Source organism: Paenibacillus sp. EB106-05-06-XG162, from assembly GCF_058791655.1.
The window spans coordinates 1-56,451 of record NZ_JBYTDT010000025.1; the positions used below are offsets into that span (position 1 = coordinate 1).

At 47.9% G+C, this 56,451-nt stretch carries 71 protein-coding genes (1 of these 71 only partly in view); 5 read left to right on the forward strand and 66 right to left on the reverse strand.

The window, feature by feature from the left end; translation table 11 throughout:
* On the reverse strand, positions 1-789 hold a 789-nt coding region (gene dcm, locus AC3WU2_RS28755; protein WP_492458308.1), incomplete at its 3' end, for a DNA (cytosine-5-)-methyltransferase.
* Between the two features lie 89 nt (positions 790-878).
* Here dcm and AC3WU2_RS28760 point away from each other — a divergent pair.
* On the forward strand, positions 879-1,262 hold the full coding sequence (locus AC3WU2_RS28760; RefSeq protein ID WP_492458309.1) for a hypothetical protein: 384 nt from the start codon (positions 879-881) through the stop codon (positions 1,260-1,262).
* A 33-nt stretch (positions 1,263-1,295) separates the two neighbouring features.
* On the opposite strand, the gene AC3WU2_RS28765 is transcribed toward AC3WU2_RS28760, so the two are convergent.
* From AC3WU2_RS28765 to AC3WU2_RS28885, 25 genes are all read right to left on the reverse strand, one after another.
* Positions 1,296-1,448: a hypothetical protein gene (locus tag AC3WU2_RS28765; RefSeq protein ID WP_492458310.1), complete on the reverse strand. Its 153-nt coding sequence runs from the start codon at positions 1,446-1,448 to the stop codon at positions 1,296-1,298.
* 2 nt (positions 1,449-1,450) lie between these two features.
* Entirely contained in the window at positions 1,451-2,008 is a 558-nt protein-coding gene (locus tag AC3WU2_RS28770) for an AAA family ATPase (RefSeq protein ID WP_492458311.1), read from the reverse strand.
* Positions 2,008-3,480: a hypothetical protein gene (locus AC3WU2_RS28775; protein WP_492458312.1), complete on the reverse strand. Its 1,473-nt coding sequence runs from the start codon at positions 3,478-3,480 to the stop codon at positions 2,008-2,010. The genes AC3WU2_RS28770 and AC3WU2_RS28775 overlap by 1 nt, the downstream gene beginning before the upstream one ends.
* Positions 3,481-3,562: 82 nt before the next feature.
* A complete protein-coding gene (locus AC3WU2_RS28780) occupies positions 3,563-3,952 on the reverse strand; it encodes a 3D domain-containing protein (protein WP_492458385.1) in 390 nt (129 codons plus the stop codon).
* A gap of 370 nt (positions 3,953-4,322) precedes the next feature.
* Positions 4,323-4,919, reverse strand: coding sequence for a dUTP diphosphatase (dut, locus tag AC3WU2_RS28785; protein WP_492458313.1), 597 nt, complete (start codon positions 4,917-4,919; stop codon positions 4,323-4,325).
* A gap of 274 nt (positions 4,920-5,193) precedes the next feature.
* A complete protein-coding gene (locus AC3WU2_RS28790) occupies positions 5,194-5,355 on the reverse strand; it encodes a hypothetical protein (RefSeq protein ID WP_492458314.1) in 162 nt (53 codons plus the stop codon).
* A gap of 13 nt (positions 5,356-5,368) precedes the next feature.
* Positions 5,369-7,606 (reverse strand): ribonucleoside-triphosphate reductase, adenosylcobalamin-dependent, encoded by a 2,238-nt coding sequence (gene nrdJ / locus AC3WU2_RS28795; protein WP_492458315.1) that lies wholly within the window; start codon positions 7,604-7,606, stop codon positions 5,369-5,371.
* Positions 7,607-7,658: 52 nt separating this feature from the next.
* Entirely contained in the window at positions 7,659-7,856 is a 198-nt protein-coding gene (locus AC3WU2_RS28800) for a hypothetical protein (RefSeq protein WP_492458316.1), read from the reverse strand.
* On the reverse strand, positions 7,853-8,368 hold the full coding sequence (locus AC3WU2_RS28805; RefSeq protein ID WP_492458317.1) for a crossover junction endodeoxyribonuclease RuvC: 516 nt from the start codon (positions 8,366-8,368) through the stop codon (positions 7,853-7,855). Before AC3WU2_RS28805 ends, AC3WU2_RS28800 begins: the two co-directional genes overlap by 4 nt.
* A complete protein-coding gene (locus tag AC3WU2_RS28810; RefSeq protein WP_492458318.1) occupies positions 8,369-9,292 on the reverse strand; it encodes a hypothetical protein in 924 nt (307 codons plus the stop codon).
* Positions 9,289-9,972 (reverse strand): hypothetical protein, encoded by a 684-nt coding sequence (locus AC3WU2_RS28815; RefSeq protein ID WP_492458319.1) that lies wholly within the window; start codon positions 9,970-9,972, stop codon positions 9,289-9,291. Before AC3WU2_RS28815 ends, AC3WU2_RS28810 begins: the two co-directional genes overlap by 4 nt.
* A 371-nt stretch (positions 9,973-10,343) precedes the next feature.
* Positions 10,344-10,694: a hypothetical protein gene (locus tag AC3WU2_RS28820; RefSeq protein WP_492458320.1), complete on the reverse strand. Its 351-nt coding sequence runs from the start codon at positions 10,692-10,694 to the stop codon at positions 10,344-10,346.
* Complete coding sequence (locus AC3WU2_RS28825) at positions 10,695-11,303, reverse strand: 3'-5' exonuclease (RefSeq protein WP_492458321.1); 609 nt, start codon at positions 11,301-11,303, stop codon at positions 10,695-10,697.
* Entirely contained in the window at positions 11,303-11,596 is a 294-nt protein-coding gene (locus tag AC3WU2_RS28830) for a hypothetical protein (protein WP_492458322.1), read from the reverse strand. The genes AC3WU2_RS28825 and AC3WU2_RS28830 overlap by 1 nt, the downstream gene beginning before the upstream one ends.
* Before the next feature lie 81 nt (positions 11,597-11,677).
* A complete protein-coding gene (locus tag AC3WU2_RS28835) occupies positions 11,678-12,763 on the reverse strand; it encodes a DNA polymerase (RefSeq protein ID WP_492458323.1) in 1,086 nt (361 codons plus the stop codon).
* The gene (locus tag AC3WU2_RS28840; RefSeq protein ID WP_492458324.1) at positions 12,754-13,302 is read right to left on the reverse strand and encodes an HNH endonuclease; all 549 of its coding nucleotides are present in this window, start codon (positions 13,300-13,302) and stop codon (positions 12,754-12,756) included. The genes AC3WU2_RS28835 and AC3WU2_RS28840 overlap by 10 nt, the downstream gene beginning before the upstream one ends.
* Positions 13,299-15,119, reverse strand: a complete 1,821-nt coding sequence (locus AC3WU2_RS28845; protein WP_492458325.1) for a DNA polymerase — start codon at positions 15,117-15,119, stop codon at positions 13,299-13,301. Before AC3WU2_RS28845 ends, AC3WU2_RS28840 begins: the two co-directional genes overlap by 4 nt.
* Complete coding sequence (locus tag AC3WU2_RS28850) at positions 15,119-16,330, reverse strand: hypothetical protein (RefSeq protein WP_492458327.1); 1,212 nt, start codon at positions 16,328-16,330, stop codon at positions 15,119-15,121. The genes AC3WU2_RS28845 and AC3WU2_RS28850 overlap by 1 nt, the downstream gene beginning before the upstream one ends.
* Positions 16,331-16,389: 59 nt before the next feature.
* The gene (locus AC3WU2_RS28855) at positions 16,390-17,349 is read right to left on the reverse strand and encodes a hypothetical protein (protein WP_492458328.1); all 960 of its coding nucleotides are present in this window, start codon (positions 17,347-17,349) and stop codon (positions 16,390-16,392) included.
* A gap of 22 nt (positions 17,350-17,371) precedes the next feature.
* On the reverse strand, positions 17,372-17,575 hold the full coding sequence (locus AC3WU2_RS28860) for a hypothetical protein (protein ID WP_492458329.1): 204 nt from the start codon (positions 17,573-17,575) through the stop codon (positions 17,372-17,374).
* Between the two features lie 17 nt (positions 17,576-17,592).
* Positions 17,593-18,006, reverse strand: coding sequence for a hypothetical protein (locus tag AC3WU2_RS28865; protein ID WP_492458330.1), 414 nt, complete (start codon positions 18,004-18,006; stop codon positions 17,593-17,595).
* 123 nt (positions 18,007-18,129) lie between these two features.
* On the reverse strand, positions 18,130-18,894 hold the full coding sequence (locus AC3WU2_RS28870; RefSeq protein ID WP_492458331.1) for a single-stranded DNA-binding protein: 765 nt from the start codon (positions 18,892-18,894) through the stop codon (positions 18,130-18,132).
* Between the two features lie 181 nt (positions 18,895-19,075).
* Entirely contained in the window at positions 19,076-19,642 is a 567-nt protein-coding gene (locus AC3WU2_RS28875; RefSeq protein ID WP_492458332.1) for a hypothetical protein, read from the reverse strand.
* The gene (locus AC3WU2_RS28880) at positions 19,639-19,788 is read right to left on the reverse strand and encodes a hypothetical protein (protein ID WP_492458333.1); all 150 of its coding nucleotides are present in this window, start codon (positions 19,786-19,788) and stop codon (positions 19,639-19,641) included. Before AC3WU2_RS28880 ends, AC3WU2_RS28875 begins: the two co-directional genes overlap by 4 nt.
* 202 nt (positions 19,789-19,990) lie before the next feature.
* Positions 19,991-20,629, reverse strand: coding sequence for a hypothetical protein (locus AC3WU2_RS28885; protein WP_492458334.1), 639 nt, complete (start codon positions 20,627-20,629; stop codon positions 19,991-19,993).
* Positions 20,630-20,754: 125 nt separating this feature from the next.
* On the opposite strand from AC3WU2_RS28885, the gene AC3WU2_RS28890 reads away from it, so the two are divergent.
* A complete protein-coding gene (locus AC3WU2_RS28890; RefSeq protein ID WP_492458335.1) occupies positions 20,755-20,985 on the forward strand; it encodes a helix-turn-helix domain-containing protein in 231 nt (76 codons plus the stop codon).
* A gap of 81 nt (positions 20,986-21,066) precedes the next feature.
* On the opposite strand, the gene AC3WU2_RS28895 is transcribed toward AC3WU2_RS28890, so the two are convergent.
* The 9 genes from AC3WU2_RS28895 to AC3WU2_RS28935 form a co-directional block, all read right to left on the reverse strand.
* Entirely contained in the window at positions 21,067-21,708 is a 642-nt protein-coding gene (locus AC3WU2_RS28895; protein WP_492458336.1) for a toprim domain-containing protein, read from the reverse strand.
* Positions 21,709-22,047: 339 nt separating this feature from the next.
* On the reverse strand, positions 22,048-22,365 hold the full coding sequence (locus AC3WU2_RS28900) for a hypothetical protein (protein WP_492458337.1): 318 nt from the start codon (positions 22,363-22,365) through the stop codon (positions 22,048-22,050).
* A gap of 72 nt (positions 22,366-22,437) precedes the next feature.
* Entirely contained in the window at positions 22,438-23,793 is a 1,356-nt protein-coding gene (locus tag AC3WU2_RS28905; protein WP_492458338.1) for a DnaB-like helicase C-terminal domain-containing protein, read from the reverse strand.
* 164 nt (positions 23,794-23,957) lie between these two features.
* Positions 23,958-24,722: a P-loop NTPase family protein gene (locus AC3WU2_RS28910; RefSeq protein ID WP_492458339.1), complete on the reverse strand. Its 765-nt coding sequence runs from the start codon at positions 24,720-24,722 to the stop codon at positions 23,958-23,960.
* 5 nt (positions 24,723-24,727) lie between these two features.
* Positions 24,728-25,279, reverse strand: a complete 552-nt coding sequence (locus AC3WU2_RS28915; RefSeq protein ID WP_492458340.1) for a hypothetical protein — start codon at positions 25,277-25,279, stop codon at positions 24,728-24,730.
* Positions 25,280-25,296: 17 nt separating this feature from the next.
* A complete protein-coding gene (locus tag AC3WU2_RS28920; protein WP_492458341.1) occupies positions 25,297-25,707 on the reverse strand; it encodes a hypothetical protein in 411 nt (136 codons plus the stop codon).
* Complete coding sequence (locus AC3WU2_RS28925) at positions 25,679-26,176, reverse strand: hypothetical protein (RefSeq protein WP_492458342.1); 498 nt, start codon at positions 26,174-26,176, stop codon at positions 25,679-25,681. Before AC3WU2_RS28925 ends, AC3WU2_RS28920 begins: the two co-directional genes overlap by 29 nt.
* Positions 26,166-26,516: a hypothetical protein gene (locus tag AC3WU2_RS28930; protein WP_492458343.1), complete on the reverse strand. Its 351-nt coding sequence runs from the start codon at positions 26,514-26,516 to the stop codon at positions 26,166-26,168. Before AC3WU2_RS28930 ends, AC3WU2_RS28925 begins: the two co-directional genes overlap by 11 nt.
* Positions 26,517-26,876: 360 nt before the next feature.
* Entirely contained in the window at positions 26,877-27,266 is a 390-nt protein-coding gene (locus AC3WU2_RS28935) for a hypothetical protein (protein ID WP_492458344.1), read from the reverse strand.
* Positions 27,267-27,546: 280 nt separating this feature from the next.
* On the opposite strand from AC3WU2_RS28935, the gene AC3WU2_RS28940 reads away from it, so the two are divergent.
* Together AC3WU2_RS28940 and AC3WU2_RS28945 are read left to right on the forward strand one after the other, a co-directional pair.
* Positions 27,547-27,984, forward strand: a complete 438-nt coding sequence (locus AC3WU2_RS28940) for a helix-turn-helix domain-containing protein (protein ID WP_492458345.1) — start codon at positions 27,547-27,549, stop codon at positions 27,982-27,984.
* Positions 27,985-28,004: 20 nt separating this feature from the next.
* Positions 28,005-28,427, forward strand: coding sequence for an ImmA/IrrE family metallo-endopeptidase (locus tag AC3WU2_RS28945; RefSeq protein WP_492458346.1), 423 nt, complete (start codon positions 28,005-28,007; stop codon positions 28,425-28,427).
* A gap of 316 nt (positions 28,428-28,743) precedes the next feature.
* Here AC3WU2_RS28945 and AC3WU2_RS28950 read toward each other — a convergent pair whose 3' ends face one another.
* From AC3WU2_RS28950 to AC3WU2_RS29005, 12 genes are all read right to left on the reverse strand, one after another.
* Positions 28,744-29,256: a hypothetical protein gene (locus tag AC3WU2_RS28950; protein ID WP_492458347.1), complete on the reverse strand. Its 513-nt coding sequence runs from the start codon at positions 29,254-29,256 to the stop codon at positions 28,744-28,746.
* Complete coding sequence (locus tag AC3WU2_RS28955; RefSeq protein WP_492458348.1) at positions 29,253-29,846, reverse strand: putative endonuclease domain-containing protein; 594 nt, start codon at positions 29,844-29,846, stop codon at positions 29,253-29,255. The genes AC3WU2_RS28950 and AC3WU2_RS28955 overlap by 4 nt, the downstream gene beginning before the upstream one ends.
* A gap of 673 nt (positions 29,847-30,519) precedes the next feature.
* Complete coding sequence (locus AC3WU2_RS28960; protein ID WP_492458349.1) at positions 30,520-30,864, reverse strand: hypothetical protein; 345 nt, start codon at positions 30,862-30,864, stop codon at positions 30,520-30,522.
* A complete protein-coding gene (locus AC3WU2_RS28965; protein ID WP_492458350.1) occupies positions 30,851-31,618 on the reverse strand; it encodes a ParA family protein in 768 nt (255 codons plus the stop codon). The genes AC3WU2_RS28960 and AC3WU2_RS28965 overlap by 14 nt, the downstream gene beginning before the upstream one ends.
* Before the next feature lie 146 nt (positions 31,619-31,764).
* Positions 31,765-32,604, reverse strand: a complete 840-nt coding sequence (locus AC3WU2_RS28970) for a MarR family transcriptional regulator (protein WP_492458351.1) — start codon at positions 32,602-32,604, stop codon at positions 31,765-31,767.
* A gap of 649 nt (positions 32,605-33,253) precedes the next feature.
* Positions 33,254-33,469 carry a hypothetical protein gene (locus AC3WU2_RS28975; protein ID WP_492458352.1) on the reverse strand — a complete coding sequence of 72 codons (216 nt, stop codon included), beginning with the start codon at positions 33,467-33,469 and terminating at the stop codon, positions 33,254-33,256.
* Positions 33,469-34,149, reverse strand: coding sequence for an N-acetylmuramoyl-L-alanine amidase (locus AC3WU2_RS28980; protein WP_492458353.1), 681 nt, complete (start codon positions 34,147-34,149; stop codon positions 33,469-33,471). The genes AC3WU2_RS28975 and AC3WU2_RS28980 overlap by 1 nt, the downstream gene beginning before the upstream one ends.
* 6 nt (positions 34,150-34,155) lie before the next feature.
* Complete coding sequence (locus AC3WU2_RS28985) at positions 34,156-34,362, reverse strand: BhlA/UviB family holin-like peptide (protein WP_492458354.1); 207 nt, start codon at positions 34,360-34,362, stop codon at positions 34,156-34,158.
* Positions 34,340-34,552, reverse strand: coding sequence for a hypothetical protein (locus AC3WU2_RS28990; RefSeq protein ID WP_492458355.1), 213 nt, complete (start codon positions 34,550-34,552; stop codon positions 34,340-34,342). Before AC3WU2_RS28990 ends, AC3WU2_RS28985 begins: the two co-directional genes overlap by 23 nt.
* Positions 34,553-34,973: 421 nt before the next feature.
* On the reverse strand, positions 34,974-35,570 hold the full coding sequence (locus AC3WU2_RS28995; protein ID WP_492458356.1) for a hypothetical protein: 597 nt from the start codon (positions 35,568-35,570) through the stop codon (positions 34,974-34,976).
* Positions 35,571-35,643: 73 nt separating this feature from the next.
* Positions 35,644-37,800, reverse strand: a complete 2,157-nt coding sequence (locus AC3WU2_RS29000) for a phage tail protein (RefSeq protein ID WP_492458357.1) — start codon at positions 37,798-37,800, stop codon at positions 35,644-35,646.
* 13 nt (positions 37,801-37,813) lie between these two features.
* Complete coding sequence (locus AC3WU2_RS29005; protein ID WP_492458358.1) at positions 37,814-38,335, reverse strand: phage distal tail protein; 522 nt, start codon at positions 38,333-38,335, stop codon at positions 37,814-37,816.
* A 120-nt stretch (positions 38,336-38,455) separates the two neighbouring features.
* On the opposite strand from AC3WU2_RS29005, the gene AC3WU2_RS29010 reads away from it, so the two are divergent.
* Positions 38,456-39,631, forward strand: coding sequence for an acyltransferase family protein (locus tag AC3WU2_RS29010; RefSeq protein ID WP_492458359.1), 1,176 nt, complete (start codon positions 38,456-38,458; stop codon positions 39,629-39,631).
* A 47-nt stretch (positions 39,632-39,678) separates the two neighbouring features.
* Here AC3WU2_RS29010 and AC3WU2_RS29015 read toward each other — a convergent pair whose 3' ends face one another.
* The 19 genes from AC3WU2_RS29015 to AC3WU2_RS29105 form a co-directional block, all read right to left on the reverse strand.
* Positions 39,679-41,208 (reverse strand): right-handed parallel beta-helix repeat-containing protein, encoded by a 1,530-nt coding sequence (locus AC3WU2_RS29015; protein ID WP_492458360.1) that lies wholly within the window; start codon positions 41,206-41,208, stop codon positions 39,679-39,681.
* Between the two features lie 22 nt (positions 41,209-41,230).
* Positions 41,231-41,629, reverse strand: coding sequence for a phage tail fiber protein (locus tag AC3WU2_RS29020; protein ID WP_492458386.1), 399 nt, complete (start codon positions 41,627-41,629; stop codon positions 41,231-41,233).
* A gap of 23 nt (positions 41,630-41,652) precedes the next feature.
* A complete protein-coding gene (locus AC3WU2_RS29025; protein WP_492458361.1) occupies positions 41,653-42,201 on the reverse strand; it encodes a phage tail domain-containing protein in 549 nt (182 codons plus the stop codon).
* A complete protein-coding gene (locus AC3WU2_RS29030) occupies positions 42,198-46,148 on the reverse strand; it encodes a hypothetical protein (RefSeq protein WP_492458362.1) in 3,951 nt (1,316 codons plus the stop codon). Before AC3WU2_RS29030 ends, AC3WU2_RS29025 begins: the two co-directional genes overlap by 4 nt.
* Position 46,149: 1 nt before the next feature.
* Entirely contained in the window at positions 46,150-46,371 is a 222-nt protein-coding gene (locus AC3WU2_RS29035) for a hypothetical protein (protein WP_492458363.1), read from the reverse strand.
* 77 nt (positions 46,372-46,448) lie between these two features.
* Positions 46,449-46,847: a hypothetical protein gene (locus AC3WU2_RS29040; RefSeq protein ID WP_492458364.1), complete on the reverse strand. Its 399-nt coding sequence runs from the start codon at positions 46,845-46,847 to the stop codon at positions 46,449-46,451.
* A gap of 53 nt (positions 46,848-46,900) precedes the next feature.
* Positions 46,901-47,428 (reverse strand): hypothetical protein, encoded by a 528-nt coding sequence (locus AC3WU2_RS29045; RefSeq protein WP_492458365.1) that lies wholly within the window; start codon positions 47,426-47,428, stop codon positions 46,901-46,903.
* Between the two features lie 62 nt (positions 47,429-47,490).
* On the reverse strand, positions 47,491-47,859 hold the full coding sequence (locus AC3WU2_RS29050) for a minor capsid protein (protein ID WP_492458366.1): 369 nt from the start codon (positions 47,857-47,859) through the stop codon (positions 47,491-47,493).
* The gene (locus AC3WU2_RS29055; RefSeq protein WP_492458367.1) at positions 47,859-48,179 is read right to left on the reverse strand and encodes an HK97 gp10 family phage protein; all 321 of its coding nucleotides are present in this window, start codon (positions 48,177-48,179) and stop codon (positions 47,859-47,861) included. The genes AC3WU2_RS29050 and AC3WU2_RS29055 overlap by 1 nt, the downstream gene beginning before the upstream one ends.
* An 80-nt stretch (positions 48,180-48,259) precedes the next feature.
* Entirely contained in the window at positions 48,260-48,580 is a 321-nt protein-coding gene (locus AC3WU2_RS29060; RefSeq protein WP_492458368.1) for a hypothetical protein, read from the reverse strand.
* Positions 48,581-48,970: a hypothetical protein gene (locus AC3WU2_RS29065; RefSeq protein ID WP_492458369.1), complete on the reverse strand. Its 390-nt coding sequence runs from the start codon at positions 48,968-48,970 to the stop codon at positions 48,581-48,583.
* Between the two features lie 13 nt (positions 48,971-48,983).
* The gene (locus AC3WU2_RS29070) at positions 48,984-49,199 is read right to left on the reverse strand and encodes a hypothetical protein (RefSeq protein ID WP_492458370.1); all 216 of its coding nucleotides are present in this window, start codon (positions 49,197-49,199) and stop codon (positions 48,984-48,986) included.
* A gap of 18 nt (positions 49,200-49,217) precedes the next feature.
* Positions 49,218-50,309, reverse strand: coding sequence for an SU10 major capsid protein (locus AC3WU2_RS29075; RefSeq protein WP_492458371.1), 1,092 nt, complete (start codon positions 50,307-50,309; stop codon positions 49,218-49,220).
* A gap of 64 nt (positions 50,310-50,373) precedes the next feature.
* Entirely contained in the window at positions 50,374-51,069 is a 696-nt protein-coding gene (locus AC3WU2_RS29080) for a phage scaffolding protein (RefSeq protein ID WP_492458372.1), read from the reverse strand.
* A gap of 92 nt (positions 51,070-51,161) precedes the next feature.
* Positions 51,162-51,995: a phage minor capsid protein gene (locus AC3WU2_RS29085; RefSeq protein ID WP_492458373.1), complete on the reverse strand. Its 834-nt coding sequence runs from the start codon at positions 51,993-51,995 to the stop codon at positions 51,162-51,164.
* Positions 51,995-53,608 (reverse strand): phage portal protein, encoded by a 1,614-nt coding sequence (locus AC3WU2_RS29090; protein WP_492458374.1) that lies wholly within the window; start codon positions 53,606-53,608, stop codon positions 51,995-51,997. The genes AC3WU2_RS29085 and AC3WU2_RS29090 overlap by 1 nt, the downstream gene beginning before the upstream one ends.
* Positions 53,599-55,353 carry a phage terminase large subunit gene (gene terL / locus AC3WU2_RS29095; protein WP_492458375.1) on the reverse strand — a complete coding sequence of 585 codons (1,755 nt, stop codon included), beginning with the start codon at positions 55,351-55,353 and terminating at the stop codon, positions 53,599-53,601. Before terL ends, AC3WU2_RS29090 begins: the two co-directional genes overlap by 10 nt.
* Positions 55,354-55,371: 18 nt before the next feature.
* Positions 55,372-55,815: a phBC6A51 family helix-turn-helix protein gene (locus AC3WU2_RS29100; protein WP_492458376.1), complete on the reverse strand. Its 444-nt coding sequence runs from the start codon at positions 55,813-55,815 to the stop codon at positions 55,372-55,374.
* Positions 55,816-56,052: 237 nt separating this feature from the next.
* A protein-coding gene (locus tag AC3WU2_RS29105) for a recombinase family protein (RefSeq protein ID WP_492458377.1) crosses the window boundary here: on the reverse strand, positions 56,053-56,451 show its 3' portion. 162 nt of this gene lie beyond the right edge of the window; only the last 399 of its 561 coding nucleotides appear in the window; its start codon lies beyond the right edge, outside the window — the gene reads right to left on this strand; its stop codon occupies positions 56,053-56,055.

The following is a 56,451-nucleotide window of genomic DNA, read 5'->3' on the forward strand; positions in this document are numbered from 1 at the left end:
GGTACATGTCGGAGCTACAACTTCATACACCCTTAATTCATTGCGCTGCCGTGTATCTAGAATATAAGCTTCGTCCCTATCCTCTAATTGCTCAACCAACTTCGCGGTCTTCTCTTCGCTTAAATAATATTTCTCGTCAACGCTATCTTCGAGAATATCACGCAATCTCGACGTTACCGCACCGTTTGTAGGCCAATCGAAATTAAACGTGTGAATTTCCAGCGCTTGAATCCGTTTTTTTGCTTTTGCTACGACATCATTTCCGGTAATATTCCACGTCTCATGCGGTAAATCGCGGTGACATACGATGAATATCCGCTCACGATTCTGCGGAACTCCGAAGTATTTCGAATTTAGTACGCGGAAATCGATAGCATATCCGATATCGTTTAATGCTTGCGCCATGACTTCGATAGTACGGCCTTTATCGTGAGATAATAGCCCCTTAACGTTCTCTAATAGCATCATTTTCGGACGCTTTTCCTTTGCGATCCGTGCAATTTCGAAGAACAGCGTCCCTCTCGTATCGTCGAATCCTTTACGTTGTCCTGCAACACTGAACGCTTGGCACGGAAAGCCGCCCACTAACAAGTCGTGATCCGGAACGTCATTCGCGTCGATCTTCGTAATGTCCCCGTGTAATTCCGGTGCTCCGTCGTATAGCGCCTTATACGCTCGCGTCGCGAACGGGTCTATCTCGCTCGCAAATACGCACTCGCCACCTAACGGATCTAGCGCCGAACGAAAGCCACCGATTCCCGAAAATAGTTCGATATATTTAAACGTCAAGCTACCGCCTCCTACGTACTATTCGTTTGATCTTCCGTACATTTTGCGTATAATAAAGTCATAACTCGTCTAAACGGAGGTACTAACGTATGTCACTCGTTCCTTTTTCGAATAAAACAAACCGCAATGGCGCCCTTACGATTACCGTCGATAAAATGGGCCGCCTATGCTTATCGTCCTCACTACGTCGCGAGCTCGAAACTGACGGGAAACCAATCAGCCTTTACGTCTCATACGATAAGGTCAATAAACGGATCGGCATCGCGAAACCTAACGTTGTACGTCTAACCGACGTCATACCGTACAAGTTCGACGGACCACGTGGCTATACGATGGCGCGCAACTTCTTAAAAGCGAACCAAATCCCGCACGACACCGCTTATCGTTACGAATATGACGGAAAAGAAAACGGTTGGCTGACGTTCCGCCTTGAAGGATACGAAGCACCGGACCAACCGGAACAGGACGAATAACACGTCCGAATGGACGACGCGTAATTGCCTATTTTACGCGTCTTTTTCTTCGTCATCTCCGCCCTCTTCCGCACGCCGCCGCTCTAGCAGTGTCCGCTCATCGTACGGTTCGTTGTGGAGTTCGGCTTGACGTCCCCAAAAGTACCCTGCGCGATAACCACGATCATATGCCGAAGTATCTCCCACACTTAGGCGGCCCCTTTCCGATATATTTCCGTCATTATCTCGTCGACTTGCGTATATAAATCCGCTAAACTGCCGCTATTATCAATTTCGTAGTCGACGTCGAAACTGGCGACGTGTGATTCCGTATCGTGACGTAGGTCGGCGTAATTGAAGTGATCGCCAGACTCGATAGCGCGATTGATGCGGACGCCTTCCGGTGCAGTGACTCGGATGATTACGTAGCCGACGGCTTTGAGCGCAGAAAATTCGTTAGGCTGGCGTAGATCCGAGATGACTACCGGCCTTGGTGGCTCCCATCCGCGTCCTACCGTACGGAACAGCGCAGGCTCCCTAGTCTTCTCAAGACACTTTCGCACCCATATGTCTGGATCGCGTTCGCGCACCGTCTGGCCGAACCACTGGTAGAGTTCACGTTGTTTGCCGTCTGTCTCACCAAATAATTCGTGCGCATAACGCTTCAACTCGTCACCGAACGCGAATCGTGTGTAGCCGTATTTTGACGAAAGGTACTCTGCGACCGTATCCTTACCGGATCGCAACGTTCCGCATAGAGCGATCATTAGGCCGCCACCTCCGATTGGATGGCGTCAGTTTCTCGCGAATCGTCGATAATACGTCCGATTTGACGAATATAAATCCAGTCCGTACGAGACTCTGCGTATCTAAACGAACCGTCGGTACGGCGCCCTATTAAAGTGAATCTTTTATCTTGTGAATAAGGCGCTTGTTCGCTCGAGCTACTCCCGCTTACAACGTCACCAATGTGCGGCTCCGTCGGCTGCGGCGCCGTTACGTACTCTTTCGGAATCTCTAAACCGAGAGCGCGGCGGAGTGCGATCACCTTACCGATATGAACATTGAAACAATCGTCAGGTGCGCATTTTGCGATACCCTTTTCGAGTACTGATCCGTTACCGTGTCCGTAAACAAGCGCTGTTACTACTCGTTTCTTACGATTCACGTAGAATTTAACGGTAGTAAGGCGATGCCTAAACGTATAATTTCCTTCCTGATTTTTCACATGCGAGGACATACGCCCTTGTAGTGAAGCAACGTCCCCTTTCGTACGTTCAACGATCTCATCGCGAGATAATCCGAAAGCCTTCGTTTTTAGTCGCTCGACATCGTGACTAACGCCTTCTTCGATCAATACGATATCTTCCCGTGCTACCTTCAGTAGCGTCTCAGCCTCCGAAAGTCGACGCGCCAAGTTTGCGACTGTTTCCGTTAGCCCGTTAATTTGCGTAGATTGTTCGTTGACTTTACGTGTGAGTTCGGATAGTGCGACAGGTTCCGTTACGACTTCAAGTGACTCGAGCACCCGATAATATTTACGAAGTACATTATCACCATTCAGTATTCCGACTGCCTCTCTGGCGAACTCGGTTTTTTCGACTATAAAAGATTCTCCTGCCCTGAAATACGTACGGTTTTCCATTACGATAACTCGTTCACCTACCGCAGCCTTTCGCTCAACCATCCGGAAACGTTCGTCATTGATTCGTAAGACATCGGTCGGTTCGAGAACGACGTACTCGCTAAAATATGCACAATTACGCTCCCCAACATTGTCTTTGAAGAACACGTGACTTTCGCCGTCAACATCAATCACCGCGAACACATCACCATCTTCGTAGTCCGAGTTAAGCATCGCTTTCACGATCTTAATACGCTCGCCAACCGCCGCCTTCCTCATAACCTCGCGATACTCACGTTGAACACCGCCCAAGTTTTCATCCGTAATCACCGTAATCTTCTCGTCCACCAAAATCTTCAGCCCCTTTTCTCCGATAATATGACGCTCACCGTTCGCTGCCTCGACGATCCATAACGTGCCGTCTGATTTATACGTAAAATGCTCACCGCTCACTAACAACGTTACAACGTCACCGTCACGCAAAGGAATTCGTTTGTCGCTCCGGTCTGACTCGGCCGCAGCGCCAGGATACCCATACTTTTGCGCAAAATCTCGGTACGTGGTGTACCGTAGTCCTGCATCAGCAATCTCCGCTTTTCTTCCGTCAATAACCATATAACCGCTCCCTTATCGGATATTTTCGGAGCTTTGCGCCCCATCTACTTATTACGTTGCCGGCCGGATGGCTTTCGCACACTCAATCGCCAAATATTCGTACTTTTCGTTTTTGGCGTCCGAATCGCTGCATTTCGTCAGCATCACGGATAAATACGTCGATCCGCTTGCCTTTGATGGCGCCACCTCGATCGTGGCAAGTTCTGACGCCGATACCGTCAATTTCAATCTCGGTGCCGAACGGAATAGACTTCGGACAAGCCAGCGTTTGATCGTCGGTAAATGGCGCGCCGCTTGCGGTAATCGTCCAGCCGCCGTTTTCTTCGGGCGCATCTGTATATGCCGTCAGCTCCCACGTTTCCCATGTCGGTGCGACCGATTCTCCTGCGATATATTCCGTCTGATTTACGTCTATTGGCGCGATATCAACGTTAGCAAATAAGTTCAGTAGTAGCGCAACATAAACGATGATATGACCGCCTCCTTACAAAGATGGTTCGAAGAGCCGTTGATGGATATGTTCCGAAAATTCTTTGGATAGTTGCGTATGTGCGAGAAGTTTCACGTTCAAATAATCGACCGCCTTTCCGATAAATGAGTAAAGAACTAAAATTTGGAGGGGTTTAAATGCTTGACATTTTTGAAAGAATACTAAACTTTTGTAAAATGGCTTTATATGCCACAGTTGCTACTTATACTTATGTTCAACTGTTAGCTGCCGATACCCCAAAGGCCGAACGAATCGCAGAACTCCTTACAGGGAAGTTAGGACAATTAGCACTAGCAATAGCCATACTTGAGGCCATACACTGCCTTTTTAATACCGTAAGAATAAAGTCGAACTAATTCGATGTTACTCCTGTGTGTCCGAATCCCCCGCCACCTCTCACCGTTTCGTCCAACTCGTCAACTCCGATAAAGTCTGCGCGATATACCGGGGTAATAACGCCTTGGGCTATGCGGTCTCCTTTGCGGACGATGTACGAGTTTCCCTGCTGCGCAAAGTCGCGGACTGTCTTTCCGCTAACGTCTTGTAGCGCAAATCCTGTTTTGCGTAATCGGTAGTCCGACCGCTCGCCGTCCCAATCAAGGTCGTAATCTATCACGTACTCATATTGCGCAATATTATCGACGATCACCTTCACCTCTCCACGGAAATCAGCGTCAATCGTCCCTGGCGAGTTTCCAACGCGAAGCTTTGTCTTATACGCAACTCCGGATCGCGGACGTATCTGCATTTCGAAGCCCTCCGGAATCTGTACCGCAAATCCTAACGGAACCAGCTTCGTCTCGCCCGGCGCAATAATCACGTCTTCAACCGCCACTAGATCGAAGCCGGCCGCGAGTTCCGTAGCATACATCGGAATAACTGCGTCGGGGTGCATGCATTTGATCTTGACGGGAATATCGCGTAAACCCTGCGTATGTTCAATGTTCATTTAGCGTCACCCTCCTTGGTATGCGCACCAACAGCGCTCGCACATTTCGTTGTCCTCGGCGTGCGTTCCAATCTCTACTTCGACCCATTCGCCACATCCCGTACATTCGAAACTGCGAGAATCCTCGCTCAATTTCGTCATTCTTCGTCACCCCTTCCGTTTGAGTAGTATATTAAGAAATCCGATTGATAATATGAAATTACGTTCTCGTTTGAAGTAACCCCCACCGAATCCGAACGCATTCCAAGTCCAAAAAAATCTAACACTCATATAGTCACCCTCCGTTATTTACTCGACATTTACGTAATCCATCCGCAATCATTGCATCAGCTTCCAACGTATCCCTATCCGACAGCCGATGAATCTCGGCCACCGTTAGGAGAATCGGATGCTTACGGATCGTCGTTAGTATCTCGTACATGATTATTGAAGCCATACGCAGAACCTCGCTATCTTATCGGACAGTATCCGGAGTCGCATCCGTCCGCACCGTCCAAATCGCTCTCGCCAGTCGTCTCATAACGCTGAAGCAACGCCGGATCGAACGGAGTCATTGCCGCTGCCAACTTTTCGTATTTCTCTTTCGTAATCGCTTCGTAAGGCGCCAGTTGATAAGTTCCGCCATCCAACGCCAAGAACGATACTGCGGTAAACTCGTCCCATTTTTCGTAAACAATGCGCTCAACCTCGCTCCACTCATGCGGCCGCACCGTGATCGTATTCGACGAATTATGTTCGGTGTAATGACGTTGGAATGCGAAGTAAGTATCGAGCTGACGTGCCGCACTGACGTCGTCCTTCGTCTCGGTCGCACCGGACGCGATTGGGAAGTCGATAACGAAGGTGCGCGCATTTCTCATACGCTCTTCGTGCGTCTCGCCTGGCGTGCCAACTTCGGGGTTTACAGTCCATCCGAGATCGATAACAGCACGTGCTAACGGATCGGCTGCGTTAATGCGGATACGGCGGATATAGTACGGCGAGTGCGACCAATGGAGGCCGGATGATACTCCGCCGGCCACTTGTGACAACGTACCTTCGGGCTTGACGGTTGTAACGAGGAGCGGCGAGGATACGCGTAATATTTTCGCATAACGGTCGGATTCTTCGCGTGCCACATCACCCAAAACTTCGAGCAAAATAGCTTCTTCTTGACGATCGTAGCCAGCCGCAGCGAGCGCATCTTTAACGCCTGTCAATGACGTTCCTAGTAGTCGATCGCGTTGTTGAACCGCGTTCCAATGCGGTAGTTCCAATTCCGCAAGAGTCATTCGTAAGCCCGCGCGTGCGGATAAACGCTGCGCTTCAACTAACGCCGCAAGATCGAAACATTTACTATTACCACCACCGAGACCAATCAAAAATGACATCATATTAACGGTCGTCAGGTTGCATACGCCGTACGAATCTAGCAGTATTTCCGCGCAAGGGTTCAACCCTTCGGCATTCGGACGTCGCCTGCGCGCTTCTTCGAGATTTACGAAGCCAGGCTCGCCCTCCCCCTGCATCAGCTCGAAAATGAGATTCAACATTTCACGCGATGGTTTCGTCTCAAAAGCGATCGAGTTATTCGACATGCGACGGTGATGTAACGGTCGAGCGTTAGCATCAAAAAGCGGCAGGCTTTCGAGAAACTTCGCTTCCTTTTCGAGACCAAGGGCGCGGGTCTTAGCAACAACATTTGCGTGCTTGTCCGCATCCCACAGACCGTTAATCCCGTACTTAGCGAAGATACATTCGTAATCGTCCGCATCAAATAGTGCAATTTCCGCTGTCCGCCGCACGCCTCCGACCACTACGTTGTTACCGATAAGATTCGCAATGTCGAGAATATGAATTGGGCGTACGTATTGGTAACCAGTAGGATGCGCCTGTTGCAAAGTTAGGCCTGTCCGTTCATGGTAGAACGGAACCATTACCACGCTTAGTTGCGCCAACGACGGATCAATCTCGTTTTTAAGTACACGATCAATCCCGTCAAACATTTCGCGGAGCGGTTCGTGACCGGACGCCGTGCCGCCGAACGTATTCAGTCGTGCGCCATTCGGACGAACCGAGTTATACGAAATCTTAACGGTATGGATATGCTCGTATCGCTGTTCCGTCAGGATCTCGAAGTATAACCGTAGCGACTCAACCCAGCCTTCTTTCGAATCTCCTACGTAAATCTTCGCGTACCCGTTCTCCATGTCGCGGAGAACCGTATGTTCGTATCGTGCGGATTCCGGCACAGGTTCGTACTCCGAGTGAAGGAGCGCCGTATTCGTGCGGATTGGAGCGAGGCGTGCCGCGAATGCTTTCGTAATCTTCAGCCCAACGCCTGTACCAACCATTAACAGATAGAACAAGTCGCCCAAGTCCGACCACGAACGGATATTAACGAAGCTGCAATTGAAATTTGACAGTGGATACTTTTCGGCAACCCCGTTCTCCGCACCGCCGACCCATAACGTACGGCCCGATAAGAACTGCCGCAGATTGAACATGTTATCGAAAAGCTTCTCCGCCTCATTACGGTGCCACTCGTAGTCAATCGGATAACCGATCTTCTCCGTATGTTTGGCGCCGAGCTGAACGTTGTACTCTACCGCACGCCGGCACGTCTCTTTCCACGTCTCACGGCGACCCTCTTTCGGCAGCCACCGCGAATATGTACGATAATAAACAAACTGTCCAAGCGCGTTCATATGATCGGGGAATTCCGGATACTTTGCGATAAACTCGTCAGTTAATAGCTGGTTAATTACGCATCTCTCCCATCTCTTTTAATTTACGTTCAACACTCGCAAGGGAACACTCGGCGAGCGCCAACTTCTCAGCATAATCCGCAGCCAATCCGCTGAACACCTCAACGGAATGACGGTAGCCCTCGACTTGGGCGCGGTAGTCATCGCGCATCTTACGTAATCGCTGTTCGTTACTTTCCGGTGAAATCATACGTCAATCAGTCCTTCCGCTATTAAGTAAGCGAGTACGATGGCCGCTGCATCACTTTCGTCATCGGTCGCGAACTTATAGTCGTCAGGCAGACGTAAGATTCGCCGGACCGCCGCCGCCACTTCCGGTTTCTTAGCCGTACCGTTGCCCGTCACCATTTTCTTTACGTTTGACGGCGACAGGTTCGCAGCCACTTCGAGATCCAGGCGGGCCAGCGCGCGATCCACTGCCGACCACGCACCGTGCACCTTATCGTTAAGTCCGTAGTTCCGCGATGGCGGCCATATCTCACGGGCGATACCGGAGTCCGGACGATACTGACGAAAAAATAGCAACGCGTGCGCTTCGATTAACTCGTAACGTAGCGGCTGAGATTCGTCGGAATCCGTCTTGACGTGAGATAGCGCGACTAGCGTGGGGCGGCGGTTTTTGACGTCGACTACCGCGAAGCCTGGCGAGGTTAGCGATAGATCGAGACCGCCGTAGCGTTTGGTTGCCGATTTATGCGCCATCTACGCCGACACCTCCGTCTCATATGTTACGAAACAACCACATCCACCAATGTCTTCACGGTCAATCTGAGACCTTTTGGCGCCGTCTTCGTACAATTCACGTAACTGTTGCATCGTTAGACGATATGTACGTTTCCCTCGCACTTTTTTCATTATTGATACGTCTTTACCGAGGAAATTGCGCATCTCTTGTTCTTTTCGCTCGTGGTATGCATACTGATCTGGTAGTTCCTCGAGTAAATTAAGGAAATGTCCCTGACCTGCACGCACACAGAAACCGCCACAGTTGTTATGTGCGAATCCTAGCCCGTAAAGACGAGGCTTTGCTATACCTACTTCCTCAATCTTTTGGAGCATTTCATACTTATACACGAATGGTTCCTCACACATCGGAAACTCAACAGAATACGGCAGCCAGTTCGCAGTTGGCGCAGCCCTCCGATGATCCTCCGTCCAATCAATGCCGAGGTACAATATACATTCGTCAGGACCGTAGTTTTCTTCAATCCACTTTCTTGCTACCTTCTGTTTAAGTAGATGCGAGCATTGCGCAACGCGAGAGTTCCCAATAAACCTAACGTCGCGGAACACTTCCCAAGGAGTTCTCCCATCCGCTACCCACTTTAGGTTCGGAATAAGACGCATCGCTTCCTTAGATATTTCTGCTAACATTACCTTGCGTAATTCTACGTCCGCCTCCGACCTAATGTCCGGTATTTCAGCACATCGTTCAATGAGCGCATCAGGGCGCGGTATTCCGTAACGACGAGCGGAACATTCGATAAGAAACCGATATAAATCGGAATCCTCTATGAGAGTATCCGTGAATAAACTCACGACGTTCACTGCTCCGTACCTCTCCGCGATACGTTCTCCAGTAGCTTCCGATCCAATTCCGCCTGAATCCATTAATACGTGAATCACGCAGCCACCTCCGTTCTAATCGAACGAATCGTATCTAGCGCCTGCATCGGTCCACGTTTCTTCCATTCCGGTAAAGATGAACGTTGGATCGCGCTAACCTTACGCTCAACCTCCGCAAGTTCCATGTCTGATAACGACAATGCACAAGCACGTTTAAAGTTGTTGAACGTCCACTTATCAACGTCCAATTTCGGAGGATTGCCTAATTCCACCGAAGCCAGAACGTCAATAAACGTATCGATGACTTGCTCGCGCATGGCGTCGGTTATTTCGATGCCGAACGCTTTGATATCGCGGTTCTTTGCGTACTCATCCGACGTCATCTCCCAGCCCTTTTTCGACGCGTTGACGTAAAGGATGACGTAGTAGTCGATCGGCGCCTCCGGTGTTCCGTACATTAACGAGTAGCAGACGCATTGTTTGACGTGATCCTCTTTCGGACCGTTGCGCGTTGAATACTCGGACGTCTGTGAATACGTAGTCTGCTTACTTTTAACTTCGAGGCCGACGCGCAAGATCTCACCGTCGTCCGTTATGTACTGCAGTATTCCGTCGCACGTACCGAATAGAGCGAATGCTTTGCCGTCGCGTTCGAAAACCGCATTCTTCTTCGCAAATTCTTCGAACATTGGTTCGCCGTGATCGTTGCGTACGAATGAAAAGCGTGGTTTGGCGCCCACCGCTTTTTCGTAATGCTTCTCCGCAAAGAGAACGTCGCGCTGGATGATGTCGCCGATTGACGTACCGATTCGGGTCCAGCGTCCTTGGTGCGGTGGTCGTTCGGTGACGTCACGTTTCGCGCCGCGCAACTTTTCGTAGAGTTCACGCGGATCGCTATTTGCGGATGACGGCGAGAAGTACGGCATATTACGCGCCGGCCATACCTTGCGGGATTTGTCCGTGATTACGTCGTAATACCACTTATGGATCTGCGCATCGAGTGCGTCGTCGTACACCTCGGGAGCAGCGTGCCAATTGTCAAGGTATGCTTCGAAATCGGTTGAAATCTTCTCCGCGAGTGACTGCGTTTGAATTGCGTTGATTCTCGTAACTATTGCTGCGATACTACCGCCTCCCTATTATTCACAACGCACCATCCATACGCTGATCCTTTCTTCGTTTCCTCTAACGTCAACTGACCGAAGTTCAATCCGTTAATGAAGCGGAATACGTCGGACATGTAAATCGGAAAACGTTTGCCTGCGGAGTCCTCAAGGATTAGACCGGCGCTCGATCGTGATGAGAACCAATCGACAACGGTGAAGTCTCCGCTAACTTGCTTCTTATCACGAGTTACCATCGTGTAATAACGATCGCACTTCGTACATCGCCGGAAATAATGTCCCCCACCTTCATCGCCACATACGGGACATTGAGGAACGTTAATCTTCTTGGTCGCCATTTACGCAGCTCCTTCCGTCTTCTTAATCGTCCGTACAATCGCACCAGCCGGCACGTATTTCAGCGGACGCTCGTCCGAATCAATCACGACATTCCGATACGTAATCCCGTTAATCTCCGCCATCTCACGCAGCTTGACGAGGACTTTAACCGTAGCCTCGGCGTCGTTCATAGCGCGGTGGTGTCCGTTCAATTCGATACCGTGGCGTGCGCAAACGTCTTTCAAGCTGGCGGATTCGGTTGGTTCGACCAAACGTGATAGTGCTCGCGTACAAATGAAGCTTATCGGTTCAATCTGCTGTAGTCTGCAAATGAACGCAAAGTCAAACGGAGCGTTATGCGCTACTAACGTCGTTCCAAACGTGAACGCTTCAAGCGCTAACAATGCGTCCCATTCCAACGGTGCGCCCGCTAAGTCTTCCGCTTTGATTCCGGTTAACTCGGTGATCTCCGGTGGAATTTCGACGCCATCCGGAAGGCGTACGAACGTTTGGAACCGTCCATACTCGCGGATGCCATCCGTACGAATTGCGGCAATTTCCGTAATGTGATCCGTCTCATGATCGAGGCCGGTCGTTTCGATATCGATTACCGTGAAGATTTCCGCCACTAAACCGCCTCCCATTGTGTGATTTCTACGGTACGCGTCCGCTTTTCTACTTCGTCGATATCCGCGTCGCCGTAATCATTGTAATCCCAGTCGCTGAAATACGATCCTGAGCGAGTTATATTTCCGCGATAATAGCGCTGACCATCGGTAAAGATAACGTCTAGCGTTTGATACTTTTCGCCAGCTCCGTCCCATTCGCCTTCTTCGGTAACCTCGTATTTAACGCCATCAAATTCGAGTTCCTCTTCACGCCACAGCTCGATTAATTGTTTATTCGTCATTTTAACGCTCATTCAACGTCAACTCCTTCGTTATTATTTTTGGACAGTTAACCCGTCCACTTATTACGTTGCCGATCGGAAGCATTTCGCACATTAGGCGGAATATTTTTCTGCGAATTCCGGTAGTGGGCGACAATTCGCGAAATCCCAGTCTTCCGGTCGTACCTCATCCATCCAGCGCTTTTCGATCACAATGTCCGTAACCAGAGGCACACTTAGCGTCGCAGTCTTCGTCATGATGTCGTCAATCAGCTCGATCGTCTCTTCCGTCAATTGTTCGTTAGGAATCGAGTTCTTGATTTCATCGTGAATCGACGCGTTCATCTCCCAGCCGCGCTCCTTGCAGACTCGTGCGTTCCGATTCCCGATCATCTTCAGTATGTCGGCGCCGGTCCCCTGGATTACGGCATTAAACGCAGCGCGCTCCCAATAGCCGATCAATCCGCGCTTCTCGGAAAGTACGTCGATTTCGTCTTGAAGCGTGATTAGCCGCTGCTTATCGCGATCAGTCGGATTCGCCCTATTACGTAGTTGTTTCCGCTCGGTGTACAAGCGGATCAAACGCTGCTCATTCTTCTGCATCTCCGCGGCAACCGTTTTGTAATCGGGGAATCTGCGTTTTCTTCCGTAAAGAGTTTCGACGTATCCGTTGACGCGCATGAAATCGCGGATATCGGCAACCATCGTCTTAAATGACGGAAATGTACGGTCGAAGTTTTCGAAGAACATGTGCGCAACTTCGTCTGTAACGTTCATTTTCTTCGCGAAAGCTTTCGGTGATTGGTCGTAAGATACCGCGAGTTGGCCCGTCTTCATCATTGCGCGTGGCTTGAACGTGCCGGTCGGATCGTACGCTTTGTCGACGCAATACTCTTCGGGAAGGTTAAACGTCATCATCGCCATTGTCGTATAAAGGTCAACGCCGTCAACGAAGATTTGACGCATGGAGTTATCGTCGTATCGCGTATACATGATATGCGACATTATGCGTGGTTCAATCTGCCCCAGGTCGGCGCCGACGAACGTGAATCCACGTTTGGGGACGAAACAGTTACGGACACGATTTCCTGCACCTTTTGACGGAAGGTTTTGTAAATTATTTCCACGTTGAACTTTATGGTCTTCTGCGATTAATTTACGTACAATTGCGTGATAATTAGCGTCATTTATTATGAGCATTTTTGACCTCTCGATCTAGGAACATATATTCCTCGTCGCATCTGTTCCGCAACCTCTACAGCCCTGTCAAAGTTCTTTCTCTTTGCTCTGACAGTTTTACCATTACGCATAATTGACGCAATCCAAATACCATCATAGCTGTTGTAGTAGACGTTAAGTTCACCACATTTATTATTCCTACTAGGACCTTGCACGTTCTGAGCGTTGATAAAATTATCGGTCACGCGGAGATTTCTTTTCCGATTATCGAGTGTATTGCCGTCGATATGATCAACTACTGCGCCGACAGGAGCGTTTGTTAAAACTCGATGTAACTTAATAAATTGCCTTCCGCCACCTTCTCGTTGTGCATTACGTATCGCATATGGTTTCCGTGCTGGGTCTTGGCAGTTATATGGTGTATCGACGCACCATGAACCGCCGGCTTCTATAAGTTTTGGTAAGTCTTCCGTGTCTATTAGAAATTCGTATACTTCGCCATTTCTTCGCTTAATGAAGATGACCGTCGTATCTCCACGGATTTCATAAGCGTTCTTCATTCGCTCGCCTCCGTTTCGAATTCTCGTAATATATCGATAGGCCGCCCGCTATACCCTGACGAACTATACCGCCCAGTCGCCGTACCTCCCGCCTTGAACTCCGTATGCAGACGTCCATCCACTTCGAGCGCTTCCGGAATCTTCTTTACGTAGGTATTTAGCAACTTCTCGTAAGCCGCCACTGTCGCGAGCGGTTTCAACGCTTCCTCTTTCTCGTAATACTCGTCCAGAACGTCGGCCGCCGTCGACCTTGTCTTGCCACGTTTAAATTTCGAAGTGACGTCTTTGATTCCGAGATAATCGTAAATGAGGTACGCCAAATGATTTCCGTTAGTAATAGTAAATTCCGCAACGGTGAGCGGCGCATGCTCTTCGCCTGCTGGCGCTAACATTTCCGTCTCAAGTTGCGATAACTTCGTTACGGCGTCAACATAACGTTTTAAGTGCGTCTTGTCGGCCACCTCACACTCGGTGATAATCGCCTTCTGACGCGTCACCGCCTCGTTATGCCGAGCAATTCGTTTCTTCTGCGCTTCAATCCACGCCGCCACTTTAGATGCGTTAATCGTCCGATCCATCTGCCGTACGAATGCTTCGTCAATTCCATAAGCTTCGATTACGTCAGCCCGCGCCTTATCTAATAGCGGAGTGAATTCGTCCTCTAACGCCTTAAGTCCGTTCAAATCAATTTCGAATCCGCACCGCGCCATGAATACGTCAGTCTCTGGCAATTTCGAGTCAATCTGCGCATAACATTCGAGGAGTCGCCCCCGACCATCCGCGCTAGGTGCCTTCGCCATCTGTTCGTACTGCCATTCGAATAACGACCAACCGTACTTAACATCGTTGATCGCGTATATGCCAACAAGTTCAACGTTGAATGGCGCCGGGGACCGATTTCCGAATAAGTCCTCGAACGTGAATATCGTCCCGTCTATACCGAATCGTGGTCCGTACTTTGCGATTAGCGGCTTCAGACCGTACGCCGCCTCATGCTCGTTAAGATGTCGCATGGCGTCGAGCGTATCCCACACACATCCGTGAATTTCGTAGCCGTCGTTAATTGCAATGTGTAAATCGTAACGCGCCGATCCCATGTGAAACGTCTTTCCGTGATTCGAACGCGATAAGTACGGTTCAATCGCCGCCAACACCTTCGAACGCATGAGCTGAGGATCTCCCACCTTAAACGCAGATTCATCGTCAAGGAATTCGAAGCCTGCGACACTGCGCATATCAACGTGACCATACGGAAGGTAATACCCTTCGCCTAATAGCGGAAGCCAAATACTGAAGCCAATCGATAAGTCGATATACGTATCAACGCCGGTACCCTCAAAGTCGCCCGCCGTCATCGTATCGACGCCGAGGATGCCGAACTTGCCACGCCACTCCTCCGCCTGACGCCTGCATTCGAGACGCAACCGCTCGACAAACGCTGGCAATTCGGAATCATCCGTCAAGATGTGATAGTTGGGAGGCTTAGATGCGAGAACCTCGCGGATACGCTGTTGGCGCAACATATCCGCTTGTTCCCGTAATACTTTCGCTCCTGCTGTTAGTACGTCACCTTTCGTCCACTTTGCGCCATCGGAGCGGAAACTGCCTATCTTTCCGCTCTCAAACGCGCTTTTCGCCGCTTCGAATTGGGTCCGCTCGGTTGCGCTTAACGCCATGCCGCCGATCCGTTCGAACGCTTCCGCTGGTGTTTCAAGCTGTGACGCCGCCTTCCGTTGAACCGCTGCCCTAACTCGTTCCGTTGCTGAATCTTCCGGTACCGTTAATGGACGGAGATTTAACGATAGCGTAACATTCATTAGGCGGTCGCCTTTGTGAAGAGAGCTTCGACTGGTGCGGTGAGTTTAATAGAGCCGTGGTCGCCTAACCACGTACCAACAATAGAACTGTACCGCACTCTTGTACTTTGAGTCTCGATTACAGTCGCGATTGTTCCGACTTGAGCTCCGCTTTGATAACGAGTAACTTCGATAATATCACCCGCCTTGTACTCGTTAACCTTACGTCCAATCTTCGCCCACTTTTCGATCTCGGCTGCCTCTTCTGTCGTCAACTTTTCGAGTTGCTCCGGTTTAGCGTAGCCACTCGCTTGTCCTCCGCCAGTGATACGGATAGTTCCAGAATGGGTCGAAGGTTTAGGATCGGCGACCTCGTATACTTGTCCGTTTGGATAGTCGTTAAGAGGAAGGCGGTTGCCACCGCTGATCAGCCGTACCTTATCGCCAACAGCGAACTTACTACGTGGATCGAGCGCCGCCTTGGCTGCCGCTACTTCTTCGTCGGTTGCTCGAACTACGTTTTTCGCTAACTTAAACCCGTCGATTTCCTTACCTTCAATATCGTTAATCCAGCAATAGCCGTCTCTGTCGATTGAGCGGATAACCACGATATCTCCGAGCTTAACGTTAGGGTTCGGTCCACCGATAACTTTTGCGTAATCTCCGACCTTCAGACGTCCGCTCTCCGCCTTCTTACGCTCAAGTTCCGCCAACTCCGATTGCTTCTGCGCGATTTGTGCGTCAATGTTCGCCGGTTCAAGTACGACGTACTCGCGGTGGAAAATTCCCTGTTCTACCTCCGCAACTCTTACGGCACTATCGCTTCCGCAATGTCCGGTATCGTGCGTAACGGTCAGAATCGATCCGCGTCTGTATCCAATTGCTGCTTCCGGGTCTGTGATTTTAATCTTCTCGCCAACCTTCGCCTTACGTTTTACCTCGGTGTATTCCGTTTGTTGCTCCGTAACCACGTCCACCTTACGCTTAAACGTCGTGTACTCCTCATAGGCCAAATCGAACTCGTCTCCGTCCTCATCGATAATTTGCGGGTCGTTGGCCGAATCCATACGGACGATCTCGTAAAACGCATCGCGGGTTACGTATGAACTCCGATCCTCAAAACGGATGATGTCGCCAACTGCCGCCTTTTCTGCCGTAGCACCGTACTGCACGCCATTGTACTCGATTGCTTCCGCTGCACTTACCGTCTTAACACCGTTTAATTTCGCCATATTCAAAATTCCTCCTCGGATTATATCGTTTTTTTCGTGAAATTACGGATGAGTCGAAGTTAGCTAGCGATCTGTAACGACTCAACTGGCGTGATTAGTTTGATATGTTTAAATGGCGTATTTGTGTCATATCCCGATTTAACAAACGGCGGCTTTACGAGGTGGGCGCTCGTTGAATCCACGTAGTCCACTGTCGTAATAATCCCGTCGTATTCGTTCAATCCGTTGGTGGCCGTGTATTTTGTGAATTTGACGAGGTCCCCCACCTTATATTCGTTCACCTTACGTCCGACTTTCGCAAATGGGAGCTCTTCCGATGAGATGCGCTCCAACTCGTCCTGGCGGTAGAAGTCGAAATCACTGCCGTCAAGTAACTCACATAGGAACGGGCGGTGGTCTTCGTCATCACGTTTAACTTTCACGATGCTACCCTTATCAAGATCTTTAATATCCGTCAATACACGAGCATACTCTTCGACTTTGAAGCGTTCAACTTTCGGGGCGGGCGCTGCGGTTGGCGAAGTCACTAACTCAACAAGCTGTCGCTCTTCGCTATTACGTTTGAAATAACGATTATCGCCGTCATTATCTTTAAAAACTCCGTCCCCATCACCATCAATTCGGACAATCTCGTATACTTTGCCCTTCGTCAAGTCCACGTCACAGCCGACCATTAATACGTAGTCACCGATTGTATGCGGACGATCCACCTTCCGATACTTCACGCCATCGACCGTAACGATATCGCCAGACTCGACAGCAACTTTCGTATAGACTACGTGTTCATCACCGCAGAGATCATATTCATCACCGTCTTCGTCCGTAATCTGCGGATCGTCACAGTCCATCTCGTCGACCACGTAGAAAGCTCCTGTCTCTACGTAATCCGGCATCACTTTATCCGTCACCTTAACGATATCGCCCACTTTTGCGTCGTCACCAGTCAAAACATACTCCACGCCACCTACGAGAATCTTCGTACCGTCTTCGCTAATAAATACACCGTTTAATTTCGCCATTCAATATCGTCCCCTTTTCGAATTAGTTGATTTGTCCGTTCTTACCGATAATGCCCGTCGCATCATAAACGCGCTCCATTGCGTATTCCGACGCACACCGATCGTGTACGTATCCTCCGCCGTCGTCAATACGGCTCACCTCGTCCCCAACGTAGATATCGCCACCGCACTGAGCGCATTCGTCAACTACGTATGGGTCCGGAATATCTTCGTTGAAGCGTGCCATTAAGTACAGCCGTTCCATTACGCTGCCTCCACGTATAGTGAGCGGTTCAAAGTTAGCGGCAACTCGATCCAACGTTCGGATGCGCGGACTTCTGACGCCCAGTACTCGCCGATTTCTCTGTTTTCGAACATCCATACGCGGGGCAGCTCGCCCTCAGTTACCAGGACGCCAACGATATAGTCAGCGTCGGACTTCGTATAGATTTCGCCGTTTCCTTTCTTCGCGTAAACTACGAGGTCGCCTCCGCGGTCAAACCGTTGCCTAATCGTCTTGACCTGGATACGTGCGTACTCGCCAGTCAGCGGATCTTGCGCGAGGATATCGTATGCTTCGTCTGTATCGGACATATGCGTCGTCCATCCGCTAGCCATTAGCGCGACTCGCGCCGCCATTTCCGAATACTTGCCCACGATTTCAGTTATGTGCGCCAAGTTAATTCCTCCTCTTCGTTAAATTCCGTATTTGAAACGGTGAGAACTAAACCAAAGCGCAAAGCGGAGTTTTCGCCAATATTTACGTAACAGTTACGTCACCTCCTTCCGCTGGACGTCGGATTAGAACCCAACGTCAGGCGCCGCATCTTGGTTCGCGCTTTGCTCCGTTTCTTTCGCGTCTGATTGCGTCGATCCTCCGCTATCCAACACACTCTTATCGAGATGATTCCCGTCGCCTTCTTCGATAATTTTCCGAATATCGTCCTCATCGCGGAAGTTCGCAAGCTCTACGTATGGAATCTCGGTAGCTAAGAAAGCGGCAACGGCTTCCATTCCTTCGACTTCGGCGGATTCCAGCGAATATGACTTGCCATCCGACGTCTTCTTGATCGTGATAGCGTCGCCGACTAGCGAGTAATCCTTCGAGAATTTCTTCGCGGCCTTTTCGAGCTTGTCGTAATCGTTGATAAGGTTGACTGCGTGAAACTCTTTCATGTCGAGGACACGCCATGTTCCGTATTCAAAGTCAAATACCGGAAGCATAAAGTAAAGCTTACGTTTTGCTTTTGCTCTGCAGGAAATGCATGCATCACCTTTAGGTTTCGCGAACGACTCAAACTTAGACATGTCGACAACTTTTGGTGAGTGCAGACATGTATGTTTTCTGAAGAATTTGGAACGAGTCGCATAATCACCATCTTCATGCACGTAGTAGAAGAACCAGTTGTCGGGGTCTTCTAGTAAGGCGAAGTTTTTCCCGTCACCGTTTAATTCGTTGGCGTACACATATCTTGTTACGCCTTCCGGAAGTCCTTCGTTAATTCCTGGACCAGCAGCCTTGTCCCGCGCTTCCTCACGTGCTTTCAATCTATCACGAATAGACATTTACGAAACACTCCTTCGTTATTTTTCGGACGTCATCCGTCTTTTCCTACGTCCGCGACGTGACTCCAACGTAATCTGACATTAGAACCACGTTGCCGACGTAAGATATCGGCTTATACCTCGTTCTTTCACTTTATTCGTTGCCTCTCGGTGCCATTTCGCACACTCGGCGGAAACTTTTTTAAACGTAAGCAGCGACGCTTTTCATGAGATTCGTTTTCTCTCGCTGGATATCGACAAGTTCGCGCTTTAGTTTCGTAACTTTTCCGTCAATTTCCGCAATCTTATCATTCAAGTCGGCGACCACACGTTTTGAGTCCGTCTTCGCCAGGCGCAAGCCGAGGGCCGCGCGTTCCAGCGTCAATTCCGCGATACTTACGTTGATACGCTTGGCTTCGCGGACTTCCTTGCGCTCAGCCGTTTTGATGGCGCGATGCACGAGTTTCTCGATAGGATTGCGGATGGCGGCGTTTGCCTTATGCTGCGGATATAACGTAAATACAGTAGACTCCGTTGGATGTACGATTATTACGGTACGTTGATGTGCGAACATTCGCGCAGGCTTTCCGTCTTCGTCGATGACGTGTTCGGAAACTAGCGAAGACTTTCGCAGGATATCCATTACGTACATCGGCGCAGCGGCCCGGTCAATACCGAAATGCTCAACGGCGCGATCACAAGCGTGGGGCAGTACGAATATTTTACCGATAAAATGCGTGCCGGCTTTCGGATCGATGGCGATACTCATGCGATGCGCACCGCCTTAACGCAGCGAATACGGATGTGATCGGCAGGATCTTCGTCTGGTGCGAAGCCCCCGTGATACAATGCGTCGATTGCGTTAATGCTGCGTAAAAATTTATCGTCAAAATTACGTTTATATTTGCGTGTCATTGCGTAAACCTCCTATTGACATGGTTAAATAGACTCATGTATAATTGGCATGAGATAAGGTAATAATAATAATAAAATTACTCAAATTACCATTACTGTTATGGATTGATTTTATTACATTCAGAAAAGTATCTGTTATAATTAATGTAGGTTTCGTAGATCGACGATATGCCTAATCGCCGATCTACGTTTCCTATAACTGTTATACGGCAAGGTATTCGTGATAGTCTCCAAAACGATTGGCGTCGTAATGCTTGACTAATGATCGTAACTTCCGTGTAGCAGTCTCGTGGTGAAGTCCTAGCGCTTTGGCGAGCGCCGTTATGGACATTTTACTACAATCTTCTTCTTCTTTAAGCTTCGTAACGATTAGCGTCGTTATAGGATCGTTAGCGCGATCCAGGAGGAAATCGATCAGTTGATGCTGGTCGGTTTCTTTTTTTATCGAAAATGCTTCTACTTCCGCTGAACCTGCGTTCGTCGGCACAATATACTTAGGAGTTGGCGCCCCGTCGATATCGTTATAAGTCTCATCCAATGAACATACCGTTCGTTTTCGTCGTCTAGTCTCTGTACGGAAGTAGTGTAATCGTCCTTTTCGTAGAGCGGCAGATAATGTCTTTCCGAAATCACGAACGTCGTCTCTCATAGCTAACTTCAAGATTACGTTGTGAAAAATGCTATCGGCGTCAGATTCATCTCCAAGGCCTGAACGTTTTACAACGCTTCGGTTTACTGGCCCAAACAACTGATCCGCCTGAGCGTAGAGTACGTTAAATGATTCATTATCATGGTGTAATCGATACGTTGCTGCGTATGTATTTAACTTTTGCAATTCCAACAAATTCACTCTCCTTATGCTTTATACTTAATATGTTGCCGGTAAAATACGTTTCGCACACTCTGCAGAAAAAGTATGCTAAAATATTTTTGTACATAAGATAATAGTTTCACGGAGGCGCGGCTATGGAGCTTAAAGCCATACGCTGCCGAATCTCTGAACTCGCAACCGCCCGTAGATGGTCAATGCGCGAACTTGCTAGACGTACCGGATTGAGCAAATCTTCATTAGCTGACTATGATAATATGAAGAATGACATCCCGTTACGTAAAGCAATCATCATAGCAAAGACACTAGGCTGTCGACCAGAGGAGTTACACGAGTACAACGATCAAGAGTTCGCAGCGTTTCGGTAGGGAACGTTCCTACCCGCGCTAAATGTCCGAAATGTCGGACGATTACGTTTATTTTACGCCACTAATCAATATATGTACACGCTATACTACGATAGAAAACATTACCAAACGAGCGCCCTCGATGCACTCCGCTAGAGCCGCAACCCCCTCCGCAATTGCGAACTCGTTAACGTCCTTATAACGATGCGGATAGTCCACGATCTTCAACGTCATATGTGGCGTCAGCAACTCAGTCGCACGCGCTAAGAACGCTTGCCCCGCCTTATCGTGGTCTGGCGCGATGAGTATCTCTTCGATAGGCGAACGTATGATTAACGAAGCCTTCTCGTCAGTGAACGCCGATCCTCCGGTTGCAATCGCTGGAAATCCCGCCGACATTATCGTCATTGCGTCAATCTCCGCCTCAACTAGTGCAGCCTTTCGGATGCCTTTTCGATGCATTACGTCGATACCGTAAACGAGGTCGCCGACCGGATTTCCGCCTTTTTCGTACCAGAACGTTTTCGAATCGGTCTTCCGATATTTAACGTTAGCAAGCGCACCGTCTGGATGGCGCCAGGGCAACGTTATCGCCTTCGAGCGCTCCGAATAGCCTACGTTCATTAAGCGCTGAACGTCCACCGATATGCCACGACCAGTCAGATACGTATAATTACGCGTATTGCCGTCTAAGATGCGTTCATCTAGCGTTATTTTGCGTTTCTTGTCCGTGGTCAGTCTCATCGGATTGAGCCGGTAATCGTCGGGATCATCCGTTTCATATCCGCCGTAAGTTTGACGTAGATAAGCGGACGCCTCTTCGTATGTAACATTTGTGAGAAACGCTAATAGCTTCGTGAAATCTCCGGACCTGTGGCTAGGATCGTCGGCGTCACTATCGTACCAGCATCCGTAATACTCCGAGTCCTCGCGTAAGTCGACGAAGAAACTCGGCGAATTGTCAACGCGGAACGGTGAACATGCGGTGAAGCGCGATCCGCCTAGTCCGGACGGTTTCGAGAAACGGTGAATATGGCGTTCTATCTCATCTTTTACGTTGATTAATTTTATATATACTCCTCCTTATTTCTTTTCACGAAACATTGAAACAATGGGCTTTTTACTAAGTATCTTTTCTGTGTAATCATCATTAAGGCAAACTTCACCGTGTGTATCGTTAAACTCTGAAAGCCCCATTTTAATTTCAAGTTGTGATATCGATGCGACGATTAACTCTTCAAGAAGTTGCTGCTTTGATAGCTTTAAGCTGTGTCTAAGGTATTCCACTCTTCTGTTATTAAACCTACTGAGAGTTAGTGAAAATCTTACCTCATCCTTCTCTGAATCATTATTTGCTCTTTTAACCAGTTTCTCTAGTTTTTTATCTAAAAAATCAGGCATAAACCGAACCTCCTTTGGTGCTATTTGATTTAAATAATAACACCAAATTTGGTTCATGTAAAGTGCTTGAAATCAAAAATTTCCCACAAACTTACTTGAATCGCTTTCTTCCGACAATTCACGCACGATCCCGTAATTCGGAAGATATAGCAATTCGACGCGCGTGTCCTCTCCACCATTACGTCCCTTGCCAATCTCGATAATACCGCGCCCTTCCTGCGCCACTGTATCGATACCAAGCGTTACGGCTGCGTCTTCGAGCAGTTGCTTCGTCTTCTTAATCTCGGCACGTTTCGGAGGTCGGATCTCACGCACACCATCGTCATTCTTCTCACGCTCGTCCTCGTCTGCCTGCGTTATAGCGATGGTCACAACGTCAAGCGCACCGGTCATGATGCGGAGTTTCTTCGACGTAGCCGCTGCGTCGCCACCAGCCGTTTTCGACGTATTAGACTCGTAATCTAAATAGTAGAACGGGTCCACAACGACAACGTCCGCTTTAACTTCGAGAATATCGGCGCGAAGTGCTGCGAGATTACGCGAAGTAAAGTCCGGATCGTTCGTAGCTCGTACGATAATTCGTCCCGGCAGAATTTCGTTAATCTGCGAAACAAACTGGCGGAACGCTTCTTCGTATTCTTGCGGTAACTTAGCTGCCTGCAAAGATTGGTTTTCGAAGCCCGCATCGTAATCCACTCCGTCAATGTTCGCTTTTACCACACCCTGACGCCCTGAGATCGACGAATAAGCACGTGCGAACCACTCGAACCACCCCATCTCCAGTGCCCATATAAGAACTGTTGCCCCTTGAAACGCAAACTCTATCGCTTCTTCCATTGTAATAACGGACTTTCCGCGGCCGGATCGCGCATACACAACGTACATGTTCGACGAATAATATCCGCCGCCGATAGCTTCGTTGATTGTCGGAAATTTGCTACGCCAGATGCGAAATGAGCGTCCTTCCTTACGGGAATCATACTCCGATAGAAACCGTTCGGCTCCCGTTGATATATCGATTCCGATTGACTTACGAACACTTGTTCTCATTTTAACGCCGTCAGCGAGATTTTTCAAGTAGCTTCCGAACTCTTCCGCAGATAATTCCGCAAATTTCGCCACCAATTCGCCACCGTTAAACTTCTCCGCGTACAAACGCTTGCCAGCTGCGTCTTTCAGCTTTCCGACGAGAAATTCGAACGAATCCGTGACGCCAGGAACGTAGTCGAATCCGTTAATTTCGGAAACGACGGTTGCGTATGACGGGGCTTGTCCGCGGTTCTGTTCCGCATAGTTGCGTATATAGTCGTATGTTTTTCGTTCAACTTCCGTCGCGAAATGATCGCGTTCGATGCCGTAACGACTATATACGGAAACGTCGCCGATATCGATGGCTTTCGAGTGAATGCATGTTCCGTAATTTGGCAACTCTACCACCTCCGTTAATATATCATAACCTCAAGCACGTGTAAAGCGGTAAATACTATATGTTGTATACCGATAATTTATTTATCGAAATTGTGCACTACATATTGTGTGTTCACACTAAATCGGTCTTGCCCACTTTTCAAAAAACATACTAGATATAGTATTTAGCCTTTTCTAATCCCACGCTTGCTCCCGCCAACGAACGGTACCGCTGCGCACATATCTCGGACACGATCGTATAGTCTCTTATCGTAAGTCCTCGCTAATTCCTCTAAAGTCACGTTCGACGTATATATCGTTACCATCCCGTTTGTTACACGGTGGTTAATAATCGCGTGTAAATCACCGCGGAATCCATCCGTACAATCACGCACGCCAATATCGTCCATCACAACAAATGGCGCTGCTTTCGCGAGTTTCATTCGTGCGTAATACTCACGCGATGCCGGTTCTGCTACATCATCCGGAATCTTTGGTCGGTTAAACTCGTTGTATAACTCTTGCCACTCGTTAACGTCGAGAAAGAACGCCGGACGCTGAAGTGGTTGCCTATTCCGTTTCAACGATCCGATATAGTGTACGGTAAGCCACTCGTTTAATATCGCGCTGGCCGTCGTCGTTTTACCGGTGCCTGGCGAATCTGAGTACAGATATAACGACTTAATACGTTCGGCGTCCGTTTCAAATTGGCGTTTGAACGTCGCGACGTATTGATCGATTAGAACGTAGGCTGACGATTGTTCCTCCCGTGCCGGCGAAGAAGTCAACGTTAACATGCGATAATCTGATGGTAAATTAGCAGCACCTACTCGTCCGCCAGTACCATTGTATCCCATCATTGCAATGTACGAGGGGCAGAGTCGTGAACATGCCGCCGTATCTTTTGTACTGCAATAGTCGCTAAGTATACATCCTTCGGAGTGTTTCAATATAGTTACGCTCCTTCTTTTTGTTTTTTGATTACTCCCCTATTTAGGTTCTGCTCCCTCCTAGTAGCCCAACGGCAGTTTTCTGGATAATACCCCTTATCGTTGTCTATTCTATCGAGTGTCGTCTGCGAAACTCCGAACTCAGCAACATGGCTGTTATATGATTCTTCCATGTCATTCAAAAAACTATCAAAGGAGTCGAACCAATGTTCTGACACTGATATTCCACGACCTCCGTACCTACTCCATCTCTCGTGATTTGGATTCGTGCATCGAGTCTTCATTGAATTCCAAATACTGAATAAGCGGGAGTGCGTCATTCCGTGTGTTTGATTATCCCTTCCTACCTTATTCGCGTTTTCTCTACGAAGACACCCGCAGGACTTCGTTTTACCTATCGAGAGATTATGGCCGCAAACTATTACTCCTGTATCCCCGCAGTCACAGACGCACTCCCATAGTGCTTGTCTCTTTTTGTCTGTTCCGACGTGCTTAATAGCAATTAATCTTCCGTACCTCATCCCGGTTCTGTCGATTACATTTGGACTTAATTCCAATATCCCACCTCCCCCTGTTATAACCACGCCGCCATTTCTTCCGTAGTCATTCCGCTATTCACCGTTCCGTCCGTCTGCTCACGTTGTTGCTCACGTTCCATTTCCGCCTTCAGCTTCGGAATGATCCCGTTAATCCGATAGCTTATCGCAAATCCAGTGGTCAACAGCGGATACTCACGCGACGGCTTGTACGCACGGAAGCATTCGTCGAATGCACGCTTGAGCAATTCCGCGCCATGTTCGGTCAGCGAACGTTTGATTACGCCTTGTTCGAAGCGCCAGTTCCGCATCGGTAAGTATTCGGTAACTCCGAACAATTCGCGATTCATATCGGCGAAATATGCGTGGATCGTGACGACGTTCCATTGGTCAAGCGGAAGGTTGCGCCAGTCCTTGCGCTCATAAGCCGTTATTTTCTTGCGTGCCACTTTCTACCGCCTCCCTTGCTAGTTGAATATCGTAATCTACAGCGGCGGACATTTTCGTTCTCTGTAATGCTCCTCTATCTATCGCGCTCAATATTCCGCGTAAGGCGGTAAGCAATCGTTCATTTTCTAACGATAGCGAATCCGCCAACATTTCGTTATAGCAACGTCGATCTTCTTCCGCAGCAAATTCTGCCTCCGCTGCGATTGCCCTACGTATGGCTTCCGGCCAGCCTTGGCGCGCTTCTGCGATGAATTCCGAATCTCTAATACCGTCCGCATCGGGAGGAGTCGTGATTCGTCTACGTTTCGATCCGTTAGGCTGTCGTATCTGATTTGCAACATTCCTATCGACTAGCCAAGGCCCCGGCGTCGCCGCGTCGCATATCGACAGGTCAGAATGTAGGTCACGCTCTTGTTGTCGGACGCTTAGTTCGAACGCCTGTTCAATCGTTAATAACTTATCGCACATTATCGTTCACCCCCTCGATTTTTACGCCAAGTTTGTCTAGCGCGAAAATTATTCCGTTAGAAAAGTCGTGCCCGCGCCAGCGTTCGTATGCCCCACGTATGTCGGCATGAATGTGTTGTTCTTGCGTCAATTCACGTTCATATCCATTGATTAATGCGGACATTAACGTGTTGAACCGTAGTTCAATTTCAACGCACACCCATGACGCCAACGTCTGACTTTCCGGCATATCCCCGCCTTTAAGCGCAAAGAGCGAAATCGCTGCATTACTTACGCCCCTATCACGGAGTCTCTCGATAGCCTCCGCAACTTCGTTTGGTATCGTTACTTTTCGGCTCATTCTACGTCCTCCTTCGTATTAGTGATTCTATACCAGGCGCACGATTTCGGTCGAACTCCAAATTCGGCAATTTGATTGTTTGCGGTGCCGCTTAACTACGTTCGAATTTCCTTTATTTTTACGGGTGATTTCTGGTTATGTAAAACTGTGATTTTAAAAGCTACTTATTCCCTCCTTTTTTCTGCTTATTGCTCTATTTTTCGTGCGTTTTCATTTGATTGTTTATTTCGTTTTCTTGCCGTAGTATTCGAGAATATCATCTACCGTTTCAAACTTCAATTTCCGTTACCTCCTATATTAATTATACAATCGTTCCGCCGAATCCCACGCTACCGTAAAATTCCCGTAAAATTAGCGCCTTTAACTCGCAACCTTCCGAATACACTCCGCTTTAACTTTGACGCCTAAATCGACGGTAATATCACGGGAAACTACCGACGTCATAGCCGCGTGTATACTTTCGGAGACTGACCGCAGCGTTCCGATTAATTCCGCCAGTGATTGCGGATGACCGGCGATCCCAGTTTTCAGTATGACGTATTCGACCGCCCGGATAAGCGAATTTACGCTGATACCGTAATAGGCTGCGTCACGCCATACTTCGCGTAGAGTGGGGTCGGCGTCCGGATTCTCTGTGACAATACGGGACCAGTTCGGTGCTTTCGTTGGGTCGACGATGCGGCGTTCCTCTACGATAAATTGCGTGCCATCCGATTTGAGACGGTATTTTTCCGTTAATTGAACGTTCATTTGACGTCCTCCTTTTATTGGCGTTTTAGTAGTTTAACTTGTAATCACGTCGATATCTAAATACAATGTATAGAATTCACGTAGTATTGTAAAATAGCAAATTCCCCCATATTCATGCATTAAAGTCTAAAAACATCGCTTATACGTGTTTTGACGTATTTTTATACCGTATCACTCGTATTCACGACATTTTTAACTGTTGAATTCACGACACGTTTGAATTATACTTTACTCATGACGGGAATTGACGTCATACATTGTGTTAGATAGGGGTATTAAAATGAGCATAGGAAGTAAAATCAAACAATTTAGAACAGCTGCCGGCCTAACTCAAGCTGGATTAGCAGTTAAAGCGAATATGTCACGCTCTTATATAGCCGATGTAGAACGAGATAGGTACAACCCAAGCGTTGATACGTTAACGACAATTGCAAATGCGCTCGAAATTGATGTTGCTCAATTTTTCGACGCTAATCACATCCTTCCGTCTAGTTCTAAAGATGATATGGAAACACCGGATTGGGCCAACTCGAAAGACAAGCGCGACTTTAAGAAAATGCTTGAAGAAGAGTCCGGCCTTATGTTCGACGGTGTACCGATCGAGGATGAAGACCGTCAACGTGTCTTGGACGTCCTTACCGGCTTGTTTTGGGATGCCAAAAAGCGCAGTAAAGTGAAATTTACAAATAAGCGATATAAGGAAAATGACCACAACTAGATATAGGAGCTGGTTTTCTGTTGCAATCCAAGGTGGATGAACTAATACGTAAGCACCGCACTACGTGTCCATTTAAGCTATCTAAGAAACGAAACAACATTGTTATCTTTGAAGACCTCGGAGCCTCGACGAAGGGTATGTACTTTACGAAGTTTCGACAGAAGTACATAATCATCAACAACCGCCTTCCCTACGTATGGCAACGCTTGGTCTGCGCCCATGAGCTAGGTCACGACGTACTCCACGCGGGCATGAACCGCTTCTTTATCGACGACCATACGTTTCTTATCTCGGGAAAATACGAGCGGCAGGCGAATACGTTCGCGGTTGCGCTGCTTACTTCGCATAATCCGATAGACGGCGACGAGACGATATCCGCGTATTTTCGTCGGATCGAGATCCCCGAAGAAATGGTCATCTATTATAAAGGCGTCTTAAACTAGGGACGGTGCTTTCGAATCGTGGCGCCAGAGCTAGTTTTTCTTTTATTTTTAGAACCGACGTCTTCCCTTATATACATCTAACGTTTAAATACTCCGCGATCTAATATTTTCGCTATACTATCCGTTTGTTGGAAAGCGATTTTCTTTCCGACAACGTATCTTTTATGATTTATACCAACGTTTTCATCCACCTCCGTATTATTTGTTTCTCTCTTACATCTTTCTCTTTTAAAACCTTTCTATCTTTACAGTATGCCCAGGACATACTTAGCTAGGTATGCGCAGGACATACTTACGTAAGTATGCGCTGGACATACTAAGCGGAACGACGCGGTTTCTTCGGCTTATATTTCGTCATATCCGGCATAACAACGACACCATCCTCGTCGATGATATGTCCGTCATCCGTAATCCTCGGACAATACGACGGAAAATACCACTTGAACCTTCGCGTCTTCTCGTAATGGATCGCTGTGCGTATTATTCCGTTCGTTTCGAGAATGTCCGCCAGGAACTTAATCCGGTTACGATCGATCCTCAACGTTGACATTAACGTATCGTACGCTATGAAGCACGCTCCGAACCGGTCGTTCAACGTTCCATCCGCTCGAAGGTAATTACCGTCAATGTATGACTGCAGCGTAAAGTAGAACGCGTATATGTCGCGGAGTTCCGGCTTGCGCGCCATTCCTGCGTACACAACGTCGTAGGCTTCGTTAATGATGCGCGGAAACACTTTGCGGACGAGTTCGCGATTATAAACTTCGAATCCGATTGGACCGTCAAGCAGCGTCTGCTTATCGTTAGGAAGCGCGAGTCTATTCGTCATGCTGCTTGCGCATCCCCTTCCGTAATTGGATGTTTGCCTATTACGCCCAATTTCGTAAGTTCTTGCGTGAGAATTTCTTCGATTTCGTCATATTGCGTGTAGTCGATCCGTATTAACGGGATGCCGTTGGCGCGGCAGTATTCCGTTTTAATGCGGTCGTGGCGTTGTGTTTCGCGTAATTTTAGTAGTGCCTGCTCCTTACCCACACCGAATCCCCTCGGACTAAAGTGCTGTATGCCGTCATATTCAATAAGCACCGTTCGGTCGGAGAGTAAGACGGCAAAATCGAACGGAAGCGGACGTTTATCTCGGCAAGCACTTAGTCTGTACTCACATTCGGCCGCGTGACCCTGCGCTTCCAGGTATGCGGATATCCGCCTCTCTCCATTACTGATCTTACTGGGGGTACATACTGTACATCGACTCTCCGCTGATAAGAAATGATTAGGACTTATCTGCCACTCATTACCGCACATATTATGACGCATCAATACCGGCGTTGTGTTGTTTATATATTTGCCAAGGACTGTGTACTCACCACCAGTGATGGTACTTACCTCTGTTAAGAACGACTCGTTCGACTTTCTCAAATTCCTCAGCACACACCTTTGGCACTGGTGTCTATATGAGATAAATTGACTCGGGCGTATTCTCCGCGTACCACCACATGCGAGGTGTTGGATCTCGACCTGGACCAACGCGCCCATGTATTCGCCTGCAAGTATGTATTCCCCATTAGTAACCTCCCTAACAAACGCCCCAAACATCTCCGTTGTCCATTTTGTGCATTTGCGGCGAGCACCACTTGGGTTGAGGCGTTTCCTGCTTTCTGTTTTATACTTACGATCACACTCGGTACACCTCGATGTCAATCCACTCCCACGCTTATAAAACTCCGTAAGCGCCTTAACCTCGCCACACTTCGTACATTCCTTAGCGTCAACTTCCGCGCCATCTACCGTTATCTTAACGATTGGTACGCGCTTCCTTCTCGCCATCTGACCGCCGCCTTCCGTTGGTTTTACGTCAAAATACCGCTCTTATCGTTGACATTGATGAAACGTTCATTTCGAACTGAAAACGTCTAATTCAACGGTAATTTTGCGCCTTACACTTACTACGTTGCCGGTCGGACCGATTCCGCACACTCTCTGCAAAAAAAAAAATAACGCCACCTCCGAAGAAGTGAGCGCTACGTTTACATCAACATTTACGTTTTCAAATACGTACACGATTACGTATATGTTTACGTGTACATCAACGTTAGTCTGTGCGATTCTTAAAGTATTCTTCTAAAAGTTCGTTAACAATTTGCGTCATGGCGCCGCGTTCGCCGCTTATTTCCTCGTTAACTCGTTCTACCAGGTCATTGCGTATCCAGAACGTTTTACGCGTATGTGTTTCTTCGAATAGTTTACGTTTAGTGCGTCTGGTAGGGTTTACGTTTACATCAACGTTTACGTATTCGTCTAGCTTTTGTTGAATAGGCGTGGTAATTGCCTTCTGATCGTCTTCTATTATATTCGCCTCAAGAAAATGAGCTGGGGCACTACTATTACCGCCTTGGCGTACTTTATTCTTTATTTGATCTAGTTTATTTTGCGACACGCGCTAACAACTCCTCTACAAAGCCACGATATTGAGCTACGGCATGATTCAGTTCATTATTGTTAACAAATCCATTAATACTAAGTCGACCCGTCGCTGCAGTACGTGACAATACCGTTTCAAAGCAAATATCTCCATAATCTTCGTAGACTAATTCGATTAATGCTTTATTATCAGTTCTGCGCGTATCAATGAGACACCTCAATATCCCAGTAATTTGCATATCTCTATTAACTTGATTTTGAACATGGACACAAGTTTCTAAAAACCTACTTAACGCAGAGTAACAGAACTTACTAGCCTCAAACATAGCAACAACAAAGTCGGCAGCGGCAAGTGCATTAATAGTCTGTTCTCCTAACGCGGGCGGAGTGTCTACTATAATATAATCGTAATTTTCGCGTACAGATTCAATAGTTTCTAATAAAACTAATGACATGTTACCTTTATACGGTTCTCCATAGAGCCAGCGTGAAAATCTAGCAATATGATCGTCTGCTGTTATAATATGTAGGTTATCCGTAATCTCATGAATAAAACCTCTAGCATCTTGAGCCTGTAACGCCTCAAATATAGTTTTACCATGAAAATCATAAATATCCCTCTGTGTTAATAACTCTGTTAAATTTCCCTGAGAATCCATATCCACAGCTAAAACTTTATATTTTTCACTTAATAAGTATGCCACGATCCCAGAGGTCGTTGTCTTAGAGCTTCCGCCTTTTTGTATACCAAATGTTATAACCTTCGCCAACTCTATTCCTCCTTAATATCTTCTAAAATTAGTATAACTTATTTCTGCGTTTACGTCCACATATACGTAAACGTCTTCGTAAACATCCACATGATTTACGATTTTCTCTTGCCTCTGGCGGTGTCGTTAGTGGCGTTTCGTGATCCTTACATAGCTACACGACCGCCACCAAGAACATACTTGAAGAAAACAGCGCGTTGATCTGCGGCGTATGGTGTGTCCTCGCTATTGCGTTTAGCTTTACGATCCATCAACTGTTGTTCGAAGATCGTCGCCCAATAATCCCCGTAAGAGCTGATATGGTACGATTTCTTGATTAGATTCGTAAAGATCGTATTCGCCTTCCAAATAGCTAGGATTATATCGTTCACACTTGCTTCGAAATTATAGCCTGAATAACGCTCTTTTAGCGTTGTTTGGATCTGGCGAATGATGGTCATAGGGATTAATCCGTTCTCTTCTACGCCAGTGAGGATATATTTTTCTAACTTTTCATCGCGCGCGCGCATAGTAACAGTATAATCATATGTTTTATGGTTAAAGCTATTAAAAGCTACGGACGCAGAAACAGGTCGTGAGTCCTTATCTGGCGTGGATTCTAGCGATTTTTCATAGGTATCATGCTCGGTCTCATCTGCTAGATTCGTAGGTTCGCTGAATACAATAAAATTAGACCCACGTTGCCCGTTATACTTCTGACGGCGTACACGCTGAATCAGACCTAGTTCCTCGGCTTTGTTCAAAGCACGGTGAAAGGTTGCTTTGCTGACTTCAGCTTTCCGTAATAGTGTCTCGATCCGTGCCCAACACACTCCAGGAACAACCATGGCGTGAGCAAGAATGGCCTGAATTACTTTCCATTCGGCAGCGTAGAAGTTATGTATAGAAGCATTCACAACCGACCGGAGTCGGTCGGTGTCGTCGAAGTGACTATATGTATTGGCTTCGGTTCGCACTTTATCAAAGATTGGTATAACGTTACCCATAAATAAAAATACGCCTCCTGTAATTGCGTATGGAATTGTTGTGGTGCTAGTGCTTTCCACGTTTGGCGCGACTAGCTACCTAAAAAAGACAATAGGAAAGCAAGCCCTCCGACGCATATTTTTTTCTAAAATACGATCGCGTGCCATTTATTTGGTTAAAGGTAAAGTATTACTCTTGATTATTAGTAGTGATCTTGGTAGAATTGAAGAAACATAATGAACGCCAATAGGCGCATTAAATAACAATCCCTAGACATAGGGACTGCGTACGATCAGGACGCTCTCCATGGCCGCCAAGCTGAAGGAGCGTTCTTTTCGTTGTTCTGATATTCTTTGCTAAATAAAGTCTAGCACATCAAACTCTATTTATCTACTGTACATCAACGTATACGTACACGTCAACATACACGTTTTCAAAAACGTATACGATTACGTTTATATATTTGTGCTGCGGGTATCCCGGTACATTTGCGATACCCTGGTCGGTTACATCAACGTTTACATATACGTATTTGAAAACGTACACGATTACGTTTGCGTAAACGAAGAAAAGCGCCCACCAACGGAGAATACGAAATTAATCGTTAAACTCCGCCGGTGGGCGACTAATACGTTATTCTATTTTATGACGTCGCTTTACTTCGTTCCATTACTCCGTCTTACTGCGTTCCTTCTCTACGTCGACCGCGGTTTCCGCCAGGATATACGCAACGCACGCGCCGACTGCACCGATAACTCCCGTCACTTGCGTCACCGTATCCGCACCGGCCCCGAACGCTACCAGTAAACTCGTACCAAGCGCGGCCGCCAACGCCCAAAACTTCCGACTCGCCAATTTACGTTTCCAATCGATTTTCTCGTTCATTATACCGCCGCCTTTTTCGTAATATTTACCGTTCTCGTCTTCGCGTCCCATTGCACATCAGCACCGTACGCTTCCGCTACGATACGGACCGGCACCAACGTCACTCCGTTCTTCAGCTCGCCAACTCCGACTTTCTTTCCGTCAACTTGTACTGTTATCTCATCCGTCAATTTAACGTCCTCCTTCGGTCTCATCTTCGCGTCAACGCTCGAAACGAACGTCTTCCATCCGGTCCATTTTCCACTATCGTACATAAGACGCGGACATATCTTGCCGGACCAATCGAAATGACGACGTAGCCGATCCGTTCCCCATCCGCGCTCCTTCAGCAGATTGGCGACCAATTCCGCAGCGTTATCGAGCGTCTTCGCGTAGTTGCCGCTCTCGCAAATTTCGATTCCGATAGACGTCCGATTGCCCGAAGTCGCACCACTACCGTCGCCGGCATGCCACGCATTTTCGCCTAGCGGAATACACTCGATCGCCTGGCGCTCGTCCACCACGATATGGAACGATGCTTGGCGAGCGTTCGTCGGATTCGTCAGCCAATCACGTTCATTTCGCGCGGTAGACGATGGATTCCCCGTATTATGAATCGTGATCGTCGTTGGCGTCATTTTGTACGCGGGGCGCCGATTGCACGCTGTACTTTGTGGTATGTGTGATACTACGTATTCCATTTTCCGTCAATCCCTTCCGTGTGGGAACCGCTCTTTAATATCGCGCAGCTCCGTTATGATTACGTCATACTTATCGCTAAATTTATCGAGCAAATCCTGCAGGCGGCCTTCGCGATCCTTGTTCGCGCGCATGACGTATATAAGCAGCCATACGAACATTACAGCAAACGGGCCCTGCGAAAGGAAATACTTAAACACGTCCATTTCCGTCATCGGCGGTATCCTCCGTTTTTGCTTCATCATCAATCGCAATTAACGCCAGTCCGATTTGTTCGTCAAGTGCGCGGAGAATGTCCGCTTGTTTATCGGGATGATTGGCGAGGACTGCCGTAATGACTGCGGATAATTCCGCAACTGGATCGGATATATCGATAATACATTCGAGTAGCGGTTTAATTTTCATAGGCGTCTCCTTTCGTAAGCAAAATAAAAAGCCCGCAATATCCGCGGACTTCTAAATTGGTTCAATCTATTTTTACGTATCTATCACCTTTAAGGACCATTCTCTTCTTACACGCTTTGCATGTTATTCCTGACTTTTTAGTCGTCAAAACCTCAAATCCGCAAGTCGGGCAGATTACTCTATAATTAGTGAGGTCTTGCTTCTTTGCAACAAACGGCGAGATGATACCGCCGATAATTAGCGGAACCCCTAATATAGCGCCTATCCCCGTAAATGAGATGATAATACCAAACGTAATGAAGGTAATACCCAGGAAGCAACCGACGTATCTACTGTTAGACTCGTCTATACGCCTTTCTTTTCCTTCCAACTCGAAAATCCTACCATAATCGTTTTGAGTTTCCACAAAAACACCCGCCCGCTAAATATTGCTTAACTCGTTCTTTAACGTATCAATCTCGACTTGAGCCGCGGTTACTTTAGCTTCGAAACTCTTTTTATCATCAAGTTCTTTCTGAACCATCTTATTTATGTTTTCGATATATATCTCAAGATTTGGGTCCTTGCCATTTGCTTTTGCTAGATCGGATTTATATTCATCTACTTGCTTATTGTGGCTTTGGATGGATGTATTGAGTAGGTCAATCTCACGTTTATAACGTATGATATCCCCATCTAGTTGACTTATCTTAACCTCAATTTGTGCTTTTTGTTTCTTCTGTTCTTCCAAAATAGTATTGTCGTCTATACTTCCAATATTACTAGCACTGGTCTGTTCCAAGTTTATTCTCTTCCCTTCTACGTTAGCGGACATCCCCGTAGCCTCTGTTAGCTTCCTAACTGGTAGATAAGTAGAATCATTTATTACAGGAGCGTCCCCTATCTTATTTCCTTGATAATACACCTCAAACGTTCCGTCAACTTTACTTCCTACTAAACTCTTGATAGAATCCGCAAAAACAGTGGTACTGGCAAATATAAATATACCAACCAACACACCAGCTATAAATTTCTTCATTTATAATGTCATCTCCTTGATTGAATTATTTATCTTATTATACAACGAAACCCAATCAAAGAGATGAAATATATTACTTTTGTATATGAGAATGTGAAGGCACACCAGCCCAAGTATAAACAGCGCCGTCAACAGCTTTAAATTGAGTCCCAATAGGTATACCACAGTTGAATGGTCCGGCTGTGTCCGTAGACAATCCTTTTGAAGCTTTATTTCCAATCTGCGAACCCAAGCTAGATAACTCGTCACCTAAACCGACGACGGATTCTTTTCTAAGACCACTGACCGTGGCGCTTGAAAAGTACACCTGTCCATTAAAATTTATGTCACTTCCGCTAATAACCATTTGGTCCCAACCTCTTATATCAAACCGATTACCCGCTGTCATTAGCGAACCCTTCTTCGTACCAGACTCGTTGTTAAACGCAATCTCCGAAACCCCGTACGTATTATCCGGAGCGATGACGATACGATTCACGCTGCTATCTTTCGCTCGCATCCCGTTAACGTCCATCTCAATACGTTGACCGCTCGCCGCCGTCCGAATAAGCGCGCCTGTTATTGTACCCTGCGTCCAAATTCCGCCTTGTGCGTTTAATTCACCGGCCGAGCTCACCGTAAACTTGCCGTTTCCAACGTTGATCGAGCTACCTACGATAGCCCCATCGGTAAAATTCGAACTCTTAATCTGCGCGTAGTTCGCCGTTAGTTTGTTCGCGATAACGTTGCCTTTCATATCAACCTGGAACGGAGCACTTGAAAATACTGCGTGACCGGCCGCGATCCCATTCGTATTTATCTGCGTTACGTCGTTACCGGACCCGATAAGCAACGAAACGAAATTACCGAATTGTCCGACGACTGTCTCCGCCAGAATGCCGCGTGCCGTGACCGCCGACCTCACCGTTCTCCAGCCATCCGTAGAGATGCCGAGACCTTTCGATGTCAGCCGCACCTGTTCGAGAGGATTCGTCTTCTCCTGCGCCAGTATTCCGCCGTCTGCCGGATAAATTAGCTCCGTTTTACTATTCGTGATATCCGTGATCGCCTGCTTCGCGAACGCCTCGAACACGTCAGTCCGTATCTTGCCGCCGCTGAAAATGTTATCGACGATATTCTTCGATTTCTCTAGGTCGGCGATAATGTCCGTATAGTCCCGCATCATGACGTTCGAAACCGTTACCTGCGCATGCTTTTCGGACGTATATGGATACTCCGTTATTTCCGTAATGCGGGCGTTCACGTTATCGGCTCCCAACTCCGGATCGATCAACGTTACCACATCGCCAAGACTCGGCCGCGGCTCCGTCTTATCGAGTTTGAACAAGTCCGCCGCAGATACCGATACTTCTAGCGCTGGAATTTCGTTCTTACGGAGGGCGGTCCGCGCAGCTTCGAGTAGCTTAATCGGGTCCTCGATATCCTGCTCGATAATCTCGCCGTCAAAATACGGATTGATATCGTTGGACCACGCCGACTGATACGGTGATATCAAGTAGTTTACCGCGAGTTTTCCGTCAACGATGGCGCCTGGCACTTGCGATAAGAGAGCGCGCTCCTCGTCCGTTAATATCGACGCAGGCTGACCGATCCACGTCCGCCCGTCCTTCATTTGCGCAAACATTCGCGTAACTAACGATCCGGCATCGTCTTTGAAATTCGTAGATACGACGTTCTTGCCGAGTCGATATTGTAGTCCGTTGTCGGCGCCGATTTTCTTACGTAGGTGGATGACGAAATTATCCGGATCGACTTCGCACTCATACATCTTGATAGCGTCGTTAAGCGCTTGGAGCGCATTGCCGCGCCCCCAATCTTTGACGTCATGCAGCGCGAAGGTATCGTCAACACTGAACGTAAACTTGCCGCCGGTGGCCGCTGAGATTACGTTTAGCAACGTTAAAATATGGACTCCGTACGCTTCGGCAACGTACGAGGAATACGGAATCTTGTAGTCAGCGAGCTTAAACATTACGTGAGAACACGATACGGCTGCAGTCAGTTTGCGCCCATCACGGACCCGTTGCCGCGAATTGATAACGTAGAACTGACCGCGATCATCCTTAACATGACCCTTCAGTTGTATTTTTTCGCGGAAATCGGCGGACGTCATCGGAACCAAAAAAGACAGCTCATAGTCCGAATTGAGCCGTCTTTTACGTTGGATGTCCGTTGCGTCGACCAGTACGCCGACCCTCCGTCTATTTTTATCGTATGATTCGAGATACAACGTACCACCCCCGTCAGTATAAGAATTTGTCGCGATGCGTGATGCGCGTTAAGATGTCGCGCGCGGCTTCTCCGTCTGTGTATGTTACCTTATTCGTGCCGAGGACCAGCGAAAAGAAATCGCCATCCACGAGGTGCATCGCGTTCTGTCCGTTGAGCGTCACCGTCATTTTCTTCGTATCAATAACGAGGCGATCGCCAGGCTTAAAGTCTCCGGTGAACGCGGTGGTATCTACGTGTGAATACGTCACGGATACGTCATATTGCGTAGATGCGCCGACTGCCGCCGATTGCATACGTTCGCGAATATGCTGCGCCAGTATCTCCGTTGCGGATTGGATTGCGGCGGAGTGCGGAATCTCGCGTATCATCGGTACGTCCAGTTGCGATTTAGCGTCAAAAACGACAGAGACCGCAACGTCTGCGTTGAGACGAGCGGCCACTTCGGATAATGACGATATGTTAACGTTGAAATACGTATAGACGATGTATTTTCGGTTAAATGGAGCACGGTTAAATGCGCCGATAAACGACATGTGCGTTCCTCCTTACTCTACTGTTGGTATGATTTACTCCCCCATAAAATATACTTTGCTGAGTATTTCGAAGCATTGTGTTAGAATTAAAAAACAAACTTAAAGGGAGCTATTATAATAATGAAGAAAGTTGCTTCGCAAAATGATAAAATTTGGTTCGTACAGATGCTTAGAGGCATTGCGGCGCTAATTGTCGTATATGCACATATGTGGGAATTGTTTTGGAGAGATAACGTTACTGCATCTCAGATTTCTTACTCTGCACCTATCAACGACCATGTAAATCTTCCGCACCTTGGAATGACGACCTGGCTATATAATTTTCATTTTAATTTCGGAGCTATAGGTGTGGCTTTATTCTTTTTGGTTAGTGGTTTTGTAATCCCCATATCGTTAGAAAAATTAAACAGTTCCAAGTTCTTATTTAGACGAATATTTAGACTTTATCCCGTTTACATTATCGGATTGCTTTTCACTTATACAACTCTATCTTTGAGCGCTAGGTTTAACGATCTTGATTTCGGTTTTACTTTTATAGATTATTTAAAGAATGCTTCCCTATTTCGAGACTTCTTTTGGGTACCTACGATAGATAATGTGAATTGGACTTTGGAGACTGAAGTTAAATTTTACTTACTGTGCGCCTTCTTGTTTTGGATTACATCTTTAAAAAATATAAAATCGCTAGTAATAACCGTTGGAGTATTAGCTTTTAGCAGTTATATTGCGACTAACAGCCTGGAAGTATTATTGCAATTAAATATGATAGAACTATACCGTCTAGCGTATATTTTATCAAATTCCGCTGTTTTCTTAACATATATGTTCATTGGTTCTTGCTTTTACAACCTCTTCAAACGCTATTGGACGATAAAACAATTTATTGCAACAACAATATTCTTCTACGTGTTATTCCTTTTCAACGTACATAATATGTTCGGATCTGGATATAAAGAGTATTTTGTGAACTTTACATTTATTCTGTTAGTGTTCTCAATATGTTACTATTATCGAAATAAGATAAAATACTCATCCGTTTTGAATTTTTTTGCCGAGATAAGCTATCCAATGTATGTCATTCACGGAGTTTCTGGTTATGCAATGCTGTCTTTCCTTTATCGATATCAGCCATACCCTTACTTGATATTAATAGAGGTTTCCCTTATCATTATATGTCTATCTTATATTATTCATAGATTTGTAGAAAAACCTTTTAATAAACTAGGTTATTATTTATCGAAACAAAATGATAAACCAAACACTATAGATACAACATTACAAGACAAAGCAATATAACATTAAAGAGACAATGGTTTAATTGACAACCATTGTCTCTTATTCATTTATATTGCTATAACTCCTACATCATGTGGTCTGTAAACTCCGTTTGCTAACCAATGACCAATAGCAGAAGCAGTTCCTATTTGCGACATAACACTAGTTGTATTCCCGCTCATCCTTGCATTAGTTATAACATTTCTGTTACTGGTTCCAGATTCAATCCAACCTGCGCTATTGTTATCAGCTTGAACATTTGAGAATTGGTTATCGACACTATTATAGACTGATATACCACTGCCAGTATTTTCAGATGAAATAACATTATTAAGACTCATCTTTTTACAATTATTTAATAGAACACCGATTGCCCCAGGAGCAGATCCGTTCAACCCCTTCCCGCCAATAACAAACAAATTATTTATTTGTGAAGTTACTACGTCCTTTATAGTTATCCCATTACCTAAATTTTGGTACGATTCGATATTGTTGACAACAAGGTTCATTACGTTTTCGATGAAAATTCCGTCACCCATTATATTATCGACAAGAACGCGAGTGAGCCATACGCTGGCCTTACCCGTATCAGTTCCTTTAATATAGACACCAATTTGGGTGGGTTGATATGTTGGATTTACTAACGCAGGGACAGGGCCAAGTACATCTACTTTTTCAAGTTCAAGACCAACAAAATCCTCAAAGGCAAACCCAATCCATGTAACCGGCGATGTGTTATAAGTATGATCAACAGCACATTCCCGAAAAGTAATAAAACCTCGTGAATGATGGATGTAAACTTGAACACCCTTTGTTAATATCGAGTTGCAATCAACCACTTGCATATCAGTTACATAGTTAGTGGTCGCCGCTTCGTCATGTATTGCCCCATAACAATTTACAAACTGTATTTTACTAATCCGGATAAACCAACACACTTTTGTAGATGTTTTCAGTAAAATTGCTTTCGATTCTGCCGGAGCACCGTTCATATCTATCTTAAAGTTTGATATTTTACAATGAAACGAAGCAACATTGAATAATACACTTGCACCGCAATAGAGTGTGACCTGATTTTCACCTTCTATTTCAACGTTATCTCCAAGAACCAGCGTTGAAAGTACATATCCTTTCGCGGTAAACGGTACAATCACTTTTCGTCCAGTATTGATAGCTGCCTGAAATGCTGCCGTATCATTCGTAATACCGTCACCTTTTGCACCAAAATCTAATACATTCGCGGCGATATCCAATTTCTTTACTGTTCCCGCCAACTGTGCGTTGATGTCCGCAATATTCCCACGCATAGCGTCCGCATCATACGACGTAAAATACCGCGCCATGCTCGTTCCTTGCGCCCATGCCTTCGCCGCTGTTCCGCTAAATCCCCGTGTAACTCCCGTCAGACTATTTCCGCTCTTTCCGGTATAAAGCACCGTCTCCGCCGTTTCATCCGCGCCGATCGTCGCAAGGTTCGGAGCCGCCGGGAGCTTGGATGCGTCCAGCACGTTAATAGTCGTCGCTGTATTCGTAATCGCTGCGGTCAATTCCGTTGCTGGCGAATTTGGTTGCGCAGGATACATAATTTGCTGTGCCATCTATTTCGTCACTCCCTCGTTGTTATTGCGTAAATTTAACGGACGTACCGGACATCGCGAAACGTGCACGGTCGCCCGCCGTAAGTGTGCGCGGATTATCGAGCGGTCGCGTCCATAGTAGCTTTCCGCCCGTTGCCGCGTCTCTGATTCCGACGTGCGTAACGAGGCCCCAATCCGCGGTAGCCACCGGAAATACGACGTCAGCCGTATTACTTACCGTTTGCTGCCCGGATACTAACGACGGCGCTCCGAATGCAATCGCCTGTCTTGCGTATGCGCCTCCGCTTACTTCCGTTCCTGTATCCGCCGCAGTCGGGTCTGATGTATAAAGCGCAATATATACCGTAGACGGACTTGTATACGGCGTGTTACGTAATACTGCGTTAAGTAGAGCTGCGCTAAGGTAATTCGATATTTGCATCGCCATTTATTCGATCTCCTCCATTATTGATAGTCGTATTCGTTCGTTATCTTAAATCCGCGAATCGTGTTCGCCCCCGTATTCGTCAGTACAATAACCGGCTGTGCGCGCACGTCTCCGATCGATTCTAAAATCATGACTTCCGGTGATTTCGTAATGGTCGTTTCGTATACGCGTTCGCCGCTTTCCGGCCACGGATCGTTAGCTTTCAGCGCTACGTTGACCATGCGACTTCCGACCTGTCCGTCTAGCGCAAGAGTTCCGTTATTTACGACGCGATAGATGCGGTTCGGCAAATCCGAAAACTCCAACGTCATCTCTTTGCGGTTAGCGTTAAATAGCCGCGCTAACTTCGCCAATGTTGCGTGGAATTGTGCCGGAGATGCTTCGATATACAGCGTCAAATCGATACGACGCGGATCGTAATTCGACCCGAACGATAACTCGCCGTCCTGTCCCGCGATTTTAACGGTAGATTCGTTGACCTCCGGTAAAATAGGAAGACGCCGCTCGAAGAGAGCAGCGCCTAACGTTGATATCCATGTTCCGTTAACTTTTACGTCGTAATTCACGTCGTCTTCACCCCCGTTGACCGCAACCTCGTCGCCACGCGTTCGCGCTCGGAATACATCGTTTCAATGTCCGCACGATCTTCGAGAGTAACGTCGTTAACGGACATATCGATATGATTCGTGATTTGCTGCGCGGGCGTTGACCGTTCGTATCGTCCCGCCGATGCCGTAAATGGTGCGTCAAGCAACGCAAAGAGACTCGCCAATTGTCGCTGATTAAATATCGCCTCACCACCGTGGATTACCGCCTGCATCGGCTGTCCCAACGTGCCTGGCACCGGACCACCAACGTCAAAACTCGGAAGCTTACCAGTATCCGACGCTATTCCGTAAATCCGACGAAGTTCCTCGTTACGAGCGTTCAATCGCGCCATCTCCGACTTATCGCCGCGAGCTTTCGCCGTAGTCCACGCATCCTTATTCGCGTTGTATTCCGAAAGGTCCGGATTAACTCCGTTACCGACCGATTGGATCGCGGCCAGCTTAGCGTTGTATTGCGCGACGAACGAATCGAGGTCAGCAATAATCTGCGCGTTAGTTTCAACGTTAGATTTGACGCGGAAATCGGCAATGGCGGACTCGATCGATTTAACGTCGCCACCGAACGAATCGAATGCGGACTTTAACGTATCATACTTCGCTTCGACGTCGGACTTTTCGCGGTCAAACGCACCGTCGCGCTGTGACTTTTCGTCCTCTAACGCTTGCTTCTGTGACGATAGGTCGCGCTCGCGTAGGTCGCGGTTATGTTCGAGTTGCATCCGTTCTATCTCTTTGGCTACGTCCTCGCGCTCTTTGATACCATCGGGACCTACCGCCGACTGAAGCAACGCAAGCCGTGCGCGTTTTTCCGCCAGTTGCGTCTCATAATCCGCGTCAGAGTTCGCTTCGCGCTCCTTCGCCATTAAGCGATCAATCGCGTCGATGCGCGCCTTATACTCGTCTTCGTGCGCCTTTTTACGTTCTTCGATTGCGGCAATCTCCGCCTTCTTCGCTTCGTCAACGTTAACCTTCTGCGTCTTCAGCAATTGGTCCGCAAGCTTCGTCTGCTCCGCGATTAGGCGCTTCTTCGATTGATACAGCTTCTCGTCGGCCTTTTCGTAGTATTCCGAATCTTTATCGTAACGGCTACGTATCCGCGTCCAAGCTTCGAATTTCATCCGCTCAATTTCGGCTTCCGACTTTCCGGCGTCTTCCATGCGGCGTGCTTCGGCGTCAATCCACGCTGCCGATGCGTCAAACTGCGCTTTTGCGACTTGCTTGCGCGATTGATACACTTGTTCGTCTGCCTGCTTATAAAACTCCGTATCCTTACCATAGCGGTCGCGGAGTCGCGCCCATGCGTCAAGCTTCGTCTTGGCAACGTCCTCTTCCGATTTACCGGCGTCTTCCATTCGGCGCTGTTCTTTCGCGATCCATTCCGCAGAGAAGTCATAGCGGGATTTGGCGGAGTCTTCGTTCAAACGTTTTATTTGCAAGCTCAACGTCCGCTCGTCTTCCAGCGTTTCGGCGAGATGTTGCTTATGATTAGCGCGTACCTTTTCGTAAGCGGCGATTTGCTTATCCGCGGACCAGTCGTACATTTCCGCTTGATACTGAGCCGTTGCGATAGCATCGTCATACGCTTTCTTACGTAGTTCTTTCGCGATTTCAGCGGCGGATTTTCCGGACTTCTTCGCGCCTTTCGATTTACCGTCACCTCCACCTCCTTTATCGACATTGATAAATTCGCCAGACTTGAGGTTTTGTAGGCTGCGTTGCATTTCCTTCTCTTTTTCGATGAGGACTGCTTGCTCTTTTTTCTTTTCTTGCAGTTCCTTGTCGAAACGCTCCCCCGCCTTATTCGCTAATTTGTCTGTAAAACCTTGAGCCGAAGGATCGGCAAGTGACCCAAATTGAGTCTGTTGCGACGCGGCACTCATAACCTTTATCAATTGCATATAGTTATTGATTTGCGCTTCAATTGCTTTCTTATTGGCCGCTGTTACTGCAATAAGGTTATTTATCTGCGATGTTGCAGAATTAGATGAAGCGTCGAGCAACTTCTTCTCAGCGCCAATCTGGTCCTGGATAACGCCGATGTTTGTTATCCTAGCGCGCCCCTGCGCATCAATCTCCCACGTTAGATCGGGATATTCTTTCTTGAGGTCGTTGATCGTTTCTTTAAGCTGGTTGTTTTGCTCGTTCGTCAGCTTACTTTCGGCGTTTAACTTTTTATAACGATCCATCAGCGCATCAGTTTCGGATGAGTGCGCGCGTTTAGCGGCGATCGAGTCGTACTCTTCTTTATTCATCTCGTACATTGCTACGGATGACTTGTCGATTTCCTCGCGCATTTTCGCAATTGCTTTATGCGCTTCGTCAACATTTCCGGCACCCATATTCGCAAGACTCTCGTTGATTTCGTCGATATTACGCTTAAGTTCTCCGTACTGTCTAATTGCCGCGGGGTCTTGGAAGTTGTGTCCTTGACTTTGAAACTCGTTAAATTTACGTTGCGCTTCCGTAAGTTCGTCGACGAGGCGTTTCATTTCTTCGTAGTTCGTCTGCAACGACTTCAACTCGTTAGCACTCCGTAGTGCCGGAGATTTGCCTAGTTGATCGTTAAGTTTACGTTGCGCTTCCGACATTTCTTCGGCCGCTTTCGCTGCATTACGCGAATGAGAGGTATACGCCGCGAGTCCGCCGACGACTGCACCAATTACAGCTATTGCGATACCTATCGGACCCATCGATAAATTAAGCATAGTAAATCCGGCTTTTAGTATCGGTAGAATCGTATTAATCGTTCCAAGTACGCCAACTAATAATGTAAACGCACCGACAAGTCCCGCAACCGTAGCAGCCGCGCCTACCAATCCGGATACCAACGTTTTATTCTCAACGACCCATTCTGCGATAGCCTGGATAATCGGCGTTATCGTTGCGAGCAACTCCGCAAATAGCGGTTTAATCGAATCTCCAATGCCGGCCTCCAACGTTTGCATAGCGACATCGTACCTCGCAACCGTTCCGGTATAATCGCCGAGTGCCGACGAAGCGTTACCCGCGAATATCTGCGACTCCTTCAAAAATCCGTTATACGCCGCCTGCACCTTTTGTGCGTCCGTTAGTTTACCGGCAGTCGTTCCGATAGACTTCGCGTATTCCGCTTGCATAACGGAGAGGTTCTTCGTTACACCGACGGAATCAGTCAACGTAGAGTTTCCGTTCTTGATACCCTCCATCGCAACGACGATCGACTCGCCCCAACCGTAGTGAGCTTGCCGGTTATACGCGGCCGCATCCCCCATAGCGTTTATGAGTTCGGTCGTTTGCTTAATATCGAGACCCATCGCCAGCGACGTCTTATACGCCTGCGCCGCCTCCGTCGCGTTCATAAAACCTTGCTTCGTCATGTTCTGTACGGCCGCGGTAGCTTCGCCTGCGCTGTATCCGAGATTCTTCGATACCTCGACGAGCCCCTTAGTCGCGTTATACATTTTCTCGGACTCCGCAACAAATTCGCGCATCTGAGCGAGCAGCGATCGGATTGCGGCGGTTCCGCCCAACGCCAATAACGCGGACTCGATGCCGCCGATTACTTCCTTCGATTTATTGCCCTCTTGTTGTGCCTGCGTTAGCTCCTGCGTAATCTTATCGATTTGTTCCGCCGATGCGCCTAATCGCGTAAGTTCTTCGCGGACTGCCGCAAGTTGACGTTCGAGGATTTGCGGATTGGCTTCACGCAGATACTTGTTGATACTCTGGACTTTCTGCGCGGAAGCTCCGAGGTCTTCGAGCGATTGGTTAAGCGATCCGAACGATGCCGACGCTTCTTTACCTGCCTCTCCGAGTTCCTTCGCCTTGGCTTTCGCTTTATCAACGGATTGGCTATATCCGGAAATATCCGCGGTTATGGATGCACGAATCCCTGCTACTTCAACTGAATTGCTTATTTTTCTCACCTCACAGTCCTAATTTAAGTTGCATCTTCAATGCTTCAAATCCGGACTCATCAAATTTCGAACCAGACGTAGCGCCGTTGATTCCTGCCTCTTTTCGTAAGTCTCCGATAAACTTGCGGAAATCTTCTTCCTTCATGTTTGGCGCGGATTGTACGCTGATTTGCTGTAACCAATTACTTGCGTCGACCCTACGTTGTGCTTCGATAACGTCGAACAAGTCCATGACATAGTATCCGTTTTCGAACTCGATCTGTGTCTTGCCGAGTCGTATCGCGCATTCCGTGAAAAACTGATCTAACGTTAGTTGGCGCCTTGGTTCTGCGTTGCCTTCGGTATCAACGTCACCAAGACGCTCTGCGCGTTTTTTAATAGCTCACCGAAATTATTCGCCTTTGCCATAGCTGTATAGTACGTCACCAACTCGTCAATCGACGCATTCTGATTGATATACTCTTCGTCGATTCCCGTTAGCACCGACGTCACACGGACGACGTCGTCAAACGATTCCCGTAGCGCTAAAACGAAGAATCCGGCCTTTTCGGACGCCGGCGCTGTGATTACGGAAATAATCAGTTGTGGAATCGCTTGGATCGAGTCAAATAGCTCGCGCCATTGCGCTATCGGAACCTTGCGGACGTGTGCCGTTTTATCCCCGATTTTTAACGTTTCCTGCGATTTATCTGAACGCTTAAATAGCATTTATTTTCGCCCCCAATAAAGAAATAAGGCGACGTTTCCGCCGCCCCTTAGTGTTAAGGTTTTGTTACTGTTTCGTCGCCTAGGATTAAAATAACGTCTTTTTCGTCAGGCGTGGACGACAGGGTGATACTCGTGATACGCTCGTTATCGTTATCGTAGTTATACTGCAAGTCCGTTTCCGGATAAGCAAGGGGTAGTGTCGCCCATTTGGTCGGGTCAGTCTTTGCAGCAATCGGCTTGATGACGACTTTCTTCGCCTTAGTGATTAAGTCTTGCCCGACCGCTGTTGAGATCTCAACCTTCTTACCGCTCGTTCCTTCGACAAGAGTAGCGCCAACCATAATCTTCGGAATCTTATCGAGATCATATTCTGCAAAAGGCACGGTAACCTTCGCGTTACGTCCTGTAATCCGCTTAGATACGACCGTCTCGCCGTTCTGATCGATCTTCTGTTCACGGTATGTCGTTTCAACCGTGAGATTTACGCCACCGATGGTAGTCTCAAATAGTACCTTGTCTGCAGCGTCTCCGTATTCGACGATAGCCGGGCCGAGTTCAATATTCTTTACATTACTTGCCATTTATGCATTCCCCCGAGTGTTTATTTTTGGTTATGAAAAAAGACGACTCCGCTGGAAATCGCCTAAACCGTTGTTACTGTGAAATTAACCGAATACAGCGGACGCCCATTCGCATCCTTACCGAGGTATAACGGAGTGGACTGATCCGCTATACACTTTATTATCCGGATGGCTCCGAAGCTAAACTCCGTCTTACCGTGTAAATCCGCATATATCTCGTTAGCTTTCGCATCCGCCGTTTTCGCTGATTTTGCACGAAGCACGATTTGAAACGACGGCTTACGTTTAGACGTCCATTGTGACGGAGCGTATCCGCCGGTCATTCGTACGTATGCGCAATCGTCCGGATTCCCCGTTTCGAATTCGTTGGAAACGTATGTGTACGGGACGGCCCGACGTAAGTATTCCGTAATGTCAGTAACCGCGGGCATTACGCCAACTCCCTTCGTATGCCGTCCGCAACCATCTGCTTATATCGTTCGGCGTTCTCTTTCATCGGACGTTCGAGGTACTTCGGCTGCGTGTCGGGAGTTGACGGATTCTTAAACGACTCGCCGAGTTCATGCGTGATTAAAGCGTAGTTGATGCGCTCGCCTGACGGACTAATTTCGGTTGCATTAAAAAATACTTCGCCAGAAACGCCGGATTCGCTTGCCTGTACGTTCGTGCCGGAAGTCTGACGTAGTGCTCCGCCCTTTAGCGGAGCTAGATCGCGAGACTTACGAAGCAAATCGTCAGTGGCGTCGTGCATTCCTTCCGCGGCTCCGTCTCTTACCGCCGCTTTCGACCAGTCCAGCGCCTTAAAAAATTCATCGAAATCAAACTCGATATTCATACGTCCACCTCCGTTAGTAGCGGCTTTCCGTTGAGCGCCCTTTTTACGCTGATAGCAATCGGCGTATACGTTATTTCCGCTCCATTTTCGTTGGTGAACGAAAAAAGATCGTTGATCGAGACCTCCGGTAGTTTGTTGAAGATGAACGTTCCGACGCTCGCTACCTCTTCACCCCGCGCGTTTCGGACGAGTTTGAACGCTTCTTGGAACCGGCATTTCATCGGCGTCAGATTATCGTAAATTGGTTCGTTCCAGTCCGGGCTATTGCCGAGAAAGCGTGCAACCATAACGGTCTGTTTAAGCGGAATAATCGCCATCTACAACACCGTCCATTTCACTTGACGCGCGCTGAGTTTTACTCCGTTTTCCGTGCCAATGATGTCGAACGTAGTTTGAGGAATAAACCTCGATATATTTGCGCCACCCCCGCTGTCTTTGAATGACGTGGAGATAACTCCATTTACGGAAATAAACGATATACCGTACAAACCGAGCTTATTGGTGTCGTTGAACCGAATAGCCAATGCGTTAGCAAATTCATACACCGCCGCTCCTGGTATCGTATACTTAGAAAACTTGGCCGTCAGTGTCCGACTCGCGACGTTTAATATTCGTAATTTTTTCGCCTCGTCACATTCCGTCCAATCCTCGATATCAATACAATTCGCAGCAATGTACGTATCTGCTTCCGTAATATTTACCGCCACAAGACCACCTCCGTTATTTAGCGGAGGATTTACGTCGTACGGACGGCTTCTCCTCCGGTTTCGTTTCGATTTCTTCCGATTGCTCATCGACGCGAACCGCGTCTGTCAACGTTTCTAGTACCGCGACAATCTCAGCGTCATCGGACGCAAAGCTTCCGCTCGCAAACGAATGCTTTACGCCGTTAACGTAGAAAGAGAGTTCGCGGTACTTCGAATGAAATACCGCCATTTACTCGTCCCCTTTCGATTACTTCGCGCCTTTGATGCGTGCGTGTGCCGCTTCTTGCTGGAATTCAAGCGTGAACTCGCCGACGATCTGACCTTGGAAGTAATCACCTTTCTTACCGAGATATTCGTGACCGAAATCGCGACCATTCAACGGACGAATGAACATACGGTTCTTATCGACAATAAGAATTTCGTCTGGATTCAGATTATCGTTGATAGATACATTGAACTCACCGAAATCCGTGATCAGACGATTAACGACTGTTCCGCGAGTTTCGTCACCGTTGTTAATTCTAACGAGATTATCCGCGAACTTACCAATTGTGCGCTTCTGTTTAGCCGCGGTTACGATTTCGTAATTACCACCGGACGCGAATCCACCTTTAGTGTAGATCGCTTGTAAGGAATCGTTAACGTGATCCATCGTCAAATCAGCGCCCTTCAAATCCGCAACGTTCGTCTTAATCAAGTTGCGAACACCGTTCATCTGACGAACAGTCCCGTTTTCGTAACGTACGCCGCCGATGAACGCCTTCTCCGCTTGCAGCGCCAACTCGAGCAATTTCTTCGCCTTTTCGTACTCGTACAGGTCGTCGATTCCGTATTGAGCGACCGCCGCCGCTGTACCGGAAATTTCTACGGTTTCGTCGAAGATTTGCGTAATATTCGACTTGCGCTCGCGTTGCTTGAAGCGCCCTTGACGAGCGTCTGCCCCTTCAGATCCTTCCACGAACTGAACCTCAATCTTGGCATTGGCCGTAATAGCTGCCGCAGTAGTTCCGGCATATCCGCGCATTACTGCGAGCTTCTTCGCTACCTTATCGACACCAGTAACGAGGATCAATTCTTCGCCGATCTTAACGACTTGGTTAGCGCGGAATGGCTCGGCGTCTGCTACAACAATCTCTACCGCATCGACAGCGGCGGCCGTTGTTACCTTACTTTCGTCCGCAAACATCGAATCTTCAAACCAAATGTGCTCAACCTGTGAGGTCGGTGTACTGAAACCTAGCATTGAAAGCAACGGCGTTTGATAAGGATTCAAAAGTAGCACCTGATCTGTGACTGACTCACGTTTTCCGATTAATTCACCTGATAAAATTTTAGACATTTAAATACCTCCGTATAATTGTTTTTGGTATGAAAAAAGACGACCCATTTTCGGATCGCCTTGGCTATAAACCTAGTTCTCTTTTCAATTTTGCGTAAGCCGCTTGGTCCTCGATTTTACCGCTCTTTTTCGCCTTATCCGCTGCTTCTTTGAGCAATTGTTCCGATGTCTTTTGTGGTGGTGGCGGATTATCCGTAGCGCCTCCGATCGTTCTCGGTTGCGTCGGCTTCTGTTCGACTAGGAACGGTTTACTTTCGACGAGCGCTTTGATTACGTCGTCAACTCCGACAACCTTACCATCATCATCAACGTTAATTCCCGTCTTATCCGCAAGCGACCACGCATCATCAATGTACGCAATCTTAGCCGTTGTTGCAGCCGAGATAAACGCGTTCCGGATGCGCTCCTGCTTAACGGATTCGCGCAACGTAGTCAATTCGGATTCCAATGTCTGTTTGACACCAGACTCACGTTCTAAGTCCGCTTTAATACGTTCGATTTCGGTTAATTCGCCGCGCTTACGCTCGTCTTCCGTGGCTTGTAACTCCGCCAGCTTCGTTTTAATATCGTCATAATCCGAATACCTATCGTATTTCTTACGCTCCCGTTCAAGACGTTTTGCAACGACGTCATCAAGCTCAGTCTGCGTAAAAGTTTTCGGCGGATCGGCCGGTAGGTCTTGTGGTTCTGGTTCCGGATCTCCCTCCGCGAATAGTTGTAGATTTAACGGATAAATAAAACGTTTAATTTCGTTATTCATCGTAATTCCTCCCGAGTTTTAACGCCTCGTAGCGCATAGTATCCGTAGCAGTTTTACGTCATGTACGTTTGGACAACGAAAATAAACCGAATCTATTTTGAGTCGGTTTCGAGTAGTTTTGGATCACGTAGTGGAGTTACCGTATGCCGGCAACATGGGTGGAATATTTCATTCCGCGGAATATCGCCGATATACGGATAATCACCGTCGGCTTCCGGAACTAACTTAACGACGCGCCCTTCCCATTTGCGGCAACCATCGGTAGCTCCGTGTTTCGATATAACACCGTAATACGCTTTTCGTCCGACGGCCTCGTTAATAGTCGCCTCTTTATGTGCCTGCAGCGTCTTAGTCCGCGTAATCATATCCGTGTAAACTGACGGGTCCCAACGTCTTCCGGCAGCATCGATAATTCCGGTATTAACGGAGTCGCCGAGCTTCTTACGTAATCCGTCGAAAATATCGCGGCTTATCGTTTTACGTCCGTTAATTCCCTTCGCCATATTCGCACGCATCGATTCCGCGGTAACTTGACGGACTGCAGTTCGCACGCGTCGTTCAACGTTTTGAGTCACCGCCAGTAGATCAGACTGTGTATCCGAGATAATTGCGTCGACCATACCGCGGTTCATTTTGTTAAACGACGCCACTTTTTCCGCATCTTTAACGTCGAGCGAAACGAGTGCGGAAAGTACACCATCACGCGCAGCCAGCGGTACATTCTCCGCCACCCACGCTGCTGATTCTTCGTTAATTGACGTTAATATCTTCATAACTTCCGTAAGAGTGGTGGCAGTATTGGCGCGCGTCATATTCGATATATCGATACGATCCAACGTTGCCAGGATGTCGCTTATCGCCTTCTTATACGCTTTGACGATTTTATCAGTATTGTAGACGTATTTCGGATTCGGAATCTTCGGCATTATCCACCACCGCCGTTAAATACCGAAGCGTCCACCGTTCCGGTCGCGGCATGCTCGTCCGCAGTTATTCGCGTCATTATTGCGGTCGCATGCGAATCGTCAACGTTATCTAACCGTTTGATTGCGGTGTGAACGTCGAGTGTCGACTTACCGCCCGTACGAATTTGTGCGATTTCCGCTTGCTCGCGGTCATCTACTGGCAGACCGTCCTTCCACGCTATTTTCGGGTATATCGGCTCGTAGTCTTCGAAACCATCTACGTCTTTATTCGCAAAGTTTTCGAGTTCCATCGCCGTCCAAAGTGCGTCACGAATCGCCTTGTCTACGTGTACACGAATCCGGTTGACCTTTGCGAGTATCGGCATAAATCGCGCCTTGATTGCGCCGCCATCCGTGTGTGACGTACCTGTTCCTCCGCCAGAATCGCCCGCTAACGTTGTTCCGAACAACCATTGCGGAGTCTCTGACATCTGAAAGACCATACCGAGAAGATAATCTAGTTCTTTAAACGCGCCCTCAAGCTGCGAATTCCACACCATATAGCCCGGCGTTGCGTCATCTTTACGTACCGGAATATACTTGCCTCCGAACCTAACGGAGGAACCGTCAGCCTCTTCGATATCGTCCGGACCATAAGCGGTTGGGTCCGAGTGCTTCCAAAGAATATAGTCGATCTGCACAAGTCGGTCGTTAATCGCCGCCAGCAACGACTCAATTTTCTCGATTCCACTGACGCCTTCCCACCGGTCATCGAGCGATTTATAAGGAATGTGAAAAACGAGTGGCCGCGCTACTCCCGTTTCTACGACGTCATCCTTCCGACCTGTTGCAACCTTATTGCCAATGGTGAACGTCTGGATCGGAACACCGTACGCCGTATCGACACCGCGCTCGTACAATTCATAACGCTCATACACGATATACCCTGGCAAATGGCGTTCAACGTTGAGATACGGTTTCGCTTCGTACTTCTCGCCTGTGAACGTCGCAATGATTGCACCATTCCGTGACTCAACCCATTCGACCCAAGCGATATTAATCGCACGGAATCGCTTCTTACTACCACGCGCCAATTCCGGAAATACCGTCGATGGATCGACCGGTTCGATAATGGACTCCGGCTTGGCGTCTTCGGGAACAGCGAGACCCTCCGGCAAAACCGAGTAGTCCTGCGCATAATCGTAGCGGACCTTGACGAATGAATCACCGCGGTAGCCGGCACCGATAACCGTTTCGTGAATGCGTGCGGTTAAATCGTTCTCTTCGACGATCCGATTAAGCGCTTGTTGTTCGGGTGAATCATCGGGCTTACCGGATTCATACGTTGGTGGTTCACCTACGAGTAGATCGGATGGCTTCGTTAAAAGGACGTCGACGATATTACACGCGATATACAGCTTCTTAAGTTGCGGGGCCGCCGGTGTATCTCGGAGCAATGCGGCTGCGCGCTCGTACACTTCGAAAAGTTTACCGTCAAATATCGCTGATCCACGTTGATACTTCGCAAGACGTTCGACTGAGGCGGCGGGCGGGAATTGCTTTCCTATGTCGATAAGTTTCGTTGTTTGCGTAATAAAATCCGTTATACTCTCCTCCTTTCTATTTAAATCCAAGACGGTTTTCTTCGGACTTGTCTCTTTCCTTTCGCGACGTTCTCAACCGCAAGTTGCAGCGCATCTACGGAATCGACGTAATCGCCGAATGGGTATTGCGCCATCTGATCGATAAGCATCGTATGTGATCGGTTTAGTATCAACGTTTTGTTATGAAAAAGCGGCTCCAACGATTCAATTCGCTCCTCCTTCGAGGACTTGTGCGCTTTGATATCATTGAGCCGCGTTTTTGTTACGCCTGCTTTCCGTAATGCTTCCTGAAGCTGACGGTAGAATTCGTGCTGTGCGTTAATTGTCTCGACGCTGAATACGTTGTGCCGCCATTCTTTGATCTTCTCGACGATAAGGTCGATGTAAACGTGCGGTTGCTCTTTCGATGCATACTCGTCCAATACGAAGATATGACCGGTCTTTTCGTGCCTCCCAACCGTGAGTACAGCGTTATAACACGAGCGTGAGTTCTTGCCCTGCGCTATATCCCACGCCCCGCTTATCGTTAGGTCACTTACGGGAACTCGTATGTCCTCGTAGACAACGTATTTACGCCCATGATCGTACTCGAAGCGATAATAACCGTAATTGTCCGGAAAGAAGAACTGCTCGTCCTCACTAAACGCGAGATTTCGATACTCGGAATTGTATGCCCTCGTCCCCATATTAACCTTTTCGTGCATTAACGCTCGGTACGTCCAACGCCAAGGCCACGCAAGTATGACGCCTGTTTCGAGTGCGTCTCGGTTCTCATCGTAGAACGCATTTGCTTCGGAGATGTCCTCGGCCCTAGCGTAAACTTCGCAGTACTGGTCCCACACTTTTGGATTGCTCGGCTCCTGGATAACTGCCCCATGAAACGATGAGCGGAAGTCCTTACGTTTCAGAACGTGATTGAGCAAGCCGGTCGCGCTGACCATCGTACCAACGAGGATAATCGCTGTTGACTTCGTCCCGATCGGCACCACGACGGAATTGAACCAATGAACGAGCTTCTCGCGCGCCTCTTTCGTTCCTTCGTTATTTGTCGAGGAAGGGTCGTCCACTATTACGAGGTCCGGACGATACGAACCGTGCCGCTTACCGCGTAGTTGCTTTCCGGACGACGACGCTTCGATTAACGTACCCGTCGTCGTTATGAACGCCTCTTCGTTGTCCTTCTCGTTCAAGTTATTCCGCTCATATAAAAGAGGACCGAAGTCCTCCCGTAGCTTTTCGTTATATTTGAGTTGCTTGTTAATCCATCCGATTAGCTTCTTCGATAACGTATCTGTTTCGGAGATTTCGAGAATATAACGGCGCTTCCGAAAAACCGTTTGATGCAGTGGAAATGAGTTCGAGAACATGCCAGACTTCGAGTGGCCCCGCGCTGCCGCAATCGCCAACCTTGCGTTCCGTTCCGTATGGTCGACGTAATCACATAAGTCGAAGAACTCGCGATGAATTGGCGCTATATCTTCGATCGGATCGTGCGGCGTTCCGTCTTCGGCGTTGCGGACGATATTGTCTTCGTTTTCCGGATTGCCGGCGTCGGACAAGTATTCGTACGTAAAATAAGCTACGTCTTCTTCCGCTCGATGAATACGTCGGAGCCGCTTCAGTTCAGCAATATCTCCACGTAGTAAATCCGCGTGGTAATCAGTAGCGCGCCCCGACTCAATCAGCGCCTTCAACTTCGTAGCTCTTTTGGTTACGACAGTGATGCGCTCGGCCCGTTCATTACGGTCAAGCCATCGTCCATCAACATAAGCCAAGCGCGACCACCTCCGTTTTTATTCTTCGATCTGTACATCCGCTAATAGCTCGTCTAATTCCGCAATATCCTTCGTGATATCTTCGGTACTGCGGCCGCCAGTGCCGTCCACCGTTTCGACGACGGTATGTTGCGTGATAAGTCCGTGACGTTTGAAGAATAAATCGATCCCCTTGATTGACGGCTGCGGTCCGCTAATCGTCTTCATAAGCTGACGATAAACGAACGCTCGCTCTGACGCCAGGAAATCGTCTGCCAGCAAGTTAACGTATTCGATGAACGTCTTATTCTGCGTTCTCCATTGGTGAAGCGTCTTACGCGAGACTCCGATTTCCTCCGCAATGCTATCGAAAGTCCGGCGATCCTCTTCCGAAGCAAACTCGCGCTCCACACATAGCAGCGCCGCCTTCCGTTGACGTCCGTCGATCTTCGCCTCTAACGCTTTCTGCTTTAACGTTGACATAGTGCGCCTCCTTTCGCTTGATTCTTACGTGAAATTACCGTGGATTTAGCAGTCTTCATACGTCGGATGACGTTTTATATCACCGCGAAGAGAACAACGGTAATTTTACGGCCCTCGCACGGGGCAATGTTACCGCCTGAGTTTAAAAATTTGTGCGCCAATTCCGAGCGCTTGTTGCGGCGCCTTGCGATGGGGGCCTTGGGGGTCACGCTTTTTCATCGGAAATAAAAAGAACGCTTATTCAGCGTCCTCCCGTGTGTTTATCGCTCTATATAACGTCGCCTTTGTTACTCCCGTCATTTCTGTAATCTCTGCGACCGTATGCGCCTTTGTATCGTATAGTCTCAACGCCTGTTCGACCTTCTTTACGTTGGTCTTCGGACGCCCTCCGGTTCTACCCCGCGCTCTAGCGGCTTGTAGCCCTGCTTTCGTGCGTTCGACTATCATTTCCCGTTCTAACTCGGCAATGACTCCGATCATCTTAAACATCGCACGCCCTGTTGGCGTTGTCGTATCCATCTTATCGCATATACTAATCAACTCTACGCCAAGTTCCGTTAGTTGCTCGTACACTTCAATAAGTTTCTTCGTGGATCGCGCCAGTCGGTCTAGCTTATATACTACGAATATATCACC

Excerpts from the sequence above, each read along its gene's own strand:
- AC3WU2_RS28760 (WP_492458309.1), top strand. The coding sequence starts at position 879 with ATGTCACTCGTTCCTTTTTCGAATAAAACAAACCGCAATGGCGCCCTT.
- AC3WU2_RS28770 (WP_492458311.1), bottom strand. The coding sequence starts at position 2,008 with ATGATCGCTCTATGCGGAACGTTGCGATCCGGTAAGGATACGGTCGCA.
- AC3WU2_RS28775 (WP_492458312.1), bottom strand. The coding sequence starts at position 3,480 with ATGGTTATTGACGGAAGAAAAGCGGAGATTGCTGATGCAGGACTACGG.
- dut (WP_492458313.1), bottom strand. The coding sequence starts at position 4,919 with ATGAACATTGAACATACGCAGGGTTTACGCGATATTCCCGTCAAGATC.
- AC3WU2_RS28790 (WP_492458314.1), bottom strand. The coding sequence starts at position 5,355 with ATGGCTTCAATAATCATGTACGAGATACTAACGACGATCCGTAAGCAT.
- nrdJ (WP_492458315.1), bottom strand. The coding sequence starts at position 7,606 with ATGAACGCGCTTGGACAGTTTGTTTATTATCGTACATATTCGCGGTGG.
- AC3WU2_RS28800 (WP_492458316.1), bottom strand. The coding sequence starts at position 7,856 with ATGATTTCACCGGAAAGTAACGAACAGCGATTACGTAAGATGCGCGAT.
- AC3WU2_RS28805 (WP_492458317.1), bottom strand. The coding sequence starts at position 8,368 with ATGGCGCATAAATCGGCAACCAAACGCTACGGCGGTCTCGATCTATCG.
- AC3WU2_RS28820 (WP_492458320.1), bottom strand. The coding sequence starts at position 10,694 with ATGGCGACCAAGAAGATTAACGTTCCTCAATGTCCCGTATGTGGCGAT.
- AC3WU2_RS28830 (WP_492458322.1), bottom strand. The coding sequence starts at position 11,596 with ATGAGCGTTAAAATGACGAATAAACAATTAATCGAGCTGTGGCGTGAA.
- AC3WU2_RS28835 (WP_492458323.1), bottom strand. The coding sequence starts at position 12,763 with ATGCTCATAATAAATGACGCTAATTATCACGCAATTGTACGTAAATTA.
- AC3WU2_RS28840 (WP_492458324.1), bottom strand. The coding sequence starts at position 13,302 with ATGAAGAACGCTTATGAAATCCGTGGAGATACGACGGTCATCTTCATT.
- AC3WU2_RS28845 (WP_492458325.1), bottom strand. The coding sequence starts at position 15,119 with ATGAATGTTACGCTATCGTTAAATCTCCGTCCATTAACGGTACCGGAA.
- AC3WU2_RS28850 (WP_492458327.1), bottom strand. The coding sequence starts at position 16,330 with ATGGCGAAATTAAACGGTGTTAAGACGGTAAGTGCAGCGGAAGCAATC.
- AC3WU2_RS28855 (WP_492458328.1), bottom strand. The coding sequence starts at position 17,349 with ATGGCGAAATTAAACGGTGTATTTATTAGCGAAGACGGTACGAAGATT.
- AC3WU2_RS28860 (WP_492458329.1), bottom strand. The coding sequence starts at position 17,575 with ATGGCACGCTTCAACGAAGATATTCCGGACCCATACGTAGTTGACGAA.
- AC3WU2_RS28870 (WP_492458331.1), bottom strand. The coding sequence starts at position 18,894 with ATGTCTATTCGTGATAGATTGAAAGCACGTGAGGAAGCGCGGGACAAG.
- AC3WU2_RS28875 (WP_492458332.1), bottom strand. The coding sequence starts at position 19,642 with ATGAGTATCGCCATCGATCCGAAAGCCGGCACGCATTTTATCGGTAAA.
- AC3WU2_RS28880 (WP_492458333.1), bottom strand. The coding sequence starts at position 19,788 with ATGACACGCAAATATAAACGTAATTTTGACGATAAATTTTTACGCAGC.
- AC3WU2_RS28890 (WP_492458335.1), top strand. The coding sequence starts at position 20,755 with ATGGAGCTTAAAGCCATACGCTGCCGAATCTCTGAACTCGCAACCGCC.
- AC3WU2_RS28895 (WP_492458336.1), bottom strand. The coding sequence starts at position 21,708 with ATGAGACTGACCACGGACAAGAAACGCAAAATAACGCTAGATGAACGC.
- AC3WU2_RS28900 (WP_492458337.1), bottom strand. The coding sequence starts at position 22,365 with ATGCCTGATTTTTTAGATAAAAAACTAGAGAAACTGGTTAAAAGAGCA.
- AC3WU2_RS28925 (WP_492458342.1), bottom strand. The coding sequence starts at position 26,176 with ATGTGCGATAAGTTATTAACGATTGAACAGGCGTTCGAACTAAGCGTC.
- AC3WU2_RS28930 (WP_492458343.1), bottom strand. The coding sequence starts at position 26,516 with ATGAGCCGAAAAGTAACGATACCAAACGAAGTTGCGGAGGCTATCGAG.
- AC3WU2_RS28935 (WP_492458344.1), bottom strand. The coding sequence starts at position 27,266 with ATGAACGTTCAATTAACGGAAAAATACCGTCTCAAATCGGATGGCACG.
- AC3WU2_RS28940 (WP_492458345.1), top strand. The coding sequence starts at position 27,547 with ATGAGCATAGGAAGTAAAATCAAACAATTTAGAACAGCTGCCGGCCTA.
- AC3WU2_RS28950 (WP_492458347.1), bottom strand. The coding sequence starts at position 29,256 with ATGACGAATAGACTCGCGCTTCCTAACGATAAGCAGACGCTGCTTGAC.
- AC3WU2_RS28970 (WP_492458351.1), bottom strand. The coding sequence starts at position 32,604 with ATGGGTAACGTTATACCAATCTTTGATAAAGTGCGAACCGAAGCCAAT.
- AC3WU2_RS28975 (WP_492458352.1), bottom strand. The coding sequence starts at position 33,469 with ATGAACGAGAAAATCGATTGGAAACGTAAATTGGCGAGTCGGAAGTTT.
- AC3WU2_RS28980 (WP_492458353.1), bottom strand. The coding sequence starts at position 34,149 with ATGGAATACGTAGTATCACACATACCACAAAGTACAGCGTGCAATCGG.
- AC3WU2_RS28985 (WP_492458354.1), bottom strand. The coding sequence starts at position 34,362 with ATGACGGAAATGGACGTGTTTAAGTATTTCCTTTCGCAGGGCCCGTTT.
- AC3WU2_RS28990 (WP_492458355.1), bottom strand. The coding sequence starts at position 34,552 with ATGAAAATTAAACCGCTACTCGAATGTATTATCGATATATCCGATCCA.
- AC3WU2_RS28995 (WP_492458356.1), bottom strand. The coding sequence starts at position 35,570 with ATGAAGAAATTTATAGCTGGTGTGTTGGTTGGTATATTTATATTTGCC.
- AC3WU2_RS29005 (WP_492458358.1), bottom strand. The coding sequence starts at position 38,335 with ATGTCGTTTATCGGCGCATTTAACCGTGCTCCATTTAACCGAAAATAC.
- AC3WU2_RS29010 (WP_492458359.1), top strand. The coding sequence starts at position 38,456 with ATGAAGAAAGTTGCTTCGCAAAATGATAAAATTTGGTTCGTACAGATG.
- AC3WU2_RS29015 (WP_492458360.1), bottom strand. The coding sequence starts at position 41,208 with ATGGCACAGCAAATTATGTATCCTGCGCAACCAAATTCGCCAGCAACG.
- AC3WU2_RS29020 (WP_492458386.1), bottom strand. The coding sequence starts at position 41,629 with ATGCAAATATCGAATTACCTTAGCGCAGCTCTACTTAACGCAGTATTA.
- AC3WU2_RS29035 (WP_492458363.1), bottom strand. The coding sequence starts at position 46,371 with ATGGACTTGTTCGACGTTATCGAAGCACAACGTAGGGTCGACGCAAGT.
- AC3WU2_RS29040 (WP_492458364.1), bottom strand. The coding sequence starts at position 46,847 with ATGCTATTTAAGCGTTCAGATAAATCGCAGGAAACGTTAAAAATCGGG.
- AC3WU2_RS29045 (WP_492458365.1), bottom strand. The coding sequence starts at position 47,428 with ATGGCAAGTAATGTAAAGAATATTGAACTCGGCCCGGCTATCGTCGAA.
- AC3WU2_RS29050 (WP_492458366.1), bottom strand. The coding sequence starts at position 47,859 with ATGCCCGCGGTTACTGACATTACGGAATACTTACGTCGGGCCGTCCCG.
- AC3WU2_RS29055 (WP_492458367.1), bottom strand. The coding sequence starts at position 48,179 with ATGCACGACGCCACTGACGATTTGCTTCGTAAGTCTCGCGATCTAGCT.
- AC3WU2_RS29060 (WP_492458368.1), bottom strand. The coding sequence starts at position 48,580 with ATGGCGATTATTCCGCTTAAACAGACCGTTATGGTTGCACGCTTTCTC.
- AC3WU2_RS29070 (WP_492458370.1), bottom strand. The coding sequence starts at position 49,199 with ATGGCGGTATTTCATTCGAAGTACCGCGAACTCTCTTTCTACGTTAAC.
- AC3WU2_RS29075 (WP_492458371.1), bottom strand. The coding sequence starts at position 50,309 with ATGTCTAAAATTTTATCAGGTGAATTAATCGGAAAACGTGAGTCAGTC.
- AC3WU2_RS29080 (WP_492458372.1), bottom strand. The coding sequence starts at position 51,069 with ATGAATAACGAAATTAAACGTTTTATTTATCCGTTAAATCTACAACTA.
- AC3WU2_RS29085 (WP_492458373.1), bottom strand. The coding sequence starts at position 51,995 with ATGCCGAAGATTCCGAATCCGAAATACGTCTACAATACTGATAAAATC.
- AC3WU2_RS29100 (WP_492458376.1), bottom strand. The coding sequence starts at position 55,815 with ATGTCAACGTTAAAGCAGAAAGCGTTAGAGGCGAAGATCGACGGACGT.